Genomic DNA, 56,418 nt, shown 5'->3' with positions numbered 1-56,418 from the left:
GAATTCACGAGTAAATAGCGGAATTCGCGTGTAAAGTGCAGATTCACGAGTAAAACAGCAAAATTCACGAGTAAATAGAGCGAATTCACGAGTAAATCAGCAAAACTCACGAGTAAATAGAGCGAATTCACGAGTAAATAGCGGAATTCGCGTGTAAAGTGCAGATTCACGAGTAAAACAGCAAAATTCACGAGTAAATAGAGCGAATTCACGAGTAAATCAGCAAAACTCACGAGTAAATAGAGCGAATTCACGAGTAAATCAGCAAAACTCACGAGTAAATAGAGCGAATTCACGAGTAAATAAGCAAAACTCACGAGTAAATAGAGCGAACTCACGAGTAAATAGCGGAATTCGCGTGTAAAGTGCAGATTCACGAGTAAATCAGCAAAACTCACGAGTAAATTGCTCAAATTTCGGTATATATCACTCAAAATCCGGTATATATCGCTCAAACTCTCGAGCAAAGTGTAAACTAACGAGTAAACAGTACAACTAACGATAAAGGGGGGCATCCCCCTCTTTATTTAATATCCTTTAAGAATTCTTCCAAGGAATCATATAATACAGATGGTTCCCATTCGCCCATACCATGTTCAGCAATCAGAACAGGATAATTTTTATTATGTATATCGACAAATATTGGGTCACCTAAATCTTCATCGTAACCAATAACAAACCAACTTTCTTTCCAATCTCCTTCGTCATTGCCTACAAAGGAGTTGCCTTCCTCATCTTCTCTATATCCTAGTTGTCCTTCTTCAAATTCCTCTTTGGAAAACAGATGAAAAAAACGGACATCTTTTCCTCTTTTTCACCCTCAAGCGATATTTCAATCTCATTAGTTTTGAGTGCTTCAAATCTTTTAAGAATCTTCTCTAAATCTTGATTTAACAACATCCTTACCTTCCTTTCGATACATTGAATATTTTAATTATAGCTTCTTTCTTCAATTAGCAGGTGCGTTAATTCAATAACTAGGTTGTTTTCGGCAACCTTGCAATTAAAGGGGCAGGTTAAAATAAATTGTTGAAGAATATATAGAATAAACGGGAGGTGTGGAGGAGGAAAATGAGGATAATAGAACTGCCAATTGAATTTGAATTTAATGGACAAAAAAATCACATTAATCCTAGCTTGATTATTTCAAAGAATCAACTAACCTTGGTCGATACAGGGTATCCAAATTTTTTACCTTTCATTGAAAATGAAATTTTTAAAAATGGTTATGACATGAAGAATTTAAAGAATATAATCATTACCCATTATGATATTGATCATATAGGTTCCTTATATGATTTCAAGGTAAAGTATCCTCACATTAACATGATCGCCAGTGAAGTGGAGTCACAATATATTAGTGGTGAAATGAAGTCAGAGAGATTGGTTCAAGCTGAAGAAATGCTGGAAAATATGCCAATTCAAGAAATTGAATTCGGTAAATGGTTTATACAAAAATTAAAGAATTTGAAGCATGTTTCAATTGATGAAATGGTACATGATGGTGATTGGATTTTGGATAACGAATGTAGAGTAGTAGCAACGCCAGGGCATACTTCAGGGCATATTTCATTATATTTTCCAAGTTTAAAAAGTGTAATAGCAGGTGACGCAGCTGTTATAGAGAATCATGAATTGGTGATTGCCAATCCGCACTTTTGTTTAAATGTCGAGAAAGCAGAACAGTCTTTAAGAAAGATTAAAGATCTAAAAGCTGAAAATTACTATTGTTATCATGGTGGGACATTCACTTTATAATGGAGTTTTGCTTATGATTGGAGCTGTCTTTAAAGGCAGCTTTTTCTTATGTGTTTGAAGTTTTAAAATTAGTGAAGGTGGTGAGAGCTACGCTTATACAGAAAAAACCGAACTTCTTACAGTTCGGTCAAGCGAAGGTGGGGGAATATAACCTTTGGAATGAATTTTTGTAGAATCATAATATCTTAATAATTCTGCTGTTCACTTCCAACAGGAAATGAAACCCCCATAGATCGTAAAGCTTCTTTTGCTTGATTTAAGTAGGATTCTGCTTGTTCTTGCCATTTGATAATCACTTTAATGAAGGCAATATAATTAGGGCTTGCATTTTCCTCCATTATCTTTAATCCTTCACGTACTTTTTTATCTTGGGTTTCAGCATTCACTATACAAGCTGTCATTGTTTCTACAATGGTTTGCTGTTGCTCACCATTTTTTAGCCTTTGGGCTGACCCCACTGCGGTTACACGGTGATATGATGCGGGGATTAGATGGTTATGCATCTCGCGATTTCCTTTTAAATCTTTGGTTTCTGGTATATGGAAAAGCTCACTGCTCATAGCACATACCATTTCTTCAGCATATAAACTTTGGTGCAACATATATAAAGTAGGTTCCCAGTTATTTACTCGATAATAATAATCATTCGGATACAAAAAAACATCTCCTCTTTCAGTACATTTTATAGTTATCATTTAGGATCGAAATGAATGAAATTGTATTTTCCATCTTATGTTTATTAATGTTGTCCAGTTCAAATAATATTGCAGAGGTTAAACATGGATAACTGATTCGTGAATGTCAAATTAAAAATGTAACTTTACCAAATTGGAGATGGAGACTGTTGCTGTTATTTTCCTGATTGGAGCATAAGATGATATAGCCCATTTATTCCTCATTAAAAATAAGGAGATGTTTATATATGTCAGGTTGTGAACAGGGTTTTGACCGCGGGTTTGGTTTTGGTGGAGGTTTCGCCTTAATAGTCGTTTTGTTTATACTCTTAATCATTGTTGGATGTAGTTGTTTTTAAGGCGGGAATGAGCGACTTCTGCTAAAAAAGCATAAAATAGCCCGACCTTTATTGGTCGGGCTTCAACTGTAGATAATTGAGCCTGTCTGCAATTATTAAAAAACGTTCGGAGTTGATTTCAGAAATCCGTTCCCTTTCCGCCGACTGTCTGCCAAGCCTCCTCACCGCAAGCGGCTGTGGGGTCTTGGCTAGCCAGTTATTCGGCAGGAGTGTCGCAAATTTCTTCAATCTAATGAGGTTTCATTCCATATCGAAAAGTGAAAATTCATGAAGGATGACCAAGTCTTCTTTTATATGGTCCGGGGTGAGGCCATGCCGAAGATTTGTAGACCAAATATTGAACGTTGATTTTCACTCCAGGCACTCGCATTCCGCGGGCGGCCCGCCCTCGGCGCTTTTGCGCCTGCGGGGTCTCCCGAAGATTCGCTTTTCTTGCAGGAGTCTCGCACCTTCTAAATCCAATCAATTAGAATGGTTTTTTAACTAGACTTGAATCAGCCTAGATACTGCTTTAATATTTCTAATCCTATTTTTAACTCATCGAATGAGTTTGTGGAAGAAAGTGCAATACGCAAATACATATCAGGGGTGGTTTGCCCGCTTTGAAAACGATTGGAATGAAAAACCCGAATACCGCGCCTTTTCAAATCCGTTTCCAGCTGTAACGCATCGTTATGCCCTTTAATTGGAAGCCAGCGATAAAGACTGAGAGGATGTCCGACATCCTTTCTTAAAGGAAAATATTCCGAATAAATATCATTTGCAGTCTGTGCAAGCCGTTTCTTATGAGAAACAATTTCATGAGCCTTGCCTGATAGGATTAGCTCTGTGATAACCTCTGCATCAAAAGAAGAGGTCTTTACATTTATGTTGAAAATGGCCTGGGAAATTTTCTCGCTAAAGGCATCCCCATAAACCATATAGGCAACTCTTAATCCAGAACATATTGACTTAGATGTGCCGCAAATATAAACGCTCTGTTCCGGAAGCAAATGGAACATCGGCTGCCTGTAGTCGGAGATGATGCCTGCCGTCAGAAATGCATGAATATCATCCTCAATCAAAATTAAACGATGCTTTCGGATGACCTCAGCCAATTCTTGCTTTCGAATATCCGACATCATGATTGTGGTGGGATTGTTGCAAGAGGGCATCAGAAATATGCCGTCAATATTTGTTTGGCAACATTGCTTTTCAAGTTCATCTGGCAGCATTCCAAACTGGTCTCCGTGAATGGGCACTAACTTAATATGAAACATCTTTGCCAGCTCGATAAAGTTTGAATATGTGTATAAGTCGGTTGCAATTCTATTACCAGGCTCAAATAAAGCAGCCAGGGCAACAGCCAATGCATTTTGGGCACCGGAAACGATTGCTATATGCTCTTGATCCGTGTGAATGCCGAAAGATTCCATCCAGTTTAGAGCTGCTGTTTTTTGATGTGGAATACCAGTCGGATCGTTGTAATTCAAGAGCTGCTCCAAATAACTTTTGTTCACGGTTTATTGAATGGTTTCTGAAACAATATCATTGGTTTGCTCAAAAGATGCCACAAAACCAAGATCAATGCTGTTTGCCGTTTTATCCGCGGAAATGGTTATGGAACGAGTGGCATTAGGAGCCACAAAGGTTCCGCTTCCCGTAACGGCATATATTAATCCCTTTACCTCGCATATTTTGTAGGATCGGGTAATCGTGGTGAAGTTTAAGTCAAGAAAATCTGCCAATTCTCGTTGAGGGGGCAACTTGGTTCCAGGTGCTAAAAAACCATTTGTTATATCTTGTTCAAGTAATGATGCGAGAGATTTATAAAAAGGACGCTTTAATGCATTCTTATCAGGTTTCCAAGACATTGGATAATTGTCAAATGAATTTACTGGCATACTTCACCTCTACTATCTTATTCCATACAATCATATCATTTTTTGTATGGAATTCTAATATTGAAACGGTCTGCTTTAAAAGGTGATAAACGTATCAGTACCCCCATTTTGATGAAATGGGGGTATTTTATTTTAATTGTAATCCATACAATTAACTTGTTTTTTGTACGGATTTTGTATGTTAAGTTTAAATAAATTTACCCACCAGGATGTGATTTATATGAAAAAACGAACTCAAATGATACTTGCATTTCGTGCGGCTTTTCCGTACACAGCGCCCATTTTGGCAGGCTTTTTATTTTTGGGCATCGCTTATGGAATCTTTATGAATTCATTAGGGTTCAGTGCGATTTACCCGATATTGATGAGCCTAACGATATTTGCAGGATCGATGGAATTTATTGCAGCCAATTTATTGCTTGTCGCGTTCAATCCGATTAATGCCCTTTTTCTAACCTTAATGGTGAATGCACGGCATTTGTTTTATGGCATATCCATGCTCGATAAATATAGGGGGACCGGTAAGAAAAAGCTGTATCTGATTTTTGGGCTTTGCGATGAGTCTTTTTCCATCAATTGTACCGTTGATGTACCGAAGGATGTAGACAAGGGCTGGTTTATGTTCTTCGTGACACTGCTCAATCATTCCTATTGGGTGATAGGGTCAGCGATTGGCGGCATTTTTGGCTCTTTTGTCAAAATCAATACAGAAGGACTCGATTTTGTTATGACGGCTCTCTTTGTAGTGATTTTCATTGAACAATGGATGAAAGAGAAAAACCATCATAGTGCTCTTGCTGGGCTTGGCCTGTCTGCTGTCTGTCTTATTATTTTTGGCGGAAGCAATTTCATTATCCCTGCCATGTTTGCCATTTTGGGGGTACTCACCTTACTTAGAAAACCATTAGAGAAAGTTGAGGTGAGAACCATATGACAATGACTTTAACACAGCAAATCATTACAATCGCGATGGTTGTTTTAGGCACAATGCTTACAAGATTTCTTCCCTTCATCGTTTTCCCATCAGGTAAGCCCACACCGAAGTATGTACAGTATCTCGGTAAAATGCTGCCATCCGCGGTAATTGGGCTTTTGGTCATTTATTGTTTAAAGGATGTAAGCTTACAATCCGGAAGTCATGGCATCCCTGAATTTATTGGGGTGGCGGTAGTTGCCCTGCTTCACGTTTGGAAGAAAATGATGCTCCTCTCGATAGCGGGGGGAACGATTATCTACATGATGCTGGTGCAATTGTTTTTTTAAATTGATAATAGTCAGGAACTCAAAGTAACAATGATATCAATGGTATTTGGAAGGGGCAGGTAATAGTGAAAAAGAAAATTGATGAATATCAAATTTATGAAAAACACTATGAACAAATTCATGAGCAAGTGAAAAACGATCCGTATGCTAAATCGTTAGGCATCCAGTTAACCAAATTCGAGGCAGGTACTGCAGAAGCAACGTTAGAAGTGCAAAGCACTATGGTAAATGCATATGGAACTGTTCACGGTGCGGTTATTTATGCTGTAGCAGATCATGCTTTTTCGGTAGCCTGTAATGCCTATGGCAAAACATCATTAGGACTCTCGACAACAATCCAGTTCATTGAATCAGCTAAACCAGGAGACAAGATAGTGGCCCGTGCAACGGAAGTCAAACGAAACTATCGGACAGGATTTTATCGGATAGACGTCCTGCATGAGCAAAACATGATCGCGACCATGGATGCAGTGTCATACCGTAAGGATCATTATTTTATTGAAGTTGATGAATAAGATTGAGCGGTACAATGGTTTTCGAGCAGAGGTGCCTTTAAGGGAACTCTTTTCTTATATAGGGAAGGGGGAGTTTAAGTGCATTTCTTCATAAAACCCTTATTGCCTCATTTTGGTATGGAAAGGAAACATTAATCTATCCGGGCAATCAATCTGTAAATCCTTTTAATATATTGGGAATATCCGCTAATATTATTTATATCATATTGAAAAATTTCATTTAGGGGGATTTATGAATTTAGAAATGACGTTTAATAATAGTGTAATGGAGTACATACTTAATAAACTAGCAGCGCTTGGTTTATTAGTATTTATTATGTGCATATATATCATTTTGGGAACCGAATTTGATTTGTATGAGTTTACAGAATCTATATCAAATATAAAGGTTTGGGGATTAATTTGCGGATATGCACTAGTGATGACAGTGCTAATCGATTTAGTAAGGTATAAATGGAGAGAGGTCACATACAAGACGAGTATCCTTTTGCACTGTTTAGCAGGATTTATTGTGTTTTTTCCATTTATGGGTATTAATTTGTTTTCATTGATTGCTGGAAGTGTTGGTGCATTATGTGCATTTATCTATGCTTTTAGCTACTATTTTTTTGAGAAAAAAAAGCAATTAGTATGGATTTCTCTTTTAGTCTTCCCTCTACTGCTATGTATAAGATTATTCGATTTTACTATAAAAGAAGATTGGACCGAAGAAAAGACAAAATCATCATTTTCCGCAGAGTTTGAGCGTTTCAATGGAAAAAATGAGATTCCAATATCTTTAAAAAAGGGAGACGTAGTAACGAGTTATATATCCTTTGACCAAATGAATGAGGGAGGATATGGGTATCATATTTTAGATAATAACGGGAAGTTAGTAGAGATGAAAGAGCTGGAAGAGCTGGAAGATACGTATGGAGAATATAGAGACATTGATACGAATGTAATCCAGTTTAATGCAGAAAAAGCAGGTATATATATATTAATAGTCACTGGGGATAATTTGAAAGGGAAGATTGATGTAAAATGGGAAATAGATTAATGCAAAGGAATATGAGTACTTTTTAATATATTGCTTGTACAACATTATTCATTCTTATGACCTTCAATTATAGAGTTTTTGTACTTAAACAATAGAATGCTTTTATGCAATATCTTAAGTGGTAAGAAGGCTCTTAATACTGTTGAAAATTCCTCCGTAAAAGGGCGCGATTCTTTAATAAGAATAACTTTTCTTAATGAACTCCCATGAAAATTAAAAAAGCCCAAAATCCAAAAAAAACCAATAAACCCAGTAAAAACGCTTTCTAAAAAAAGGCTGAGCCTTATGAGTGATCTGATTGAGTTTGGTCAATCGTTAAACAAAAACCTCCAATTTATAGCAAATTAAGTAGAGGCTAGCGCGACGACCAAAAAAGGATTAATCTCCCTGAGTGCTACCCATAAAGGGCGCGACAGTCGGTGGTACACCGTGGTCGTCGGAGTCAGACTAACGGATGGGCTCAAAGGCACCATAGTTCAATGACCTTCTTCGCCAGCCATTAAAACATTATCGACATAGAGACCAATTTTCATTCTCTTTGGTGAAGCGCTGATTTTTGCGCTTCATGGATGGCTAACGGGTGCGTTAGCGCCATAAGAAGGCTGCCAATTGGCGGCCTTTGAAAGTACGATCATTTACATTATCATACTTTCAGATAAAGCACTTCTTTGACAAATTATGTATGATTTTAAATGTGTTAAAATATTCCTATAGAAGTTTGGTAAAGGGGGGATAAAATGTTGAGGGATAAATAAATTATTGAACAATATAAATGATGATAATTGAAAAGTGGATAAAAGCAGATGAAATTAGTTATCTCGGTCACAATCAGTTATTTCTTTCTTAGTGTTTCTTATTTTGACACTGAATGTTTTCAATAACATTCGTGGGGAATCTGGATTTATGGTATATGATCTCTAGGGTCACACTCAATAGTTATTCCTAAATTTTAGAAACAAAAAATCTAAGGGGAATTATTATTCATTATTTATAAATAAAATCTAATAAATCTTATTATTAAACTATAAGTATTTTCTTGAAGAAAGGGATTAATATGATTCTTATTAGCTTTATATTAATAATAGTTCTAACAATAATCGCATTCATAGTTTATTTACGCATAATATTAAAAAAGATAGACCCCAAATACTTTTTAAAATATATGAAAGAAAATGATGATTTTGCTTTTTCTCTTAAAAGAAATAATATAATCGAATGCTCAATTAATAGTCAAAAAAAGTTAGTTTTAGCAAGCACTGTGAAAATTATAATAGCCATTGAATTTGCAGAACAAATTTCAAAAGAAAAAATCAATCCAAAGACTAACATTTCATTAGATTTATTAGATGTATTTTACCTACCTAAAACAGATGGTGGGGCCCATCCTGAGTGGATTAACTATTTAAAAGTGAATAATTTAATTCAAAATAATCAAGTCAACATAGTCGAAATAGCTAAAGGTATGATTAATTTTAGTTCCAATGCAAACACTGAATTTCTTATTAATGAATTAGGCTTACATAACATCAACAACCAACTTAAAAAACTAAATTTGAATGATCACGACCCTCTTTTTAACTTTGTTTCATCTGTAATGATTCCAGCTTACTTATTAAGCAAGGAACCCTCCCTTACTAAAAAATCATTAAAAAAGAGAATGATTGCAATGTCTAAAAGAGAATATGAAGATCTTTCGAAAGAGATTAATTCAGCATTATTGCAAAGTAAGCTAAAGGAAGTAAAAAAGAAAGTAATTCCAATGTCAGAAAATTTACAAAAAAATTGGTCTGATCGATTACCCAAAAGTACATCGAATGAATATTTAAGAATAATGAGTATCTTAAATGACAAACAAATATTCAATAATACAATGCAAGAAGTTTTAGACAAATTGATGGAACAATTAATGGAACATCCTAATAATAGTGAATGGCTTAAACATGCTGGACAAAAGGGGGGGTCTACATTATTTGTAATTACTAATGCTACTTATGTTACGGATAAAGAAAACAATAAGACAGAAATAGTATTTTTTGCAAATAATTTAAGTTATTTAGAATACATGAAGTTAAAAATAAATATGAATAATTTCATTTTGAATTTACTGAAAGATGTAAATTTTAGAAATGAGTTTACTATAATAAATAAAAAGAGAATTTGTTAATAAAGTTCTGCACATAACCCTGTCAAGTAGACAATAAAAACGGAGTATTTCAAGCTGCGGCCTTTCCTGGGTACTCAATCGGGGAAAGGCCGTTAAATTTTTCTTGAAGCGATCCGTATTGTAGAAGTCTATATACCTCTAAATAGCTACATAAGCTTGCTCTGGTTAATGGGTTAGACTCTATTTTGAGTTTAGATTTTCGTAGTGGATGGTGGCGGCGAGGAGCGTCGCCATAGGAGTTTCTTATGGAACAAAATGGCCAGATTAGGTGAAGGACTATTACATGAATAGTGGAATAATAATAAATGGAATATATTTTGAACTGTAGTCCAAGGTTCCTTAAAAGTTGCTTGATTTTAATAAGTTTAAATCAATTGCATAGTAAGGAGAATTTCAGTATGAAAATAAAATGGTTTGGACATTCTGCCTTTTTACTAACATCCGAAAGAGGAACCAGGATTCTTATTGATCCATATTATCGCTTCATCCGTTACCGTATGCCAAGCATTGAACCAGATATAGTTGCCGTTACACATAATCATTTCGATCATAATAAAATTCAAGCTGCAACAGGTGATTACTTGCTTGTGAATGAGCCGAAGGAATACATCCGCAAAGATGTAAGAATTAGTGGATTCAAGACATTTCACGACAAGGCAAATGGCGAGAAGAGAGGCCCCAATATTTTATATCGTTTCCAAATGGACGGCCTAACTATCTGTCATTGCGGAGATTTAGGGCATCTATTATCAGAAGAACAAGTAAATGAAATTGGAAAAGTAGATATTCTCATCATTCCTGTAGGAGGTACAGTCACGATCAATGCAATAGAAGCTGCTCAGGTAATGCGTCAATTGAAATCTACTATTACGATCCCTATGCACTATAGAACAAAGGCATTGTCGGTTGTCGGCTTGATGTTTTCAAAGGTAGATAAGTTTCTTCAGATTTCCGGACAGCGAACAACCGAAGTTAAGACATTGGATATTTCCAAAGGAAATTTGTCGGAATATGCTGGTGTCGTTACCATGCTCTATGAATGATTGTAAGGCTGCGATGTGGATTTAATATACAATGATTGCGACGTCTAAAAAATGTTGCGACAGAAGCATGAATGGATAAGATATCCTGTTAATAACCAAAGGACAGGTTAGTTCAAGAACAAAAAGGGAAGATACTAATCAATGATATTGAATCAATTAAGCTTCCTCTTTACGATATAAGGGGATAGAATATAAATAAAAAGGTGATGACAATAAAAAAAGTAAAAAGTATCCTATTCTTTGTTCTTGGTTCCATATCTCTTTTGATTGGTATTGCAGGGACTGTGTTACCAGTTCTGCCGGGCGGTCCGTTTTACTTATTTGCTGCCTTTTGCTTTGCTAAAAGTTCCAAGTCGATTGAAAACTGGTTCAAGAGCACCTCACTATATGAAAACTACGTTGAAGCATTCCTGCAAAAAAAGGGCATGACCCGAAGAGAGAAAATCAGAATCAATTTAATTGCCGATTTCTTCATCGTAATTTCTGTATTTTATGTGGACATCCTATTAGTGAAAATCTTATTGGTCGTGCTCGCCCTCTACAAACATTATTATTTCATCAAAAAAATTAAGACAATTGACCGAAACAGTTCGGAAAAAAGAGCTTTTTGAACCTTCAAATAAAGGAGTTGCTTCGGCAGCTCTTTTTCTAATGGAGCTACCGGGGCAGGGGAGTAGAACATGAACAAAGGGGAATCCCAAGCAACAATATTCAGAAGGCATGGTTTCTTACCATCAGTTGAGAACAAAGTGCCAACATGCATTAAGTGGATTCCTCTGTAACACTCATGTGCTTAGACGTAGTGTTGCTGACAAATGGTAGTCTGTTATAGGATAATGGTGATAGATATTTGATGGGCACAATATTAAGGGGAAACTCCATAAGGAAGGAAGTGCTAAACGATGAATTTAGAAATGGTCATGCAGGAGCTTGAAGCCCTTGGCAAGGAACGAACTAAAAAAATGTACATATCCAATGGTGCGCATGAGCCGCTCTTTGGCGTGGCGACAGGCGCCATGAAACCAATTGTAAGGAAAATAAAAATAAATCAGAGTTTAGCTGAAGAGCTTTATGCGACAGGCAACTATGATGCAATGTACTTTGCAGGCATTATTGCAGACCCAAAAGCCATGACTGAGTCGGATTATGATCGTTGGATGGATGCTGCGTATTTTTATATGTTGTCCGATTACGTAGTGGCTGTAACTTTATCAGAATCAGATATTGCACAAGAAGTTTCTGATAAATGGATTGCAAGCGGTGAAGAGCTGAGAATGTCAGCCGGCTGGAGTTGCTACTGTTGGCTTTTAGGGAATCGACAAGACGTTGAATTTTCAGAAAGCAAGATTTCCAATATGCTTGACCTTGTGAAAAATACGATTCACGATTCGCCAGAACGGACGAAATCCGCTATGAATAACTTTTTATACACCGTGGGGATTTCATATTTGCCGCTCCATGAAAAGGCAGTCGAGACCGCTAAGGCAATAGGAATCGTAGAAGTCAAACGGGACAAGAAAAAAAGCAGTTTTCTGAATGCTTACGAAAGTATTCAAAAAGAAGTCGGTAAAGGAAAGCTTGGTTTTAAACGCAAGCATGTAAGATGTTAAAATTAGTCTCGCAAAATTGAAGCGTAATCTCAATAATGGAGGTTGCTTAGGCAGCCTTTTTCATTGTTGATGAACCAATACACCATAAATGTGGGTGAATTATACTTGAAGTCATTTCAACTAAACGAACAAACAAGATCTTTTCTATCGGAATATCAATTATTTGAAGATGATTTGATACAACAAGTGCAGTTGGTAAACAGCCTTCAATTTATCTTCCCAATGATCCTTGTTAAGTTAACAGGTTCGATACTTCATTACAGGAGCTGATCAGCAGCTCCTTTTCTAATGGAACTATCGGGGCGGTTTAGTTTAATAAGACTTTTAGAATCAAACTATCAGTTGAAACCTTTTTAGAAAAATCTCGTATACAGATTTAGGAAAATATTTTTTAGAATAGAAGGAACAGGTTATGTTAGGGGATATTATATATCAAGTTATTGTTTTCGGAGGTATAGCATTAATTTTAGGTGTTTTAGGTTATTTATTTTTTAAGAGGACCAAGAAAAGCTAATTAAATTTCTAATTCAAGTAACGGGTGCGTTAGCTGAAGATCGGAGCTGTCTAGGGCAGCTCTTTTTTTAAAATTTTATTATGTTTTAATGGGAGATAGAGGGAGGGGGAATTTCAATGAGTAAAGCAATTATTTTTGATATGGATGGAACCTTATTTCAAACGAATTTAATTTTAGAACCTGCCCTAGAAGAAACATTTGATGTACTACGAAAAGAAAATTTATGGGATACAAAAACACCGATTGAACAATATAGGAAAATTATGGGTGTGCCTATACCAGTTGTATGGGAAACACTTTGCCCAAACCACTCACTAGAAATACGAGTAAAGAGCAATGAGATTTTTCATAAAAAGCTTATAGAACTAATCCAAGCACAAAAAGGTGCATTATATGCTGATGTGGAGAGAACATTAAATGAGTTAAGTAAAAAGTATCCCTTATTTATTGCCAGCAATGGACAGATAGAATATTTACAAGCAATTGTAGAAACTTATAATTTGGATAGATTTATTCAAAATACATATAGTATCCAACTAATTAAATCTGGACATAAATCAGATTTAGTGCAAATGGTGAAAAATAAAAATCAAATTGAAAATGGTTACGTTGTCGGAGACCGTTCTTCAGATATATCTGCTGCTAAGGATAATGAACTTATTGCCGTTGGTGTGAACTTTGACTTTGCTCAAGAAGATGAATTAAAACAAGCTGATTTTGTAGTGAATAATTTCAAAGAAATCTTAGAGTTAGTTTAAACTCTAAAAAGCCGCCAATTGGCGGCTTTTTGAAAGTGCGATTCTTAGCATTATCACCATTCGGATTAAAGTGAAAAAATACACTTAAGGAACTATCGGGGCGGTTAGTTGAATCAGGGAAATGGGTTTTTTGTGGTAAAATAAATAATAAAAGGGAACCTTTACATTTTTTAGTTGGTATTAAAAGTAGCAGGACATAAAATGGTCCTTTGGGGGTGAAAAGGTGGATTATGGATTATTGGTTATTGGTATAGCTCTTTTACTTATATCGTACTTAGTAGCTGTGAAAAAACAAACCTGGTTGTTAGCAGGGTTTAATGAAAAAATGATAAAAAATAAGTCTTTATTAGGTACAGTGACAGGTGGAACTTTTTTTCTACCGTTAGGATTGTTAGTAGTTTTCAATAGTTTTATTGACTATCCTTATGAATTTACGGTTCTTATAATTGCTATGTTGCTTTTATTAACAATTGTATATGTTTTTATCAATAGAAGGTTACTTGACTGAAAGGTGCTATAGCTTTAATGAGCTGTGACGATCACGATCAGCTCTTTTTCTTATGGAACTATCGGGGCAGTTAGTTGAATAACAGTTGCAGAAAAATCAGTATGAAATCCTTACTTCCATGCAGGAAGTAAGGATTTTTTGTTGAACAAATAAAATTAGAATATTATGGGATTTCTTGCGTGAATGGAGAGGTTAATATGTCGTTTATGATGGTCAAAAAAGAATTTAAGCTTGTTGGATTAAAAGGTAGTGGAGAGTTTGTTAACTTTGGTAATGAAGTACCCTTGCTTGCAAAGCAACTATTAAGTCGCTCAACCGAAATACTAAATCCAACAGAGACCGAAATTGCATTATTTGAGCCTAAAAAGGATGAGGAGCATAGGATAGGTCATTATTATGTAGGGTTAATTGTGAGTGAGAAATTAAATGAAGTACCAACAGGAATGGATTATATTGAAATAAATAAAAGTTACATAACTACAAGAGGAAATATATCTAATTTGGGGGAACTTCATTTAAATTTATTGAATTGGGCAGAAGAACAAGGTTATCAAAGAGATCTCGATTCTTATATTATCGAGACATATCACCTTATGGGGGAAGGAGATGAAGAAGTACAGATTTATTTACCAATTCAAGCTTAAAAGACAAATCAAAAATCTTCTTCAACAAACGGGGCAGATTAGTGGAATGAAAAGTGAATTAATCCATTATTATCCGTATTATGTTAACTGCATAAATCAGTTGTACAGAGATAATAAAGTTGTTTAATTTGCAATTATTTTGCGGTAATGAAATTAAATATCAAATAAAGGAAATATCTTCTTGACAGTCGAATATTAGTCTAGAACCATAATTATATTCCGATGAGGAGGATTCTTGTGCGTCCACGACCATTATTTATTGAAAATCCAGAGCATGATAGGTATGTTAGTCTTGTGCCAGATGGAGATATTGTAGAAATACTTAGTAAGCAACGAACTAAGACCATTACCCTTTTAAGCAGCGTATCAGAGGAGTCAGCAAGGAAGGCGTACGCACCAGGGAAATGGACTTTAAAAGAAGTGATTGGGCATATGATCGACTCGGAACGTGTGATGTCGTATCGAATGCTCGCCATTGCACGAAATGAAAGTGCACCACTCCCAGCAATGGATCAGGATCAATACGTTTCTGCGGCAAACTTCAACAAATTATCCTGGGAGCAGTTACTAGCTGGTTTAGACACGGTACGTTCCAACACGTTAAGCCTTATTTCAACCATTGATGATGCAGCGTGGGTTCGTAATGGAACTGTAATGAACAGCCCAGTTTCAATAGGTACCATTGCATATGGCATTGCCGGGCACGAGTTACACCATATGAAAGTGATTAGTGATAAATACTTATAAGTCTTTTTCTATTAATGAAAAAACCTAATTTCTCATTTAATGCTGAGAAATTAGGTTTTTTAATAAGGAACACAAAAATGATCGATCTTTTTTATAAAAGAATAATCCAATTTAATAGTATAAGGGCATGTTTTGATTTATCTTTTTTCAAAACATGCTCTTTCTATTTATTCATTTATTAAGGTTTCTTGTATTAATTTGATCAGACTTGTTTCAAAGCTACATCTTTATAAATTAACAAAAATTACCTACCTTAGTTATAATAGATGGAAATAGAAAAAAGGTGGATATTATATGAAATTATCAATACTTGTAGATAATAATACATTGATTGATCGCTACTTCTTCGGAGAACCAGCACTTTCTTTTTTTATTGAAGAGGGTAATAAACGGATTTTATTTGATACTGGATACTCTGATGCTTTTATAAAAAATGCAGAGAAGATGAGAATTGATCTAAGGGACTTAGATTGGGTTGCCTTATCACACGGACATGTCGATCATACATGGGGAGTCGCGCATTTAATTAGGTTGCATATGGAAGCAAAAGGTGAGCTCATAATACATAATACGCCTACAATCATTGGTCATCCTTTAGTTTTTGAAAGCAAATTACTGGATTCAGTAGGTGAGATAGGAAGTATCTTATCTTACAATAAATTAAGCAGACATTTCCCTATTCGCTTATCTAAACAACCATTTTGGCTGACAGATAAATTAGTGTTTTTAGGTGAAATTAAGAGAAAATTTGATTTTGAAGGTAAAGAAGTTATCGGAAAAGTTGCCACTACAAAAGAAGAATTTGACGATTATGTTTTTGATGATACTGCATTAGTATATAAATCATCTGAAGGGCTAGTTATTATGGTAGGATGTGCTCATTCTGGAATATGTAACATTATTGAATATGCTAAAGAAGTATGTGAGGAAGAAAGAATAGTAGATGTAATAGGAGGATTTCACTTATTGAATCCATCAAATTTTCAATTAGAGAACACTGTAAAGTATATAAAAGAACTTAGACCCAATAAGCTTCACGCTTCTCATTGTACAGATTTACATTCTAAGATAGCTCTATCCACAGTTGCTGATATAGAGGAAGTGGGAGTAGGTTTACAACTAGAATATTTCTAGATCAATTATATAGGTCCCTAGAACGCTGATTATGGTAACTAAGGTTTTACATATAACTGTTTGATCATTAAAGATCTAGTTTTAAAATCAAGTCGTACCATTTTGAATAAAGTTTAATCGTTTATACAAATGATAAACCGAAATCAATACTTGATTTTGGTTTTCCTTAATGAACTATCGGGGCAGGATAGTTCAAGAGCACATAAGTAGTTGTTCAACAATTGGGCCAGATTGCGAAGGAAGAATTGCAGACTTTAAAAAAGGTAAATTAGTTAAGGATAAATAGTGTACCGAAAAGAAGGCGCTTTTGAGTGGAGCTATTATTTGGAATTTAATGCATAAGATTGGAACCAATGGCCATTTCAAACGTAAGTAATGTAAAAGGCTTAAGGTTGGGAGGCATAAGTATGAGGCAGCTTTATATAAAGCAGAAAGTATTCAGTCTTAGCGGGAAATTTACAGTAAAGGATCAGCAGGAGAAGGATATATATTACGTGGAGGGAAGTTTTATGCAAGTTCCAAAGACTTTCTCCATTATGAATACAGCAAGAGATGAAGTAGCACTCATTACGAAAAAGGTGTTCAGCTTTTTACCAAAGTTTTTGGTTGAGGTGAATGGTCGAGAGGTATTAACAATAAAGAAGGAATTTTCCTTCGTAAAAGCACGATATACAATGGATGCGGCAGGCATTGAAGTACATGGTAATTGGTAGGATATGGATTTTCAAGTTTTACAGCATGGTAAAATCGTAGGTAAAGTGGGCAAAGAGTGGTTCACTTGGGGCGATAGCTACAAGGTTCAAATAATAGATGAAGAGATGGAAACCATTATTATTGCACTCGTTGTTGCAATTGATTGTGTGAAGGCTGATCAAACAGCTGCTTCCTCAGCAGCGTCGATTTAAAGTAGAAGTGTAAAATTAAAAGTTTTAAAAAAATCACTGCTTGAATAGGTGCGGTGATCCGTATCATAAATAAATGACAATGCCATTTGGTTAAAAAAGGTAAAAACCTTGTTGGATTAAAAGTGCGTTCGTTCAATAATACAGGTTGCTGAGGCAGCCTTTTTCTTATGGCACAAAAGGGGAGGGTTCGTTCAATTAGAGGAACTTACCTATAAAGGGAAGGATTTTGGACGATGAATAAAAAAGAAAATCAGCTCTAAAAGTGAAATTTTTGAAATTGGTCAAACTAGTGGTATCGATTGATCATGGAAAGATTTATAAAAAATGTTGACAAAGTCCACTAATAACAATAAAGTATTAGTTGATAAAGTCCACTAAAAAGGAAGTCAATAATGAATATAAATAAAAATACCATTGCTGATATCCGGCAATTCAACAGATTTTATACGAATATACTTGGTGTGTTGGATAAGCATATTTTGGATACAGGATATTCTTTCACTGAGGCACGGGTAATTTTAGAAATCGGTTTGATGGAGCAGTGTATCGCAAACAATTTAGTTGATAAACTGGAAATTGATCGCAGCTATATGAGCAGAATAATTAACAAGTTAAGAAAAGATGGACTGGTTATGAAGGAAAACTCGACCTTGGATAACAGAACGATTCTGATTCGGCTGACTCCTGAAGGGATGACTGTTTTTAACCAGCTTAATGATAGATCTGATGAACAATTAGTGAGGTTATTCCAAGGATTATCACAAAATGAAATAAAAGAAATCCATGCTTCTATGATGTTCATTCAGAAGAAATTGGATGGTTTGGGGAGATTATAGGATGATACGTTTTGAAAATGATTATACAGAAGGTGCTCATAAGCGAATTCTGAAACGATTAATAGAAACCAATGAAGAACAAACACCCGGATATGGAGTGGATGAACACTGTGAAAAAGCGAGAGCTTACATTCGAAAAGAGTGTGATGCCGCGAATGCGGATATACACTTTTTAGTCGGAGGAACACAAACGAATACAACTATTATCGCGTCAATTTTGCGGCCGCATCAAGGGGCAGTTGCTGCAATTACCGGTCATATCGCGGTGCATGAAACAGGGGCAATTGAAGCCACTGGTCATAAAGTGCTTACTTTGCCGAGCGATGATGGAAAAATTCAAGCTGAACAAGTGAAAGAATTATATGATGCTCACTGGAATGATGTTACTCATGAGCATATGGTACAGCCAGGTTTGGTTTACATTTCTAACCCTACAGAAAATGGAACGACTTATAGTAAAGCCGAATTGGAGGCGTTAAGTAGAGTTTGCCGGGAATGTGGTTTGCCATTGGTATTGGATGGCGCTAGATTAGGATATGGCTTGGCTTCGAAAGACAGCGATATAACCTTGGCGGATGTTGCAAGGCTATGTGATGTGTTCTATATAGGGGGAACGAAAGTTGGGGCAATGTTTGGTGAAGCGGCAGTCATCATGAATGATGCCCTGAAAAAGGACTTCCGCTATTTCATCAAGCAAAAGGGAGGAATGCTGGCTAAAGGGAGACTTTTGGGGATCCAGTTTGAAACATTATTTGAAGATGGCTTATACCATGAAATTTCTAAACATGCCGTGGAAATGTCAATGATGATTCGAGAAGCATTTGTTGAAAGTGGATATTCATTACGATATGATTCCACATCAAATCAGCAATTTCCCATCTTGCCGGAAGATGTAATTTTGGAATTAGGCAAAAAATATTCATTCTCCTTCTGGGAAAAAGTCGATGCTACACACAGTGCTGTGAGATTTTGTACCAGTTGGGCTACGAAAAAAGAACATGTTGACATGCTGGTAGAGGATATCAAGGCAACAAAAGGAGAAAAAAATGGCCACGATAGAGTTATTTAGAGAATAACACCTAACGTTAAAAAGGACTTCTTAGCTATTAACTGGTCTGTATCAAGTGAATAATGCTACATCAATAAGGGAGTTGCTTCGGCAGCCCTTTTTCTTATTGCGCTAAATCGGCAGGATTGTGGTGTTTGGATCTTTGGTCAACATGGGGCTAGATAATTGAATAGGATTTAGGTGAAATGCAGGAGATGTTTTGGAGGGGGATGCTCATGAGTATTAGGAACTCAGCAAAAGCTATTATAATTAGTGGAGATAAGATTTTATTAACGAAAAATCAAGATGATTAGGGGTATTTTTACCTTTTCCCTGGCGGTGGTCAAGAACACGGCGAAACCATTCATAACGCATTATTAAGAGAGTGTATTGAAGAGGTTGGAAAAGAAGTGGAAATTGGAGAGCTGCTTCATATTCGTGAGTATATAGGAAAAAACCACGAGCATTCTTCATTCGATTTTAATGTTCACCAAGTTGAATACTATTTTGTTTGCAACCTGGTAATTGAGAAGAATTATAAATCGCCTACCAATCCAGATAGTCACCAAGTAGGGGTAGAATGGATACATATTAATGATTTACTTCAGTATAGGATATATCCTAAAGAACTAAGGAAATATATCATACAGCATGTTGATAATCTAAAGTCTCCAGTTTATTTAGGGGATATTAATTGAAATCTTGTTCAACAAACCGGCGCGATGCTTTAATAAGATCATTGCTTAATCAACCTACATATTGAATAAATAAAGCCATATTCTTTCGTAAAAGAATATGGCTATTTAAATTGATTCCGTAGTTTAGAAAGATAGCTTTGCAGGATTACCTTTAGCGAGACTCATCGCCGGAAGCAAATCATTCACCTATTAAACTCGTCATAATACACTATTTTCATCGTATTCCATCTGTAGTATCTTTGTTTGACAGAATACATAAATGGGGACAGTCCCACACAAAAGGAGGACTTCCAAAATGAATAAAGAATCAGTACTGATCGTGGAAGACGAAGAAAAGATCTTAAGACTGCTTGAATTGGAGCTTGAAATCGAAGGCTACCAAGTCGGAAAGGCAATGGACGGCAAGGAAGCCCTTGAAGCGTATCGATCAAAAAAGTGGGATTTGATCTTATTGGATGTGATGCTTCCGGGCATAAGCGGGATCGAGCTGCTTCGGAAAATTCGAACGAAAAATAGTTTCACTCCTGTCATCCTGTTAACGGCAAAAGGCTCGGTTGAAGATAAAGTTTCCGGTCTTGATCTCGGCGCGAATGACTATATCACTAAACCTTTCCAAATTGAGGAATTGCTTGCCCGAATTCGCGCGGTTTTAAGAATGCGGCCTGCTGCACCTTCGATGGAAACTGAAATCGATGGATGGATAAATACTGCTGATTTAAAAGTGAATGTCAAAACACGCGAAGTCATCAGGGGGGAAAGTCAAATTGAACTGACGCCAAAGGAGTATGATCTACTTCTTTATTTACTGAAGAATAAGCGTCAAGTGCTAAGCCGTGATCAAATTCTGGAAGCGGTTTGGGGGTATGATTTCCATGGAGAAACAAACGTGGTGGATGTATATATCCGATATGTTCGCAAAAAGCTCGAACATGGATTTGAAACGCCGCTTATTCATACCGTAAGGGGCGTTGGCTACGTCATGAGAGATGCAAAATGAGACTTCGCAAGAAAATAAATTTATATACAGCGGTGTTATTCATTTTCCTGCTCCTATTGATGAATGTTTCCATTTATTTTGTTTTCAGTAACCTGATGATGGTGAATGAACTTAATCGTGCGAAAGCGGAGACAGGGAAAATTGCCTTTGATGTTAGTAAAAATGTTAATAATATATCTCCAAATGGTTTACTTCGAGCCTATCGGCCTATAGATGGCATGATTGGTATTGTAAACGAAGGTCAACGAAAAGGAACAGCTGTTACATCCAATTCTGAAAAACAATTAAGCAATCGAAATAGCAGCTTTTACCCCGGTGAGAAGCGCGAGATCATCACTTATCATCAGAAAAAATATGTATTCGTTTCAAACCCGATCGTTTGGGGGGATGGAAGTGTAGTTAATCTTCAAATCACCAAAAGCATTTCAGCAACCGAAGAAATGCTCGCTGTTCTGCGCATCGTATTAATCGCTGTAACCATCATTGCCATGATACCTGTTCTGGTATCAAGCACTATTCTTAGTAACTTCATCGCCCGTCCGATCCGATCGATGATTGATACGATGAAGGAGATTCAAACAAGCGGCCAATTTAAGCGACTTAACCTAGAAGAAAAATCAAAAGATGAACTTGTGGAAATGGGAAAAACCTTTAATCACATGATCGATTTGCTGCAAGCCAACTTCGAAAAACAGGAGCAATTCGTATCGAATGCTTCACATGAATTAAAAACACCGCTAACTGTCATCGAAAGCTATGCAAGCCTTTTGAAAAGAAAAGGGATGGAGCGACCTGATTTGTTTGATGAATCAATAGAGGCCATTCATTCTGAAGCCATTAGAATGAGAGAGATGACAGAGCAAATGCTCCTGCTTGCAAAGCATCAGGAAAAATGGAATATAGAGAAGGATAACGTCAATCTGACCGATATCATGGCAGAGTTAGCGAAAGTATATAAAAATGCGTACAATCGGACAGTCGAGATTTATAGTGGAGATGCAATTGAAGCAGTGACGGACGTTCAAAAGTTAAAACAGCTTTTGTTTATTTTTTTAGACAATGCAAGAAAGTATAGTGATGAGCTAATCTCCGTCTACATAGGACAAACAAGTAATGAAGCATATATCCGCATCGAAGACAGAGGGGATGGAATTCCAAAGGCTGAATTGCCAAAAGTGTTCGATCGCTTTTATCGTGTAGATGAAGCAAGAAACAGAAAGCAAGGCGGATCAGGATTGGGGCTTTCCATGGCAAAGGAAATTGCTGATGCAATAGATGTACGGATTGAAATGGATAGTCTCGAAGGCAGGGGAACAATCGTTACTCTTTTATTTAATTAAGCCAGAATGACGTTGGATGGGGGATACGATGAAGATTAGAAAAGTGCTGATAACTGCCGGATCGACTCTCGTTTTTGGTCTGCTATCATTCGTCGGATTTCAATGGTGGGCTCCATCATTATCCGCGGAAAGTTTGACGAAAGAAGAAGTGAACCAGACAGCAAAGGATAAATTTCCTGGAACCATTATAAAGACAACGAAAAGTGAAGGTGAAGAATATCAGATTGAAATGCAGCTTGAAACCGGGGTATATCAAATTAGGATGGATGCGAAAAGCGGGGAAGTTCGTTCTATAAAAAAAGAAACCATAGGTCATGCAGCTGAAGAAACGGCGGAAAAAATACCCCAAAAGCAACTGACCCAAAATGAAATAAAGGAACGTATTTCCTCACAAGGTGACCTGGAACAAATCGATTTTGTGCAGGAGAAAGACAACTCCTTTTATAAAGCAGTGGTAAATAAGAATAACGAAAAAATTACCTTAATACTCGACCCATATACAGGAGCTATAATTGACTCGACAATGGTGGCAGATAGTATCATTACAGAAAAAGAAGCAATTGCGATTGCCGAAAAACATGTAAAAGGAACAGGTGACGATACAGAATTTTATCAACCTTCAGATCAGACACCTTATTATTTGGTCGAAGTTGAATTAGAGAACGATCGAGACGCAGTCGTTCAAGTGGACGGTTACACAAAAGAAGTAAAAACAATCACATGGGAAGATGATGAAGAGAACGATAATGATGGGCCAGAATAAAATAGTGGCTCAATTAAATATATCCAAAAAAGGGTGATGCATACTAGCTGTCTAATATGCATCACCCTTTTTGGCTTTGGTGGGTAAGAAAAATGCAAAAGAAAAGAGAAGGAACTGTAATAATTCTCACCAATTTCTAATCCTTCTATCATTTAACTCTAATTTAATATCTCTAACATGGAATAAAGCACCAATGATAAAACAGGGCCAAATAAGTTGGGTGGATGAAAGGCATCTGGATTATTGTACATACATATTTCAACACCTTAACAAAGATTTGCAAGAGAAAGGGGAATAAGTAATGTCAGTTATTTCTAGCATTCTGGATTACAACAAGACGTTTGTCGATCAAAACAAATATGAAAGGTTTCAAACGACAAAGTATCCAGATAAAAAGATCGTCATCATAACGTGCATGGATACCCGTCTGTTGGAATTGCTTCCAAAGGCGATGGGGTTAAGAAATGGAGATGCGAAAATCATTAAAAACGCTGGAGCTATTGTTTCCCATCCCTTTGGCAGCATTATGCGCAGTATCCTTGTCGCCATTTATGAGCTAAAAGTGGAGGAAGTGTGTGTGATCGGACATCACGGTTGCGGTATGGTGGGGCTTCAATCCTCTTCACTGCTTGATGCCGCAAAGCAGAAGAAAGTCAGTCAGGAGCAAATTGATATTCTTACAAACTCTGGTATTGATTTATCAAAGTGGCTGACAGGTTTTCAATGCGTTGAGGAGAGTGTAAGGAATAGTGTCAGTTTGATCAAAAACCACCCATTATTACCGGATTCCATTGCCGTTCACGGTATGGTCATCCATCCCGAAACGGGTAAACTGGATCGAATCATAGATGGATATAGCAACATTGTCAGCAAGGACGAAATGCATACTTCAATAAAAGAAGGAGCGATAAAATGATGAGTTCTAGCAGGCTTGAAGGATATAACTTAGGCCATTTTCAGAAAGACCTGGTTGCCGGGGTGGTAGTTGGGATAGTGGCAATACCTTTAGCGATGGCTTTTGCCATTGCATCTGGAGTAAGACCGGAATACGGACTGTACACATCGATCATTGCAGGAATCATGGTCTCCCTTTTTGGCGGTTCGAAATATCAAATTGCAGGCCCGACTGGAGCCTTTGTCCCGGTCTTGTTAGGGGTGGTCATGCAGTACGGGTATGAAAAACTGTTAATCGCCGGTTTCCTGGCAGGTATCATGATTTTTCTTTTAGGCGTCTTCAAACTGGGAAGATTCATCAAGTTTATTCCGCGTCCAGTTACCATCGGCTTTACAGCTGGAATTGCTGTGATTATCTTCTCTGGGCAGATTGCCAATTTCTTTGGACTCAGTAACTTAAAAAAAGAAGAAGCCTTTCTATTAAATATGAAAGAAATCTTATTGAACTTCAATACAGTGAATATCTATAGTGTACTGGTAGCTATCATAAGTTTAACTCTCGTCATATTAACTCCAAAATATTTACCGAAAATCCCTGGAGCATTGCTGGGATTGATTGTATCAACTCTAGTCGCCAGCTTATTCTTTCCAGGTCAGGTAGCGACAATAGGATCGGCTTATGGCGCCATTCCTAATGCATTGCCCCATTTTCAGTTTCCCCATATCACTGGCGGTCTGGTGATTGAACTCCTTCCGGCTGCTTTGGTCATTGCCATGCTTGGAGGAATTGAATCACTCTTATCCGCTGTAGTGGCAGACGGCATGACCAACAGTAAACATAACAGCAATAAAGAGCTGATGGGACAAGGATTGACCAATATGATTACGCCTTTATTTGGAGGCATTCCGGCTACAGGTGCCATCGCCCGTACCGCAACGAATATTAAAAACGGTGCAGTTTCCCCGATATCAGGCGTGATTCATGGGTTGGTGGTATTGCTGGTGTTAGTCAGTTTGGCTCCTTATGCTTCGGCCATTCCTTTGGCCAGCATGGCACCCATTCTTATGTTCGTTGCATGGAACATGAGCGAACGAAAAGAATTCTTGCATATCTTAAAAGCCAAAACCATGGACTCGGCCGTATTGATCGTTACCTTCGTGTTAACCGTATTGATTGACCTGACAACAGGCGTCGGGATCGGATTACTATTAGCCATTCTATCGTTCGTTAAACTGATGAGCGGTACATTGAAATTATCAAAGGTATTACCAGATCCAGCTGATAAACTAGTTAAACCAGAAATGGTGCAACAAGGTTCAAGCTGCCCGCAGATTAACATTTATACGATAGAAGGACCTTTATTCTTTGGCACAATCGAAAGGCTGCAAGAAGAAATCGAGGAAATAATGCGATCAAAACCAAAAGTCCTCTTATTAAGAATGAGCAATGTGTCATTTATCGATACATCGGGAGAAGCACTGCTAACCGACATCGTGAAGCAATTCAAGGTTCATAACCTACAAGTGTTGATTTCCGGAATTCAACAGGAACCTAAAGAAATGCTGAGAAAAACCGGATTTATTAAACTGGTTGGTGAGGAACAGTTCTTTACCAATACGGGTGATGCCATCAATAAAGCTTTATCCAAACTGGATGAGAACCGTTGTAAAGGGTGTAAACAGTTTTCATTTGCTGAATGTACCGCACTCTCACAGCAAGTTCAAAAGCCTGCGTTATTAAAACAGAAACGAAAACGGGAGATAGGGTTAACATGACTCCTAAAGAAGAGAAAGGCATCCGCTTTTGACAGATGCCCTAATTCTTAATCAACTACCTTCTTAATTCGCCATGGCTATAAATGAATATGTAGTAGTCAGGAAGTTTACAAGTTGAAGTAACTCAAATACAAATAGATTCATAAAGACACAATGGAGAGGGAGGGACAGCTTCCACTTACATATTGTGGTCAGTAGCTTCTACAAGTACCTTTGTATGGCACGGGTTATTTACTGAAGTTAACTATCGTTAATCATCATAAACCGACCACCAAACGGGTGGGATAGTAATTGATTCAACAGCTTTCCCCTTGTAAGAAGCCTCTCAGCCATAGCGAAAAGCCGGATTTCAATACTTGTTGAATCCGGCTTTTCGTTATTACTCCTATTTGAAGAATTTAGGGTAGACATGGTGAATAGTGGTCAAAGTATAAACCATAGTATCGTCATTCATAAATGATATTCAATTAATAGAACCGATGTGTTTGATCTTAATATTATTAAAGACCGCTTTGCCTCCCTCTGTGAAGAGGGAGATTCCTTTATCATCAAATTCAGGGAATATTAAATTTGAATGTGCAATCTTTCCATCATCCACAAACACCTCAATACTTGTTTTATCAATGAGGATCTTTAAGTGAACATGTTTCTTGCTAGAATCATATGGAGCAATACTTTTAATATATTGATTACTTTCGTCAGGGTGTTCGGTAAAAGTTCGATTGACATAAGAGTAGTTTTCTTCTACAAAAATTCCTACGTCAATGTGGCGTGTTTGATCTTCTGATTCCCGAAGCCTTAAGCCTACATTGTTTATGTCTGACCAATTGATATCGGTCTCCAATTGATATACATCACCTTTTACATCTAGTGTTTTGGAACCATTCACTTCAATTTTTTCATAAGAATCCGTTGCACTCGTCAATTCTTTCAATGCTTCGATAGGTTGTGAAGATAAATAATATAGGTTGTTGCCTGCATGTTTTAGCCCGATTTGGCGAACGATGGAATCCATTCCATTAAAGTCTTCTTTTAGGGTCGGAGTATTATCGGCATAGGCCCAATTATTCATCCAAGCTAGAGCATACCGTTTGTTATATTTATCGCTTTCTGTCCCATCTTCAAATGTAACTCCACCATACCAATCGAAGCCATAATCTAACCATTGCGGTTCATTATAATCTGGGAAGAATTCCATTCCATCAAAGCTTCCAGTCCAATAGGCGTATGTGTTTGGTTTACCATTCGATTGGCCATTAGCACTGACACCAAGAACCCATTTTAAAGTCCCATCATCCGCCCGTAACAAATAAAGGTCCGGGCACTCGACAATACCTATGTTTTTCGTGACAAAACTGCTCATATACTGCCAATCTTTTAGATTGTGAGACTTATAAAAACCTATTTTTGTTCCTTCAGCCATGACCATTATCCATTTATGATCATTGTCATCCCAGATGATTTTTGGATCTCTAAAATCTTTCGTTCCTGGATTTGAAATGATAGGATCATCACTGTAGGAGGTAAATGTTTTACCGTTGTCCGTACTATACCATAGAAATTGTTCCTGTTTACCGCCATCCTTGGAGGGCTGCGTAACCATTGCCACAAGAGCATCTTTTCCAAAGCCTGCCGTATTTTCCTTGTCCACAACGACTGATCCCGACCAAGGATCTCCATTATCATTGGTATATTTCGGAATGGCTATTCCTTGATCACTCCAATGCACCAAGTCTTTTGAGGTTGAATGACGCCATTCTGTTCCATTTCCATCCGGATAATCCCCATTATAGAGGTAAAAGTAATGGTACTCTCCATCAATAAAAATCGGCCTCTGAGGATCGTTTTTCCATTTGTCAGGTACAGTGAAATGGTAGTTAGCTCGATACGATTCCTCTTCATGCTTAACTGGTAAAGTTGATTTGACTAAATAGACTAATAATCCGGCAATAAACAATCCAAGTATGAATACAGGCAACGACTTAAAACCTTTCTTATTAAAAACCATTTTGTCCAAGTAAATCACCACGCTTTTATTTTTCCTATTTTGTTCCTAAGATAATGTAAAACTTATTTAAATTAAAAAAAGAAAATGTCAATTTTACAGACATTTTCTTTTTTTTGTTAATTTTATAAAACCTCGGGGTTATTCGTTATTCGTTAGTTGACCCTGTTCCTGAATGCTATCTTCTATCACAGCTGTATTTGGCCCTTCAATGTTAAGTGAAAAACTTGGGGCAAAGGTGGATTTATGGTCTTTAAAATAACCTCTATTTGTCATGTAACTTGTGATAACTACATTATCGCTTTCCTGTTGTGGGATAGCATAGTGAGCGTACGTCCAAGTAATATCATAAGGATTAAGATCTTGGTGTAAGACAATTCCTGTTTTATTTAATGGTTTGTATGGGCCAGTTAAAGAATTTGCCACGTAGCCTAACATGTAAATATCTTTATCATCAATTCCATCAATGGTCATTTTAGATCCTCTTGTACTTGTGAATAAATACCATTTGCCGTCTTTTTTAAATATGTTAGGACGTTCAATTTCATCTGTTACTGTATTCGAAACAATCAAGGGTTTCATTTCGTTTTTTAATGTATAATCATCGTTTATTTCAATGATGCCAATTGCACCATTTGCTAATTCAGCTAACCCTTTTTTAGAGCTTTGCAGAAGTTTATCCTTTTCAGCTTGGAAGAATTTATTGCTGTTGCCATAGTAAGCTCTGTTGTAAAGTGATTCTTCTCCTTGGTAACCATATTCAGTCCCAGTATTCGCTTCAAAAACAAGGTATTTACGACCCTTATCTTCAATATAGTGAGGATCTCTCAATGTATGATTATCACTAAAATTTTCATCACCGAAAGCTTTATCATGTGATTGATAAAACTTGCTGTCTCCACCTTCATAGATGGATTTGTAATCTTCTACGCCATCCACTTGCAATGTATTAGCACCTGACTCAGATAAGTTTACTTGAGCTGTTGTTAATGTTTGTTTACCGTATTGCTTAGAATCTGGTGAAAACTGTCCGCGATTTGTATAGAATAAGCGAACTTCTCCATCAGATGTGAAGGTTGCAGAACCGGACCACTCTTCTGCTTGATTTTTTAAATAAGGATCATTTGGAACATTCTTATCATTATCATCAAATACTCTACCAGCATTTTTCCAAGCATCGATGGATGTTTCTCCAACTTTTTTGTAGAACAAGTAAATGAACGTGTCACTACCATTTTTAGGGTCTCCAGCTAATCCAAATACAATATGATAGCCCTTATATTCTGCCACTGTACCATCAGCGTTTTGTAATGGCCAAGTATCCCATACATCCATATCGATTAAATTACCTGATTTGTCATACTTTTTTGCAGAGGGAATGTTTTTTATTGTTGATTCGTCAAACTTGGGAACTGTAAACTTCTCATCGCCTTGCTGATTAATCATTTTTTGCATGTCGTAACGAGTGATTTGTGAAGTGCCATACTTTTCATTGTGATCTAATGGGTCCTTTGCTGCCGCGAAAGTCTCTGAGCGACTTCCTCCTAATAAGATAACTGTACTAAGTGTTATTACTGTTGCTTGTTTGGCAAGCCTGTTAAGGTTCATGTGCCTTCCTCCTAGAATGTTTATTAGTATATAAAAATAAAGTCTAGTGGAACGATTACTTTTTGGGAGTAACAGTCCCGCCTGTTTGAAGTACTAATAAAATTATAGGTTAGTCTTAATTCTATGGATATGTCATATATTGATTAGAATTTAGTCTTATATTGATATCGTATTTTTCGACGTACAAAAAAATGCCCCAACAAAGGAGGCAAGAAGTGTACAGAAGTCCGATTTTATTCGCTTGAAGCCCTATCCCATGACTTCTGAAACTCATGCAGTAATTGATCGCGATTAAGCTTGTTTCCTACATATAGTTGCATGGCAGCTGCAAACTCTTCTCTTATTCCGACAGGGAAATTAAACCAGTTGGAGTTTAACGTTTTTCCTTCTTTATAATACTGAATTGTTTCATCAGCAAGAGGTCCTAAATTGTCAGCTTCAATGTTAGTAAAAGCAGGAATGAATTTAAAGCGTTTTGTCAAAAACATTTTGCCTTGTTCAGAAGAAACCATCCAATTTAAAAATCTCTTCGCTTCTTTCTTCTTTTCTGGTGTGGTTTGTTTGTTTACAACCCAATAATTCGGTACGCCGACCATCAAGGCTTCCTTCTTAGGTTGATCATTTATTAGTATTGGCATAAATCCGATGTTCATATTCGGTGATTGTTGATCGATCATCGGCTGTATCCAGTTTCCTTGTTGAATAATCGCTGCATTTTTTGAAGTAAATAGATTCACTTCCATGTTGTAATCTGTTGATAGCGGGTTATTGTTTCCATACTTTAATGTTACATCCAACAAATTGATTAGATCATTGAATTTTTGATTATTATATATTTTTTCAGTTCCATCATTTAGGCCTTTTATAAAAGCTGGTGGATCTTCTTGCTCTGTAAAACCGACATTCATTAAGTGGTCACCCAATTTCCACTCTTCATAATATCCAGTTGCAAAAGGAGTAACCCCTGCTTTTTGCAATTTTTCAGCAACTGCTATTAATTCAGTCAGCGTTTTGGGTAATTCATCGATTCCTTCCTTATTAAATATATCCTTATTATAGATGAATCCGTACCCTTCCAGATTAACCGGCATCCCATGAATTTTCCCATCGAATTTCATAGGGGTTAACGCATCTTCATATGCATGTTCGACCCAGGGTTGGTCAGAAAGATCCTCCAAATATTTACTCCACTGTTTGGCACTTTCGTATCCGCTGTTTGTGAAAATATCAGGACCATTGCCAGTGGCCATTTTTGCTTTCAAATCAGCAAGGTCATCCATAGCCCCGCCTACCGTGTGAACCTTTATATCTACATTTGGATTTTCTTTTTCATAAGCAATCACCATTTGTTCGAACTGCGTAGAAATTTCAACTTTCGGATTCCTTACGCTCAAAGTGATTTTTCGCTCTGAAATTTCAGGTTTTTTTGGTCCGCTCTCGGTCTTTGTTTGACATGCACAAAGTGATAGGCTTAATATGCCGATTAAAAATATGTTTAGTATCTCTTTTTTCATCATGTCACCCCTGTAATTTTCTAATTAAGGTGAATTATTCACTTCTGATCTGCATTCTTTTCACCGTTTCGGTATTCGAATGGTGTCATGCCAACCACTTTTTTGAATAGTTTTGAAAAGTATTTCTCATCCTGATAGCCGAGCATTAAAGAGATGGAGTAAATACTTTTTTCGGTTTCTCTTAACCAACGTTTTGCTTGGTCAGTTCTTAGTTTAGTGATGTATTTGGACAGGAGCATTCCGGTTTTTTGTTTGAACTTTCTTGAGATATGTTCGCGACTTAAGAAGAATACATTCGATAGCTTTTCTAAACTCAATTCTTCCATGTAATATTTTTCAACATATGAAACTATGTCCTCTATGCGACGTGCAACATCCAAGTCATCCAAACGGTGGATGGATCTGAAATTTTGATTTTTCATTGCTTTTTGTAATGACTGGAAGGAATTGTGGATATCCCCTAATGATTCCAAGGGCTCGCCACAAACAAGGCGAACAGGAATATCAAATTGATGACTGATCCATTCTTCAACGGATAACCAATGGTCAGGTATGGTGATCACTAGACAAAGATTAGGATCATTCTGAAGCGCAAATACATTTCCGATTTTCCGCTCGACAAGTTCGTCAGCAAGTAACTGAATGTAGGGGGCAGGATGGTGCATTTGGTAAAAGGAAATTAATGTAAGGTTGTATCCATCTGCTTTTGGAACATATGACTCAATATCGTTTTTGTCGAAGTGTTCCCCCATACAAGCGGCAGTAACTAATTGATTTCCCCGAAACCTTTTAACATCTTCATATACACCGGTATCTTTATTAGCTCGAACTTCCTCTTCATTTGCCCATGATTTAACGGCTTCTTCCAGTGTTTTGTTAAATGCATCAGCTTCAATCGGTTTCAACAAATAATCGAAGCTGCTAAACTGAATTGCTTTACGCATAAATGAATAGTCGTCATAACCCGAAATTAAAATCACTTTACCAGGATAAGAAATGGAATCTAGCCACTCGATTAGTTCCAAACCGCTCATTCCAGGCATTTTCACGTCTGTAAAGATGATTTCCGGACTTTCCTTCTCTATCGTTCTTTTTGCATCATCGCCATTACTTGCTTCTAATAGATGGGTGATACCGTATTTTTCCCACTGCCCCAAATGGCGTATTACGTCACGTACATTGAACTCATCATCGACAATTAAAGTTTTCACAGATTTCATCTCCTTATATGAATGAGTTTTTGAATAGCTGCGAAGCAGTCTATTCATTAGCAAGCGGGAATTCTAGTGGAATCAATATTTTAACGGAAAATCCTTGTCCTTGATACGTATCCACTTCTAGGCCTGCTTTTGGTCCATAATTTAGAACTAAACGGTCATGAATATTTTTCAGACCGATATGATTATGTGAATACGTGTTTTCATGGGAGGACGCATATATATTTTCTCTTAATGTTTGAAGCTCCGCCTGAGTCAAACTAGGACCGGTATTTTCAACGTTGAGGTGTAAAAATTCTCCTTGTATTTCTCCATAAATAGTTAAATGAGCATGATAGAAACCTTCTTCATAACTGTGTTTAAAAAAGTTTTCAACGAGAGGCTGAAGAATCATACTTGGAATCGTCATATCAAGAATCGTCTCGCTTATTTTAATAGAATAGTTCACATTGTTTCCAAAACGCTCCATTTGAAGATTTAGGTATGCTTCTATATAACTCACTTCATCTCGAACCAACACCCATTGATTCGCCTTGATGGAGTAGCGCATCATTTTAGATAGTGATGTCAATAATTGGTAGACTTTTGGAGAATTAGATCTTAGGGCAACTGCACCAATAGATTGTAACGAATTAAATAAGAAATGCGGATTAACCTGAGATTTTAATGCTTTGAATTGGTTTTTTCTATTTTCAATTTCGAGTTTATATTCTCTTTCAATGTGTAGATTGATTCGGTTCATCATATCCTTCATATGTTTTTCAAGCTCACCAATTTCGTCTTTTCTTCCATCATCAAAGGGGACATCCATATTTCCACCTTTTATTGTCCTGACTTTCTTGCTAAGAAGTTTAATGGGACGAGTAATTCTGTATGAAATAATACCAATCATTAGCAGCCCTAACAAGCCAACTATTAGTCCAACAATTATATTTGTATAGGCAGTCTTCCGGACATCGTCGAATAATACATGATTAGGGGTTATCTTAACTAATTTCCAATGATTTAATTTTCCTGATAATGTTTTGGTTAAGATGATATCTTCACCCTTAATCTGCTTTTTAAAATCAGGAGTGACGGATTTTCCTATAAGGGACCGATTATCCGCATACATGACAATGTTATGCGAATCCATAAGTAGTACAGATTCTTCATCCTTTTGAATAAGGCTGTTACATATACGGGCATAGGCATCTAAATCTATATCAACTGTAATTATTCCGAGATATTCGTTTGAAGGCACATCGACTATTTTATGGTGAAAAGTCATCACCATTGTTTCGTCCGACTGGGGAATGATCGCTGTGTCATTGTAATTTCGGATTTGATGTGGCGGCTCAATCATGTAATTAGAGTTAGAGCTATAAAATTGTTTTATCGGATCCTCATTTAATAAATCGGGTTGAGGTTTCCGGGCACTGACCGTCGCATTATAAACTGTAAACGATTCTTTATCCTTATCAATATAAAACCGAACTTGACGGATTTCGTTTCGCATCAGATAAAAGGTTTCTATACTTTTTTCCATCGCAACCGGGTTAAAATATATCGAGTCTTCAAAACCATTTTTAAAAATTCGGAATAAATCAGGGTTTCGATATAATATATATGGAAGATTAATCATGTCATCAAAGTATTGCTCCAGTTCTTCAGCGTTTTTCTGAAGTTGTTCTTGGCTATTTTCAAGCTCATGTCTCTCCACACTATTTTTTGTATAGCTGTAGATCAGAAACACTGATAGAAAATACGGTAAGATGATAAAAAGAAGTAACATTAACAATAAGCGACTTTGAATGGTTTTCACAGAAGGTGCCCCTTTCGCTAAAGGCCCATTTTTGCAGAGTTTATATAACGATACAAACAAATAATCCTTAGCTCCATTATTTATGATGCAGTATTTTTGCTTTATTTAGTCTTAAGAGTTTATGAAGGGATTGCTCTAGATGGAATCACTACAATGACGGCGACCCACATAAATTAATTCAGAGATTTAGTCAGTCTTGAATTACTATTTTAAAACTATATCAAATAAACACGTATCGTCAAACATACATGTGATGCACATTGAGGACATGCATCAAATAACTATTGATATTAAAAAACGAAAAACTCATAATTTATCATTTTTCTAAGTTAGAAGAAAGGAAGAAAATAATGATTACGAATATAGGAGCTTGTCTAGAAGAGTTTTGAATGGGTGTGCTGACAAATCAGGTGAATTACAGTTAAAATCGATTACTTTGCACTTCCATTTTTAGTTAGGAAAAGGTTTTTCAGATATCTTTAAGATAAAGCAAAACGCATGCCCAAGAATTAAGGGCATGCGTGAACTTTTATTCTTCTATGATATCCAACTCTTTCAGGGCTTCAAGAGTAATCGTTTTGGCTTTGCTTCCGCTGCCGTCGATGTTCGTTGCGAAGGCCCATTTTTCTTTGTCCGTTTCGATGTAACCCACATACCAGCCCAATCCCATATCAGAAAGGCGTGTACCGGTTTTTCCATGGAGGACATATGAATCTGCTTCTTCATTGATCATGATTCTCCTTACGGTTCTCATATGCTGCTTATCGATAGGCAGTTTTTCCTCTACAAGGTTTTCAATGAATTGGACTTGTTCCCGGGCAGATATCTTTATGCTGCTGTCGAGCCAGAACTGATCGATCCCGCCGGAGATATCACGGTTGCCGTAATCAAGCAGGTTCACATATTGCTGCATGTTTCCCGCCCCGATATCGCGGGCCATTGCTTGATAATACCAGATCACGGAATGCCTCATGGCTGAAGCAAGTGTATGATCTCTGTTCCAATCTTCAAATTCCCTGATTACCCCATCCCAGCGCTTCACTTCATATTCATCGCTCACCGCTTTTGTCTGTAAGCCAATTAATGCATTCGCCACTTTAAATGTCGATTCTGGAGTGTAGCGTACTTTACTTCTCTGTTTATTATAGATATGTACTTTATCATTTTTTAAGTTTTGGAGTACCATCGTGCCTTCCGCACCATCGAAAGACTCCCCGATATCCAGTTCTTTCACTTTTTGATCGGTTGCACTTGCATGAATCGTGCTCAAGGACCCAGTGACTAGCAGGACAAGAATGAAACATAACGTTTTGATTTTCATTACACACTCTCCTTTAAGGCATGGATTGATCAATCATCAAAGAAATTTCCATAAAATAGGTTGATAGCTAAAGTATACCTATTCCTGATAAAAAACGAAACCTTATTCTTGGATTCTATCTAGATAGTATCAATCAAGGAGGAATGCAGCGGGTAGCTAATGAATATATAAAGCAAACGAAAGAATGGGAGGAATCTATCATGGAGGTTAACCAAAGAAAAATAAATAATAATGAAAAAGAAATTACATACACACATATTGAAAACGGAAGTCCGGCCGTTTGTTTTATGTTTTCAGGTGCGGGGTATACGTATGATAAGCCGTTATTCTATTATTCGACGATGATCATGCTTCAAAATCAGTATGATGTCGTGCATATTCATTACGCTTACGACCAGGATATATTCAAGCATCCATTGGTAGATATCACAAAAGTGATTGTAAATGATATCAATCCCGTCATTACGGAAGTACTTCAAACTCATGAATATCAAGGAACAGTGTTTCTAGGCAAATCACTTGGCACCATACCCATCATCAACGGAATTATGAAAAATGAGCGGTTTATGAATGCCAAAATGATTTTGCTTACGCCGCTATTGAAGTTCGAATCGATTTTTGATGGGCTATTGAGCAGCAATCATTCAGCACATATAGTTATCGGAGATAAAGACCATCATTATATTCCAGATAAAATTCAAGCAATTGAAAATAAAACGAACATAAGCATGAATAAAATCCCGAATGCAAATCATTCCTTGGATATTGAACCTTTGAATGCCTCAAGGTCGATTACCATGCTGGAAGGTGTAATGAATAGAATGGAAGAGTTTTTAAAAATATAGGTTAGCGAAATACAAAAGGGATTCCATCCACGGGTTAGTGGGGTGGATAATGTTATAATAAGAGTATTGTAGTTTGGATGTATGAAAGGAGAAATGATGGAGGGAATCAATACATTTCATTCTCTGATGAATACATAATACAATTTCCCGAAGAAGTTCAGGAGATTTTAAAAACGTTAAGAAAAGTCATAAAGGATGCAGAAGAGAAGATAAGCTATCAAATGACTACCTTTGGTTTATATGGAAATCTGGTACATTTCGCTGCCTATAAAAAGCATATAGGATTCTATCCAACGCCTAACGCAATCTCTGCTTTTGAATCTGCTTTATCTGAATATAAATGTTCAAAAGGGGCCGTTCAGTTTCCAATAAACAAGCCAATTCCTTATGAATTAATAACCGAGATGGTTATATTTAGAGTGGAAGCGAACAAAAAGAAAACAGCAGAAGGCAAATCCCAAAGAAAAAATAACATCGATTATTATCAGAATTCACGAAATATTTAACATATGAGGGTATGAGCTGCAAGGATTCAAGACCGAAAGAGAAAGGTGGAAATATTATGTTCAAAAAATTATTCAGTAAAAAAGAAAGTGTGGAACAACTGCTTGCTCCTATAAATGGACAAGTAATAAATATTGAAGATGTTCCGGATCCGGTGTTCTCCGGTAAAATGATGGGGGACGGAATAGCGATTCTTCCTGAAGAGGGGTTGGTCGTATCTCCAATCGATGGAGAAGTGATCCAGGTTTTTCATACTAAACATGCACTAGGCCTCCGCACGAAGCATGGCATAGAATTGTTGATTCATATTGGATTGGAAACAGTTAACCTTGAAGGTGAGGGATTTGAAGTCCATGTCGCAGAAGGGCAAAGGGTAAAAGCAGGGGATAAGCTTGTGACATTTGATATCGATTTTCTAAAATCCAAAGCTCCAAGCATCGTAACTCCGATCGTTGTCACGAATGGCGAGCTGGTTGAAAAACTGGAAAAAACAAATAGTACCCAAGCAACTATTAACGATACAGAGATTATGAGTGTTTATTTGAAGTGAAAGGAAGCTTCCATGATGATCTCTCCTTTTAGGCTGCAAGCAGGAAAATCGAAAAATGCAGCGAATAGTAGGTGAGTGAACAAATAAATCAAGTGAGGGTGATTGGATGGGAATTCAAGCAGAAAAGATCTTTGTAAACTTGCCTGTAAAAGATTTGGATGCCTCAGTAGAATTTTTCACAAAGGTCGGATTTGAGTTTAACGAGCAAATGACCAATGAAAATGCGACATGCATGGTTATCAGCGAGTCCATATATGTCATGTTATTGGTGGAAGAGTACTTTAAAACGTTTACCAAGAAGGAAATCCCTGATTCTGCAGCGAGTACGGAAGCCATCATCGCCCTGTCCGTTAAAAGTAAGGAAGAAGTCGATGAAATCGTGAATAGGGCACTGGATGTTGGCGGAAAGCCCTTCAATGAAGCCATTGATCATGGTTTTATGTACGGTTGGAGTTTTCTGGATATCGACGGCCATTCTTGGGAAGTATTTTACATGGACGAAAGCGGATTTAATCAAGATTAAATCAAATGCAAGGCACAATCCTTCACGAAGGACTGTGCCTTTTTTAGTGAGTAAGCGATCTTAGCTGAAGTTCATTCATAATAATACTCGGCTAATATCTCTCCACTCATAAACCAATAGATTCAATTCAGCACCAGCCATTATGATTTTTTCCGTTTTAAGCAATTCAGCACCAAATGCCTCATAGAAGTATCGGGATTTATTATCTTCAAGCACCTCAACGAAAATTGTCTTGAATCCCAGTTCTTCGAATTTAAAGAATAATTCTTTGATGAGTTTCTTACCTATGCCCATTCTTTGTGAATTTTCGAGGATATATATCGCAGTTAAATCACCCGAATCCTCAACCTTATTTTTTTCCCTTTTCCCCCCACTTATAAATCCCACTATTTTTCCCTCGTTATTTTCTGCGACATAAACATGTTTTTCATCACTTGTTATATTCTTTATCCATATGTCTTTCCTTTTCTCATAAGAAATTTCATCTAAAAAATCACTCGGCATTATATCTTTATAAGTGGTTCGCCAGCAATCCACATGGACGATTGCTATCCCTTCCGCATCTGCAAGCGTTGCCTCTCTTATTAGCATAGTGGTTCCTCCTTTTTTAAGTTTGCTATATTTCTTATTTTTTACTAATATTATCCATTTTACAAGTGACTGGCTAATAAAAACAATAGCCTGATTGTTAATAATTAACTTTATACGATACTATTTCCTGTAGTTTGTTTAATGTGGGAGAAGGTATGAGATGAAGCAGATTTTCCGTAGTAAAATATTTTATTTAATAATCTTCCTAGTTATCTTGGGGATTGTGCTAGTTTGTAATGATGACAATGAACCGACTGAGAAATTAACTGAAGATGAATTTTTTGCAACTTTAGAGGATGGAAAAGTGACATCTATAAAGTTGGTGCCGCAAAAAAGTGTTATTGAAATAAGCGGTCGGCTAACAGGTTATGAAAAGGATCAATACTTTATTTCGTCTGTTCCAAATAGTGAAATTTCGCTAGATAGAATCAATAATGCTGCAGAGGATATAGAAAAAATTGAGGTTACGCCAGAAGATAAAGAGACAAGCGGATGGGTCACTCTTCTTACAATGTCCATTCCGTTCATGATCATTTTCATTTTGTTTTTAGTCATATTATTATTTAGAGTTATAATAAAAAGATAGTCTTCAACGATATATTTCTATTTTCGGAGATAAATCTATAGTTTTCGTCGATATTTCTAGTGAGTTGTGGCTTCTGCAAAAAAAGAGATAAACCTTTAAAATGATATTGAAGATTGCTGAATAGTTTGATAGAATAAAATAAATGAAAAAGACTATGTGCAACTGGCGAAACACGGATAACCGTGAGGGAACACATAGTGTCGTAGCCGTTCGCCTGGGCAGAGGTAAGGGATTTTATCCCTTGCCTCTTTCTGTATATTAACAGATAGTGAAGGTTTAAAGGATGCAGATTTTCATGGGCTTAAAAATCTTGTAAGTATTTTGAAATTTCAAAACTATCATATTCAAAAGAGGAGCAAACAAAATGAGCACAGTACTTTTAGAAAAAGTCAAAACGATCAAAGCGTTAAATAATATTGCCGAAAGCGGGCTGAATGTATTCAATAAAGGCGATTTTAAAGTCGACAATGACAGTGAAAACCCTGATGCGATCGTTCTTCGCAGCTTTAACATGCATACTATGGAATTCGGCGATCAGTTAAAAGCAATCGCAAGGGCAGGGGCCGGAGTCAATAATATTCCGGTCGACAAATGCACTGAGCAAGGAATTGTCGTTTTCAATACACCTGGTGCTAACGCAAACGCTGTAAAAGAAATGGTGCTGACGTCACTAATGGCTTCATCTCGTAACCTTTTTGCCGGTGTGGCTTGGACAAAGACGCTTGAAGGCGAAGGAGAACAAATTCCGAAGCTTGTCGAAGCAGGAAAGAAACAATTCGTCGGTAAAGAAATCAAGGGAAAAACACTTGGCGTAATCGGTTTAGGAGCAATCGGTGCACTTGTAGCGAATGATGCGCTTGATTTGGACATGGATGTCATTGGCTTTGACCCGTTCATCTCTGTTGATACAGCTTGGAACTTGTCCCGCAATGTACAGCGCGCCATGACAATTGAAGAATTGTTTGCGGAATCTGATTATATTACGGTACACGTTCCATTAACTGACGACACAAAAGGAATGTTTAACCAAGAAACATTCAGCATCATGAAGCCGGGCGTACATATCTTGAATTTCTCACGCGGCGAGCTAGTGAATGAAAATGATATGCAAGCTGCGCTTGAAAGCGGAAAAGTAGGCAAGTTCATTACTGACTTCCCGAATGAAAACGTGTTGAAAATGAAAAATGTCGTTCCAATTCCGCATCTTGGTGCATCTACGCTAGAATCAGAGGAAAACTGTGCCATCATGGCAGCTCGTCAGTTGAAGAACTTTTTAGAAACAGGGAACATCAAGAACTCTGTGAATTTCCCGAATACTTCCCTTCCTTATACAGGAAACCGTCGTGTGGCAACTTTCCACGAAAACGTTCCGAACATGGTTGGGCAAATCACGCTGGCTGTATCAAGCTTTAATCTGAACATCGCAGACATGGTTAACAGAAGCCGTGGGGGATATGCATATACGATCATCGACATTGATGGTGAAGTAAACGGCGATATCATTCCTGCCTTGGAAGAACAAATCAAACAAATCGAAGGCATCGTTACAACTCGTATTATCTAATTGGAACCAATAAATAGTGAAAGCCTCAATTCCTTTAAGGAGTTGAGGCTTTTTAGGCTTCATCAATGATTTTTGAACAAAAAAAGCTACTTATTGGGGTGATCATATTAAACTAGCTCACGTGTTAAGAACATAGGGATCACAACGAACTCTGTCTGGTACGGGTCGTGCCGGTAAGCTCGATACATTCAGTTGAAGTCAAACCGCCTTTCCATCACGTATTGCTTAGCATCGAAATTCTCCAAGATTAAAAATCTGTCATTGTTTCACCTCTGTGTTATCTTCATAATGTACAAACAACATCAAGTAGATTGCGAATAGAAGATGCACATAAAGTGGAATGTTCTTATCGTTTTGAATGACAACAAATATGTAAATTCCATATAGCAAAATTGGAATGGTTAAAAGGATTCTGTGCTTAGTCACATGTCATCCCCCCATTTACCCTCAAATATTAATACATCAAGCATTTCAGCCACTTGAAAATCCTTAATACCTGCTAATTTCATCGTTTCATCCTCCTAATTAACCAAATATTCAGACACTTCTATTAATACAATAGTATGAAGTACAGAGAAAACGCTGTCAATCTATATTCCATCTGTACTCATTTTGAGTTAGTGGATTCATAAGTTATCTGCCAAAATAACTATCTCATATATATCTACTTAGTGAGTTAGGCAAAACGGTGTCCAGGGGAAGCATTGCGACCAGCGACATGTCAGTCCAATATGACTTTTGTTAATTTCCTCTAAGTAAAAGAATCGCCCCATGAAATACAGAGACGATTGCCCATGTTTCTACATAGAATGGATTACCCTATATTGTTCTTCCCGAAAAATTCTGATGCTGATGAAGGATATTCGATGTTAAAAAAGCTCCAACAGGAGGCAATTGCCCGGTATACACATTACCGCTCATAGGAAATTGATTCAGGGGTATATCAGTAGTGGCAATCCACGATCCAGACTCACCTGCTTGCAGAGAGGGGGGCTTCATAAGAAAACGGCCTTGAAGAATGAAATGTCGAATTCTACTCTGTTGATCATCAATTATGTTTAAGTTGCCGGAGAAAGTGGCATAAGGTGAATCAAATGCAATTTGTTTGGTGTTTTCATTCCAAAATCCATTAATCGGAAAGAGTGGATACCCCAAACAGATGGGAATGGAAAGCTAACTGAAGCAGTGCCCTGTGAAGTTACCAATGCTATGCCCTCCCTTAAAGGTTGTTTATGTTCTGAGGAAGATTCCCTGTTTAAAGCAGTATATGCAGCAAGAGCAGAATAATTTAATAAACAAAGGTGAAGTACTGTAAATGCATTCTCTCAGATTCATAAAAATATCCAGAAAAAATCCGATCTTCAATTGAAGACCGGATTTCAGATGAATTTTTTAATGATGATGTTCAGGACTTTCTTCTTGTTTTCGGATTCCTTTTTGCAAGAATTTCAATTCACTTTCAGACAGTTTTCCTACGATGAATTGTTTTTGAGGCATAATGATTGAGCCATCGTTACTAGCATGTACTTTTATATAATATAGGCCATCACTATCAAAGTTTTTACTTAAAGCATAAGTACCGTTTCCCTCTTCCTCAGCTTGTTCCATACTATATTTGAGCGAGCCATCTTGTTTCCATATCTCAAAATGAACAAAATCTGCGTTTTCAACCATTTTGCCACCTTGAGTAAGTTCAGCCTTCATGGTCTCCTGTGTATTAGCTGAAAAGGATGCTGGTATAATTATTTCAGCTTCAAGCGGTGTTTCTTCTTTGTATAGATCAGTGACATCCTTTTCAAGTGAACATGCACTTAGCAATATGCTGGAAATAAAGATTAAAGAAATACATATAGTTTTTTTCACGGTAAAAGCCACCCTTTACATTTCTAATTATGCATTCAAAAAGTTTTTGATTACAGATATCCTTTTAATAATTAACCAGTCAATTAGCCAAACGACAATAAGAGACAAACCGACCAAAGGAAACAAAATTCCAAGACCTATTAACAGAAATAGAAAGAGTTTCATGTTCTTTATTTGAGGAGCTTTTGGTGCACCTAATCCTTTTTTCGGCTTTCGCTTCCACCATAAATAAAAACCACTAAATGCAACAAGCAGGATTCCTAAACAAATAAGAAGGCTGATTATCTGATTAACCAAACCAAATTGAGTCCCTTTGTGCAAGGTAATTCCCCAAGCAACTATTTTCCCTATTAAACCGTAATGGTCATAACGATAATCAGCTAGAACTGCACCGGAATATTGGTCAATATGAATGGTCGCTTCATCTTGCGCTTTCGGTGGAAAAGCTGACAATGTATAAACGCCATCTGTTTCTTGTGGAATATTAATGCTATAACTTGGATGCATACCTTCACGATTCGCTATCGTAACTACATCATCAATGGAAATTGGGATAAAACCTTGAATATCTGAGAGAGGTACATCTAAATTTTCTGCTGCCCAAGGAACATCTGCAATGTCTTTTGTCTTGATTGAGGAAGTTGGAGCACTTCCTGTCCATACAGAAGGAGGGTACCCAGATCCAGAATTGGTGGCTAACGACTGAAAATTACTTCCCCAAAAACCTGACCAAGGCAATCCTGTCATGATTAAAAATAACATGCCTGCAGTTATCCAAAAGGCAGGTACTGCATGTAAATCTCTTCTGAAAATATGATTCCCTTTATTTAGCCTTGGAAGAAGAACACCAGAAAGACTTTGCTTCTTTTGGGGATACCATAAATAAAGACCAGAGACAATTAACACAACTGCCCAACACGCAGCCAACTCTACAATTCTATCTCCCAAGGTGCCAGCCATCAGTTCACCATGAATTTCTTCGATTTTATCCATGATTTTGTCATCATCATTTAACTCTCCAATAGATTTACCTGTATATGGGTCTATGAAAATCGTAAGAGACTCATTATTAGAAGTGATGCTTACTTCGCTCGAACGAGATGCATTGTCTCCGGGATGATACTTTGTCACCACTGCCTCAGGGTAAAGTTCTTTCACATTCTCAATCTGCTGGGATGCCGGTAATTTATCTCCTAGCGGTGTAACCTCTTGGTAGTCTTGATAAAGAACTTGTTCAATCTGAGGCTTAAATAAATAGATTGAGCCGGTAACTGCCAGAATAATAAGTAAGGGTGCAAAAATGATTCCAGCGTAAAAATGCCATCTCCATACTGTTCTATACAGAGAGGTGTTTGGTTGTTTAGTTTCCATTCATACAGAACCTCCGAGTCGTACTATTAAATTCACTATATAGATGATAAAAGAAAATTGTGAGAAAAATATGAAATTCATTTAAAAAAAGGAAGTTTGTGTTTGTTAAAGATTAAATAAGTCATATCGACTAAGAAAAACAACTGGCGACTAAGGAGTAAACTTCCTGAGAAAGAGTTAGCAAGCAGTAGGGCAGGAAGGGATGGAGGGAAATGGGGTAGTTGTGGCGAAAGTAGTCTATAGAAATGTGTTGAAGATAGGAAGAGCAGCAAGATCACAATATGAACGGATCAGATAAACGGCTAATGAACATGAAGACCGTGTTAAGGGAAGCAGCTTGAAAAAAGAATTGTAATAGATCGTAAAAAAACATGAAGGAGTGACTAAAATGCATAAAGAAGGTTGTTCCAAATTCAAGTGTCAGTGTTTCATCGTACCTAACTATATTCTTGAGAATTTGGCACAAAATGAAGTGGAAGAAGCACGGATCAGTTTAGCGAAAAGCCGTCAAATGCGCAGGCGCAGAATTTTGAAAGAGTACGATATTGACGGTGTTGTCGCTTTAACCGATGCAGGATCTGGACGTCGTGGTGAATCTGCCCGCCATGTTTACGATTGCAAGGGAGGAACGAAACTCCGGGAGAATGAGGCTAGGAAAGAAGGAGACCGATCAAGTGCAGATCCTATTGTTAACGCTGCATATGATTATAGCGGAGTTGTGCGCGATTATTTCAAGGATGTCCTGCACCGAAATTCAATTGATAACCAAGGCCTTGATCTCATTCTAAACGTTCATTATGGCAATAAATTCACGAATGCTTATTGGGACGGAGATGAAATGGTATTTGGTGACGGCGATGGGGTCATCTTTAGCAATTTTGCCAATTCACTCGATGTAATTGGACATGAATTGACACATGGGGTTACGCAGTTCACAAGTGGATTGGAGTATGAAGGTCAGTCCGGGGCTTTGAACGAACATCTTTCAGATGTATTTGGAGTTGCCATAAAACAATTCCATTTAAAGCAAACTGCAGGAGATGCCGATTGGCTAATCGGTGCTGATATAATGGGACCGACACTGAAAGGGCAGGCCCTCCGTTCGATGAAAGCGCCAGGTACGGCATTTGACAATAAGTTAATGGGTAAAGATATTCAGCCTGATCATATGAAGAACTTCTATAAAGGAGAACGCGATAACCATGGGGTCCATATCAATAGCGGCATACCAAACAAAGCCTTTTATCTAGTATCGATGGAAATCGGAACGGACAAAGCGGCCTTGATCTGGTTCAATGCGATGCAGAATTTATTTGCGACGGCGAATTTCAATCAATTCGTGCAAATCGTCATCAAAGCAGCGCAAAAACTTGTTGATAGCGGAGATGTTACGAAAACGGCCATCAAGACAATTGAAAATGCTTTTAAAGCGGTTGGACTGCCTGAGTAGTCATATTCCATGAATAGGAGGCTTCATCTACCATGCATATCAAATTTAGCTGCATAGGGGGATTTGCCAACCTCGACTTGAATTTCGAGGTAGATACAGATGAATTGTCGAAAGAGAAGAATGAGGAATTACAGAACTTAATGAAAACAGCTGACCTTCCTAATACTGCCCAAAGTAAAATGGTAAAAACGCAAGGGTTCGACTCATTTTCATACCAGCTGGTTATAGCAGATGAAAAGAAGAAGAAATCTTTCTCATTTACTGACATAACGGCTCCAGAGGAAGTTCGGCCCTTATTGGATTATTTACGGAATTTAGCAATTGAAATAAAGATGGCAGAATAACCACGGCAAAAAAGTCTATCATTCAGATAGACTTTTTTTGACGAGTCGTAAAACTTCACAAAAATGTCATTTCATTTCACTTTTATATGGATTTTGGCTGTTTGTTCTCTAAATGGACACAAAATAACAAGAAAATAGCGATTTAGAGTAGCAAATTTAAAACGGAAATTAGAGAGTATAGCCCTTTGATGAGATTTTGTAAAGAGTTAGCCAATCAAACAGGTAAAACAGTCACAAAAGGGAACGAATTTTGAAAGAGGCAAAACTAGAGCGGTTTTACAAAAAAAGCATAAAATAGGATAATGGTCGCAGAGAGGTGAAATGAATGACATATCAAGAAATGAAAGTGACGATAGCCGGAAACAGCCTTACCCAATTCGGGAAAAGAATATTAATCTCGCAGATTCAATTCTCGACATTGGAGGCGATATTCGAAGTAGATGAGGCGGTTCAAAGAAAGCTCGATCTCAATCGAAGGACTGAAATCAGGGAGTTCATCATCGATTCTGTATCGGAAGGTGACTTTTACTTTTCCCCATTCATCTTCTCGAGCAGGGGAGCGATCAAAGAAGTGCCCGTGGGCGGGGAACTGCCACCAGGAAGTAAAATATACATACTTGACGGTCAGCACAGGACCTACGCCCTCATTTCAGCCATCAGTCACTTAAGGGCACGGAAGGAAACGGAAGAGGAGATCGGTAACTTTTCCGAAGCGGCAAAGCTCCAAAATCAAATTGATAAGTTAAAGACCTATCCAGTCACGATTCAAATCTATTTAAACCTGGAAACGCATGAAGAAAGACAGCTATTCAATGATATTAATACGAAGCGAAAAGAGCCGCATAACGGTTTGGTGATGAAGTATGATCAGCGCGATGAATATGCAGAGCTAACACGGAACATTGCCAGGAAATTAGAAAGTAAGATGGAGATGGAAGCCACACTATCGAGGATTACCGTAAGCTGTACGGCGCTGACTACGCTGACGATCATGAGGCGCTGCCTCATCGCTTTATTTGAAGGAAACGTCACCGCGAAAACGGGAAAAGCCAATTATGGTGATATGACCAAAGCCGAAATCATCAACACCGCGACCGCGTTTTTCGAGTCATGGCTGGAAATCTTTCCGAAGAAGATGACAGATAGGGCCACATTCACATCCGGCTATTCCGGCATTCAAATAGCCCTTGCCCAAACAATCCACCAACTCCACAAACATCATGAAATCCCCTATGAAAAAGCAATAGATCATATGCTGCATTTGAAGAAAGCCTGTACTTGGAAGCATGATGATGCCCTTTATTCACACATCTACGACCCCTTGAAAAAAAGAGTCAAAAACCATTCGACTACAAACGCCATCCAGAAAACCGCTCTCGCGTTCAAACGAAAAATAGAGCAAGAAGGAGGATGGCTGCATGATTCTAAATGAATTGGACCGGAAAAGAAGGACGATGGTTACCTGCTCAATCATCGAACTGGTCGATATGTATCGCAATGGTCAGATCGCCACGAGGGAAATCAACCAGCTGCGGGTCCGGTCGATCAAAAACTATCTTTTGGACAATGCATTAACAAAAAATATCTACCTGCCGCCGCTTGTTGCCAACAGCAGGGAAGGAACCGCCCCTAATGGAGATCCTGCCAAATTATCGATCATCGACGGAACACAACGAATAGCGGCCTTCGCCCAATTGGAGGACAGTATCCTTAAGGCGTTAAAGAAGGATGAAGAAAAAGTGAAACAAGCATACGAACTGGATTCACTCATGAAGGACAGCTCGATTGCGATCCAAGTATTTGATGGGCTAACAAGAGCTGAAGAATCCCAGCTCTACCTGGATCTCAATCTAAAAGGCAAGAAAGTGGCCCTTTCCAAACGGATTTCATTCGACTCGAGAAACAACCTCAACGTCATTACCAATCAGGTGCTCCATACCCATCAATCGCTAAAAACAGCCGGTGTCGAACTTGAAAAGCGTTCCATCAATCGTCCAGCCAATAAAAACCTGCTATCGCTATCGCAATTGAGGCAGGTCATCGGCATCTTCATGACTGGGAAGGCACACGTAAACATCGAAGAGAAAGTATCACAAAGTCCGCTTTCGAACAGTGAATACATCACACTCATTCATCTATATCTTAATGAACTATTCGACATATACCCGGCAGAACGAATGGGGGATTACACAAAATGCATGCTTGCCAGTTACCCGCTTTTCATTGCCGTTGCCCTTTATGTCAATGACAAAATGGAAAACCAGCATATCGAACAAAGGCAACAGCTGATTGCCAAGAGAATGTCAAAATTGAAAGAGGTGGACTGGAGCCCTGATAATCCCGTTTGGAAAGAGTTTAAAGGAACATACAAAGGGCGGCCGCCATTATTTCATCTAAGCAAAGATAAAAACAATATCGAAGAGCTAGTACGCTGGCTGTATAGCTGTTGAGGAGGTGAGGGGAAATGTGATATTGAAAAAGAGAAAAACCCCTAGGTGAGGACGTCCTGGAAGACAATCACCTAAGGGCTTGCGAGCAGGAGTATACCTGCCACTATGTCCAGTATACTCCATAAAAAGGAATAGTGAAATGGGGAGTGAATGGAATGATGATACGAAAAAACTATTTATTGAATATGGAAACGGTAGGAATGATGGAGCGTTACGATGCCAATGGTGTCGAGATGACTACGGTTGTGGAGGGAGAAAACACATTCCATGTTATGCAACCGCGCCAGGAAATCCTGAATAACACGTTAAACCACTTTGGATTGGATCTGGATGGCGGACTTGCAGCAGCCAAATCCGTGCTGGGCGGTAAATACAGACTGCCCGTCTGTATAAACGCCCAACTGGGGATGGTCTGGTTCTCCTCCCGCTCATTCCGGAAAAGAGGAGGCGTCTGGTTTTCCTACATCCATATTCGTGACTTAGAGGAAATGAACGAAAAGGAAACGCTGGTTCATACAAACTACGGACATTGCCTTCCAGTATCATTAAGCAAAAATCAGCTCGCCTTCAAAAGGGACCAAGCATCCTATCTGCATACAACATTCCATGAACGCTCATTGGGTAAAAAGACCTTTTATTACGAACCGGGAAGCGGAATCACCTTTTGCAAAGAACCTGGGGAGGTCCATTACAGGGTGAAAGGGAATGAAATATGAGAGGAAGACCGCTGAATTGGCGGTCTTTTCTAATGAGTAGATAAAGTGAGAGCGGGTTTTATTTAAAATATAGAAAAATAGTTATTGTAAAATATGGAATGATACATTATGATTAGTAAAAAGTTAATATTTAGGAAAGGGAGTACATATTTTGAAACGAATATTTGCTATTTTACTATCTTTTGGACTAGTTTTAGGTCTCTCGTTTGGCGCAAATGACGTTGCCAGTGCCAAAACAAAGGTGAAGACGTATAAAAACTGTACAGCATTGAATAAAGACTACAAAGGAGGCGTAGCTCGAACATCTTCCGTTAAAAATAAAGGAGGAAAAACGAAATACAAGCCTCACGTTTCAAAGGCGCTTTATGATGCCAATAAAAAAAGCGATCGCGACAAAGACTTTATCGCTTGTGAAAAATAAGGATTATTCAAAGAGACCTTTTATAGGAAGGTCTCTTTAATTTGTAGATAAAAGGTGTTCCATCTGAATTATTAATCAAAGTTGATTGGAGCGGGTGTGAGAGACTCCTGCGGAAAGCGAGTGCCTGGAGAGGAAAGTTGATTTTTGTACAAAACTAAAAAAACGGAAGCTAAAGCCTAAACAGGTCTTTAGCTTTTTTCTCGTGGTTTATCTTTCAAACCGTCCAAAATGTGTATTTTCCCGATTTATAAGTGCATCCCCAAGATTGATTCTGCTCATAAGTCTTTCATGGTCCGAAGGAAAACGTTCTTTAACATTTGCAACACCCTCTGTTGTTGGGATATTACCATTAGGCATAGGACGTTCTTCTCTTTGAAACCCGTGGTTCAAACTATCACTATTTGTAGGGTCTCTACGTGCATCAAGGTTCCCGGCATTGTTATTTGGATCATTGTTATTATCTTGTGGCATATCTTTCACTCCTTCGCTTTTATTATCCGCTGATGGCAGTAATCTATTCGCACGCTGTACTTATCCTTTATTTATCCTGTTTTCCCTAATTTGCAGCAACGCCAATTTCTCTTGAATCGTCAACAAGTACGAAAGGTCTTTTTTATGCTTTTAAAAAAACTTCAAAATATTATGATTGACTTACATTTTAATTTGTCTTACAATTTCAATGTAAATAGTCGAAACATTCAATTAAATGGGAGGAGAACTTTTTTTAGAGCTGATTCACCTCAACATGAAGCATGACAACATACTGCGCGTTAACTTTATGTCAATTCCAGAAATGACATAAAGCTCTTCATAATTTCAATATCTGTTTGTCCAGAGTTATCAAAGTATTAATGCTTTAGAAAAAATGAAAGCGAATACATACTCTTTGGAATGGAGTGAATAACTTGAAAAATCAATCAAATCTTGCTGAATCTACTGTGATTGTTCCGGAGGTCGTAAGTAAGAAACCAAATTTCATCACGAAGTTTAAAACATCCTATGGTCCGGGAATCCTTGCCGTGTTAACGTGGCTTGGAGCCGGGGATCTGGTGACGTCTTCTGTTGCCGGGGCGGATTATGGATATAGTTTAATGTGGATTTTAGCTCTGTCATTAATTCTTCGTTTTCTTATCGTTAATGTTATCGCCCGGTTCCAGCTTTGTAACAAAGAGGGGTTAACCATACTTGAAGGGTATGGACGCATTCACCCATTTTTCGGTTACTTCATGTTTGGTTATGCGTTAATCATGGGTCATCTTTTTAATGCGTATATGATTAAGGGAGCGGGAGAGGTTTTATCGACGCTATTCCAAGTTAATCAGCCATTCTTAGCTTCAATGGTAGTTGTGGGATTAGTTTTTATGCTTATTGGCAGGAACATTTATAATAGAATTGAAAGTGTAATGAAAGTGCTTTTGGCATTATTGACCATTGCTTTCTTGTTCCTGGCCATTCAAGCTTCACCGGATGTGGGGCAAATCATTAAAGGAACAGTTGGTTTTAGCATTCCAAGTGATACTGGCGTCCATGGAGCATTATTGGTAGCGATTTCAATTATCGGTGCAGTGGCAGGCTCGATTTCGAACTTTGTTCATCCATATTTCATGAAGGAAAAGGGCTGGACTAAACCGAGTCATCTAAAGATCCAAAGAAATGATTTGCTGTTTGCCATCGGAGTTTGCATCGTGATAAATTTGGCCATTTGGGTGGTTGGGGCAGAAATTTTAAAACCGAATGGAATTCATGTCGAAACGATTGATGACTTGGCAATGGCATTACAAATGTCGTTAGGACAATTTGGCTGGTACATTTTCTATCTTGGTGTTTTTGGCGTATTATTCGCGAGTGTAGTAGGCAAGTCAACTGGTTTCCCAAGATTGATTGTTGATGCCTTTTACGTAATAAATAAGGAGCGCCGCGAAAAGTACAATGGTAAATATGAAAAAGATCCAATGTATAAATGGGTTATGATTTTTGTATTGGTCACGCCAATCATTTGGTCCATTCCCGGCATGCCTGGTTTCATTGCATTGACAATTGGCGTTAATGCAATAAATATAATCGGTTTTCCGGTAATCGCCATTGGCATGCTGGTGCTATCAAATAAAAAAAGCTTGATGGGAAAATATAAAAACAATTGGTTCGAAAATATCATTCTAACTTTAGCTTCCGTTTTAGCTGTTTGGTCCGCCGTTCAATTAGCTACTACCTTTTTTTAAATAATGGTAGATTATAGATAGAGGCATAAAACATAAAGATTATGTCGACATTCGATCCCTACGGGGTCCTACTTTATTGGAAGTTGAGGTATCCATGATGAAACCGAAAGTAATTGTCTATAAGAAAGTGGATCAAAAAGTGTTGGATCATATTCAAGAGACTTGTGATGTCGTTTATTTTGAGGGTCTTGATTCACAAAACTATCCTGAATTTCTTCAAGAGCTGAAGAACGCACAAGGTATATTAGGTTCAGGATTAAAAGTGGATAAAACTTTACTGGATCAAGCACCGCAATTAAAAATCGTCTGTAATTCATCGGTTGGTTACGACAATTTGGATGTAACGGAGCTGGCCAATCGAGGAATCATGGCTACGAACACTCCCGAGGTATTGAATGAGACAGTCGCTGATACGATTATGGGCTTGATGCTGTCCACAGCGAGAAGAATGCCCGAGTTGGATCAAATGGTAAAGTCAGGGCAATGGACATCGAATATCGGAGAAAAATCGTTTGGGTTGGACGTCCATCATAAAGTATTAGGCATTATCGGCATGGGGGGAATCGGATCTGCCGTTTCAAAAAGGGCCCGTTTTGGATTCGATATGAACATCTTATATCACAACAGATCCAGAAACGAAGAAGCAGAACAAAAGTATGGAGCCACATACTGTTCTCTGGAAGATCTGTTAAAGCAATCTGATTTTGTCTGCTTGATGACACCGCTGACTCCCCAAACTGAAAAGATGATGGGGAAAAAGGAATTCAAGCTCATGAAAGAGTCTGCCATCTTCATCAATTGTTCAAGAGGGAAAACAGTGGATGAGGAAGCCTTGATCGATGCGCTAAAAACCGGGGAAATTCACGCGGCAGGACTGGATGTCTTTGTACAGGAGCCCATCCAGGAAGACAACTCGCTGCTTTCCATGAAGAATGTCGTCACTTTGCCTCATATCGGTTCCGCAACATATGAAACCCGCCTGAAAATGGCGATGCTGGCCGCAACCAACCTTGTCGCCGGATTACAGGGTGAAACTCCGCCTACCTTGATCAAAGCCGGGGTTAAGGTAAAGTGATCTTTAATGAATTACGCTGGATAGCCTTTTTTGGGGCTATCCATTTTTTTAGTTAAGGTTTATTATTTTTACTCATCCTGCAAAACAAACAAGCCCTCTCTATAAAGGAGGGCTTTCAGGCTGACAAACTTGTTAATATTGATTTCCACTCCAGGCACTCGCTTTCCGCGGGTGGTCCGGGAGCCTCCTCGGCGCTGCCTGCGGGTCTCCCTTGGACGCACTATTCCCGCAGGAGTCTCGCACCTTCCGTTTCATCACTTTTGTTTTAAAATTAGAAGCCCTCTCTATAAAGGAGGGCTTTTATATTACTTCCCAGACTTTTGTTATTCATCAACCACATTTGCCATTCCAGCAAAGGAAATTACGATCTATCAAACAGTTCAGCCCCGGAAATACCTGGGTTTGTCATCTCGTAAGGATTTAAAATGAGATCAAGCTCTTCCTCTGTTAACACATCATACTGCAGGCATAGTTCGCGTACTGATTTTCCTTTTAAAATGGCTTCCCGTGCGATACGCGCTGCCACTTCATATCCAATATGCGGATTAACGGCAGTGATAATCCCTACGCTTTTTTCCACATTCTCTTTTAGACGGTCTTCGTTTGCTTCAATATCTGCCAGACAGTAGTCTGTAAAGGCACGGAATGCATTGTTCATAATGCTGATGGATTGAAGCAAATTGAACACAAGCACAGGTTCCATCACGTTCAGTTCAAGCTGACCCGCTTCAGATGCCAGGCAAATGGTATGGTCATTGCCAATAACCTGGAACGCTACTTGATTGATCATTTCAGGCATGACCGGATTGACTTTTCCCGGCATGATGGATGAACCTGGCTGACGCGCCGGCAAGTTAATTTCCGCAAGGCCCGCACGGGGGCCTGAAGCCATTAAACGTAGGTCGTTGGCGATTTTGGACATATTCATCATGCATATTTTCAATGCAGCAGAGACTTCTGTATAAGCGTCTGTATTTTGTGTCGCATCAACAAGATGCTCTGCCCCAACAAGCGGAAGCCCGCTAATATCCGCCAAATGTTCAACCACACTTTCGATGTAGCGAGGGTCTGCATTTAATCCTGTTCCCACAGCTGTTGCACCCATATTTATCTCATATAAATGCTGGCGTGATTGTTGAATGCGTTTAATATCACGCTCTAGTACACGGCTATATGCTTCAAACTCTTGACCAAGACGGATGGGCACTGCATCTTGAAGATGTGTCCGTCCCATTTTAATCACATGGTCAAATTGTTGGGCCTTTTTCCTAAAGATAGTAAGCATATATTCCATCGTATTTAATAACTTTTCGAGTGAAAGAAGAGTGGCGATATGAATCGAACTCGGGAACACATCGTTTGTTGATTGTGACATGTTCACATGGCTATTTGGACTTAATTGAACATAGTCCCCTTTCTCTTTTCCAAGCAATTCGAGGGCACGGTTAGCAATGACTTCGTTTGCGTTCATATTCATTGATGTACCTGCACCGCCCTGGATGGGATCCACGATAAAATGATCATGCCATTTGCCTTCGATTACTTCGTCTGCTGCCTGAATGATCATTTTACCAAGACCATCGTACAAACGTTTAGTATCCATATTTGCTAAAGCCGCCGCTTTTTTCACGATAGCCATCGCTTTAATCAATTCTTCATGAATGCGATAGCCTGTAATCGGAAAGTTTTCGACTGCACGCAATGTTTGGATACCATAGTATGCATGCACTGGTACTTGTTTTGATCCCAAGAAGTCTTTCTCAATACGTTCGTCATGATTTATTTGGATTGTTGACATTGTGTTTCCTCCTTTATAAGTTTATGCCACTTCTGATTGTTTAATTGAATCAACGTAATGATTTGCTTTTTCCTGGTCAAATTCCCCTTCCCACTTCGACATGACAATCGCCGCCAATGAGTTCCCCATGACATTTACCGCTGATCTTCCCATATCCAAAATTCGGTCGATACCGGCAATGAACGCAACACCTTCCACCGGCAGTCCCATAGAACCAAGTGTTGTTAAAACAACAACAAATGACGCACCCGGAACGCCAGCCATTCCTTTTGACGTTAACATCAATACTAGTAACAAAGTAATCTGTTGTGTAATGGATAGATCAATACCATACATTTGTGCCACGAAAAGTGAAGCAAGTGCTTGGTAAATCGATGAGCCGTCCAGATTAAACGTATAGCCTGTTGGAATAACAAAAGAAGTAATGGACTTCGGGCAGCCAAACTTCTCCATTTTGTCCATAAGCCTTGGTAATACCGACTCTGAACTTGCTGTTGTAAATGCCAAAATCAACTCATCCTTTAACACTTTCAGGATTACAAAAATGCTTGTCCCAGACATTTTCGCTATGATTCCAAGAATGACGAACACAAAGAATACCATCGTCACATAAACAGCAATTACTAAGTTCCCTAAAGGAATTAACGTTGCAACACCAAATTTTGCAACGGTTACACCAATGAGTGCAAACACACCAAAGGGGGCAAATTTCATGACTACATTCGTCACCCAAAACATTACTTCCAACACACCTTCAAAGAATCCAAGAATAGGCTTTCCCTTTTCGCCTATCGCAGCCACACCTAAGCCGAATAAAACAGAAAAGAAGATAATCGGTAATAAATCCGCTTGAGCCATTGATTCAAATACATTTTGAGGAACAATATGAGAAATCGTTTCTCCAAAGCCACTGCTTCCAGCCGTCTTGGTTGTTTCTTCATATTTTGAAATATCACTTTTTTCAAGATCGCTTGTATCTAAACCAGACCCTGGATGGAACAAGTTTGCCGAAAGCAATCCAATAACAATGGCAATTGTGGTGACAATCTCAAAATAAAGAAGAGTCTTCCCGCCTAATTTTCCTAGTTTTTTAAGATCGCCGACTCCCGCTATGGAGACTACTAATGCAGCCATGACGATTGGGATGACAATCATTTTAATTAAATGAATGAAAATATCCCCGATAGGTACCAAAATGGCCATGACTGTTTCATTACCATGGAATAAAGCACCGACAATGATACCTAGTACAAGTGCAACAAAAATTTGAGTAGCTAAGCCAAACTTTTTCATTTAAACTCCTCCTAGGATGGTCGTTTGATTGTTAACGCTTTCAATTTTTAGATTATTTCAAGTTTATGATCATCCTACTGGAACCTACTGAATCCTACTGATACTTACAAGGGCCAGAAAAAATAATAATTTCAGTCAAAACCCTTCTCACTTTTTTACCTTTTCATGTGTTATGTTTTTACTATAGTGACTGGGGAGGGACCGTATTGAAAAAGAGTATAAGGATATTACTATTGATTATGATTGCGGTGCCTCTTGCGGGCGAATTCAAGTTTTATCCGTTCGATGATACATTCAGAGTCAGTTTGGGAACCCCCGTCTTCTTCTTGTTTTTACTATGGGGGAGAGGGATCCACCCGATTATTGCAGGTATAGTGACGGGAATGAGTGTGTTTTTTTTCCGTTTTTCAATGGCTGTCGGGATACGGGACATATCCGTTGAGGATGCGATGTACCTTCATGTTCCCGCCTTTTTCTATTACTTCATTTACGCGTTGGCATTTCATAAAACGAAATTGAACGAACGGCACGATCAGCCGTTTATGATCGGGCTTTTAGGGGTATTGATCGAGCTTTTTGCAAGTGTATCGGAGATGACGATCCGATCCATCCTAGCGAATCAGGATACCCCCTTGATAGCCATTGACCAACTTGTATTAATCGCCTTTATTCGAAGCTTTTTCGTTCTCGGCTTTTTTAATATATTAAAGTTGAGAGAAGCAAAATCCGCAGAAGCGGAGCAGCGCATGCAAAAGGAACAAATGCTGCTTTTCATTTCAAGTTTGTATGAGGAATCGGTTCAACTGAAGAAAACGATGCAAAATGCGGAAGAAATCACCCGCACTTGTTATGACTTTTACCGTCGGTTAAAATCGGAGGGGACTAATGGAAGCGATGCACAAACTGCGTTGCAGAT

General features: G+C 38.0%; 54 protein-coding genes, 3 pseudogenes and 1 riboswitch (1 of these 58 only partly in view). Of the genes and pseudogenes, 40 read left to right on the top strand and 17 right to left on the bottom strand.

From position 1 onward, the window contains the following. Together ACIQYG_RS12255 and ACIQYG_RS12250 are read right to left on the bottom strand one after the other, a co-directional pair. The coding region (locus ACIQYG_RS12255; protein WP_402838326.1) for a hypothetical protein at positions 1-398 on the bottom strand (398 nt) is incomplete at its 3' end. A gap of 125 nt (positions 399-523) precedes the next feature. Beyond that, positions 524-784, bottom strand: coding sequence for an SMI1/KNR4 family protein (locus tag ACIQYG_RS12250; protein ID WP_402838494.1), 261 nt, complete (start codon positions 782-784; stop codon positions 524-526). Between the two features lie 287 nt (positions 785-1,071). On the opposite strand from ACIQYG_RS12250, the gene ACIQYG_RS12245 reads away from it, so the two are divergent. Beyond that, on the top strand, positions 1,072-1,758 hold the full coding sequence (locus tag ACIQYG_RS12245; protein WP_402838325.1) for an MBL fold metallo-hydrolase: 687 nt from the start codon (positions 1,072-1,074) through the stop codon (positions 1,756-1,758). A 185-nt stretch (positions 1,759-1,943) separates the two neighbouring features. Here the strand turns inward: ACIQYG_RS12245 and ACIQYG_RS12240 are convergent, their stop codons facing one another. Further along, entirely contained in the window at positions 1,944-2,414 is a 471-nt protein-coding gene (locus ACIQYG_RS12240) for a hypothetical protein (RefSeq protein ID WP_402838323.1), read from the bottom strand. Positions 2,415-2,680: 266 nt separating this feature from the next. Between ACIQYG_RS12240 and ACIQYG_RS12235 the strand changes: the two genes are divergently transcribed. Continuing rightward, positions 2,681-2,791: a YjcZ family sporulation protein gene (locus tag ACIQYG_RS12235; protein ID WP_402838321.1), complete on the top strand. Its 111-nt coding sequence runs from the start codon at positions 2,681-2,683 to the stop codon at positions 2,789-2,791. A gap of 494 nt (positions 2,792-3,285) precedes the next feature. Here the strand turns inward: ACIQYG_RS12235 and ACIQYG_RS12230 are convergent. Then, positions 3,286-4,674 (bottom strand): annotated as a pseudogene (locus tag ACIQYG_RS12230) (aminotransferase-like domain-containing protein). 178 nt (positions 4,675-4,852) lie between these two features. On the opposite strand from ACIQYG_RS12230, the gene azlC reads away from it, so the two are divergent. The 23 genes and pseudogenes from azlC (at position 4,853) to ACIQYG_RS12115 (ending at position 25,870) form a co-directional block, all read left to right on the top strand. After that, complete coding sequence (azlC, locus tag ACIQYG_RS12225) at positions 4,853-5,608, top strand: azaleucine resistance protein AzlC (RefSeq protein WP_402838319.1); 756 nt, start codon at positions 4,853-4,855, stop codon at positions 5,606-5,608. After that, positions 5,605-5,937 carry a branched-chain amino acid transporter permease gene (locus ACIQYG_RS12220; RefSeq protein WP_402838318.1) on the top strand — a complete coding sequence of 111 codons (333 nt, stop codon included), beginning with the start codon at positions 5,605-5,607 and terminating at the stop codon, positions 5,935-5,937. Before azlC ends, ACIQYG_RS12220 begins: the two co-directional genes overlap by 4 nt. A gap of 65 nt (positions 5,938-6,002) precedes the next feature. Further along, a complete protein-coding gene (locus ACIQYG_RS12215; RefSeq protein ID WP_402838316.1) occupies positions 6,003-6,452 on the top strand; it encodes a PaaI family thioesterase in 450 nt (149 codons plus the stop codon). 232 nt (positions 6,453-6,684) lie between these two features. Next, positions 6,685-7,491 (top strand): hypothetical protein, encoded by an 807-nt coding sequence (locus ACIQYG_RS12210; RefSeq protein ID WP_402838315.1) that lies wholly within the window; start codon positions 6,685-6,687, stop codon positions 7,489-7,491. Between the two features lie 1,054 nt (positions 7,492-8,545). Next, positions 8,546-9,655, top strand: coding sequence for a serine hydrolase (locus ACIQYG_RS12205; RefSeq protein WP_402838313.1), 1,110 nt, complete (start codon positions 8,546-8,548; stop codon positions 9,653-9,655). Positions 9,656-10,053: 398 nt separating this feature from the next. Next, entirely contained in the window at positions 10,054-10,698 is a 645-nt protein-coding gene (locus ACIQYG_RS12200) for an MBL fold metallo-hydrolase (protein WP_402838311.1), read from the top strand. A gap of 206 nt (positions 10,699-10,904) precedes the next feature. After that, positions 10,905-11,309 carry a YbaN family protein gene (locus tag ACIQYG_RS12195; protein ID WP_402838309.1) on the top strand — a complete coding sequence of 135 codons (405 nt, stop codon included), beginning with the start codon at positions 10,905-10,907 and terminating at the stop codon, positions 11,307-11,309. A 291-nt stretch (positions 11,310-11,600) separates the two neighbouring features. After that, entirely contained in the window at positions 11,601-12,308 is a 708-nt protein-coding gene (locus ACIQYG_RS12190; RefSeq protein ID WP_402838308.1) for a DNA alkylation repair protein, read from the top strand. Between the two features lie 412 nt (positions 12,309-12,720). Beyond that, entirely contained in the window at positions 12,721-12,822 is a 102-nt protein-coding gene (locus tag ACIQYG_RS12185) for an LPXTG cell wall anchor domain-containing protein (protein WP_096341107.1), read from the top strand. A gap of 116 nt (positions 12,823-12,938) precedes the next feature. Next, complete coding sequence (locus ACIQYG_RS12180; protein WP_402838305.1) at positions 12,939-13,580, top strand: HAD hydrolase-like protein; 642 nt, start codon at positions 12,939-12,941, stop codon at positions 13,578-13,580. Between the two features lie 223 nt (positions 13,581-13,803). Continuing rightward, complete coding sequence (locus ACIQYG_RS12175) at positions 13,804-14,088, top strand: DUF3784 domain-containing protein (protein ID WP_402838303.1); 285 nt, start codon at positions 13,804-13,806, stop codon at positions 14,086-14,088. A 197-nt stretch (positions 14,089-14,285) separates the two neighbouring features. Further along, entirely contained in the window at positions 14,286-14,732 is a 447-nt protein-coding gene (locus ACIQYG_RS12170; RefSeq protein ID WP_402838302.1) for a GyrI-like domain-containing protein, read from the top strand. A gap of 237 nt (positions 14,733-14,969) precedes the next feature. Then, entirely contained in the window at positions 14,970-15,479 is a 510-nt protein-coding gene (locus ACIQYG_RS12165) for a DinB family protein (RefSeq protein ID WP_402838300.1), read from the top strand. Between the two features lie 294 nt (positions 15,480-15,773). Then, positions 15,774-16,613 (top strand): MBL fold metallo-hydrolase, encoded by an 840-nt coding sequence (locus tag ACIQYG_RS12160; RefSeq protein ID WP_402838298.1) that lies wholly within the window; start codon positions 15,774-15,776, stop codon positions 16,611-16,613. Positions 16,614-17,020: 407 nt separating this feature from the next. Continuing rightward, positions 17,021-17,518 (top strand): annotated as a pseudogene (locus tag ACIQYG_RS12155) (LURP-one-related/scramblase family protein). 389 nt (positions 17,519-17,907) lie between these two features. Continuing rightward, on the top strand, positions 17,908-18,354 hold the full coding sequence (locus ACIQYG_RS12150) for a MarR family winged helix-turn-helix transcriptional regulator (protein WP_402838492.1): 447 nt from the start codon (positions 17,908-17,910) through the stop codon (positions 18,352-18,354). 1 nt (position 18,355) lies between these two features. Next, positions 18,356-19,423, top strand: coding sequence for a threonine aldolase family protein (locus ACIQYG_RS12145; RefSeq protein ID WP_402838296.1), 1,068 nt, complete (start codon positions 18,356-18,358; stop codon positions 19,421-19,423). A gap of 215 nt (positions 19,424-19,638) precedes the next feature. Next, a pseudogene (locus tag ACIQYG_RS12140) lies at positions 19,639-20,100 on the top strand (NUDIX domain-containing protein). Between the two features lie 295 nt (positions 20,101-20,395). Continuing rightward, positions 20,396-21,097 (top strand): response regulator transcription factor, encoded by a 702-nt coding sequence (locus ACIQYG_RS12135; protein WP_402838294.1) that lies wholly within the window; start codon positions 20,396-20,398, stop codon positions 21,095-21,097. Further along, complete coding sequence (locus ACIQYG_RS12130) at positions 21,094-22,437, top strand: sensor histidine kinase (RefSeq protein ID WP_402838292.1); 1,344 nt, start codon at positions 21,094-21,096, stop codon at positions 22,435-22,437. Before ACIQYG_RS12135 ends, ACIQYG_RS12130 begins: the two co-directional genes overlap by 4 nt. A 28-nt stretch (positions 22,438-22,465) precedes the next feature. Continuing rightward, the gene (locus tag ACIQYG_RS12125; protein ID WP_402838291.1) at positions 22,466-23,200 is read left to right on the top strand and encodes a PepSY domain-containing protein; all 735 of its coding nucleotides are present in this window, start codon (positions 22,466-22,468) and stop codon (positions 23,198-23,200) included. 301 nt (positions 23,201-23,501) lie between these two features. Continuing rightward, entirely contained in the window at positions 23,502-24,116 is a 615-nt protein-coding gene (locus ACIQYG_RS12120) for a beta-class carbonic anhydrase (RefSeq protein WP_402838288.1), read from the top strand. Continuing rightward, entirely contained in the window at positions 24,113-25,870 is a 1,758-nt protein-coding gene (locus ACIQYG_RS12115) for a SulP family inorganic anion transporter (protein WP_402838286.1), read from the top strand. Before ACIQYG_RS12120 ends, ACIQYG_RS12115 begins: the two co-directional genes overlap by 4 nt. Positions 25,871-26,333: 463 nt before the next feature. Here the strand turns inward: ACIQYG_RS12115 and ACIQYG_RS12110 are convergent, their stop codons facing one another. The 6 genes from ACIQYG_RS12110 to blaOXA all read right to left on the bottom strand — a co-directional run bounded on the left by ACIQYG_RS12110 (position 26,334) and on the right by blaOXA (position 35,339). Next, complete coding sequence (locus tag ACIQYG_RS12110) at positions 26,334-27,878, bottom strand: glycoside hydrolase family 32 protein (protein WP_402838490.1); 1,545 nt, start codon at positions 27,876-27,878, stop codon at positions 26,334-26,336. Between the two features lie 138 nt (positions 27,879-28,016). Then, positions 28,017-29,483 carry a glycoside hydrolase family 68 protein gene (locus tag ACIQYG_RS12105; RefSeq protein WP_402838284.1) on the bottom strand — a complete coding sequence of 489 codons (1,467 nt, stop codon included), beginning with the start codon at positions 29,481-29,483 and terminating at the stop codon, positions 28,017-28,019. A gap of 233 nt (positions 29,484-29,716) precedes the next feature. Then, the gene (locus ACIQYG_RS12100) at positions 29,717-30,997 is read right to left on the bottom strand and encodes an ABC transporter substrate-binding protein (RefSeq protein WP_402838282.1); all 1,281 of its coding nucleotides are present in this window, start codon (positions 30,995-30,997) and stop codon (positions 29,717-29,719) included. Between the two features lie 38 nt (positions 30,998-31,035). Then, a complete protein-coding gene (locus ACIQYG_RS12095; RefSeq protein WP_402838279.1) occupies positions 31,036-32,208 on the bottom strand; it encodes a response regulator transcription factor in 1,173 nt (390 codons plus the stop codon). Between the two features lie 49 nt (positions 32,209-32,257). Further along, on the bottom strand, positions 32,258-34,018 hold the full coding sequence (locus ACIQYG_RS12090; RefSeq protein ID WP_402838276.1) for a cache domain-containing sensor histidine kinase: 1,761 nt from the start codon (positions 34,016-34,018) through the stop codon (positions 32,258-32,260). Positions 34,019-34,547: 529 nt separating this feature from the next. Then, positions 34,548-35,339, bottom strand: a complete 792-nt coding sequence (gene blaOXA / locus ACIQYG_RS12085; RefSeq protein ID WP_402838275.1) for a class D beta-lactamase — start codon at positions 35,337-35,339, stop codon at positions 34,548-34,550. A gap of 200 nt (positions 35,340-35,539) precedes the next feature. Here blaOXA and ACIQYG_RS12080 point away from each other — a divergent pair, with 200 nt between their 5' ends. The 4 genes from ACIQYG_RS12080 to ACIQYG_RS12065 all read left to right on the top strand — a co-directional run bounded on the left by ACIQYG_RS12080 (position 35,540) and on the right by ACIQYG_RS12065 (position 37,761). After that, complete coding sequence (locus tag ACIQYG_RS12080; RefSeq protein ID WP_402838273.1) at positions 35,540-36,184, top strand: alpha/beta hydrolase; 645 nt, start codon at positions 35,540-35,542, stop codon at positions 36,182-36,184. Positions 36,185-36,261: 77 nt separating this feature from the next. Then, the gene (locus ACIQYG_RS12075) at positions 36,262-36,690 is read left to right on the top strand and encodes an iron chaperone (protein ID WP_402838271.1); all 429 of its coding nucleotides are present in this window, start codon (positions 36,262-36,264) and stop codon (positions 36,688-36,690) included. Between the two features lie 56 nt (positions 36,691-36,746). After that, the gene (locus ACIQYG_RS12070) at positions 36,747-37,238 is read left to right on the top strand and encodes a PTS sugar transporter subunit IIA (protein ID WP_402838269.1); all 492 of its coding nucleotides are present in this window, start codon (positions 36,747-36,749) and stop codon (positions 37,236-37,238) included. Between the two features lie 106 nt (positions 37,239-37,344). Continuing rightward, complete coding sequence (locus ACIQYG_RS12065; RefSeq protein ID WP_402838267.1) at positions 37,345-37,761, top strand: VOC family protein; 417 nt, start codon at positions 37,345-37,347, stop codon at positions 37,759-37,761. 75 nt (positions 37,762-37,836) lie between these two features. On the opposite strand, the gene ACIQYG_RS12060 is transcribed toward ACIQYG_RS12065, so the two are convergent. Further along, complete coding sequence (locus ACIQYG_RS12060; protein WP_402838265.1) at positions 37,837-38,352, bottom strand: GNAT family N-acetyltransferase; 516 nt, start codon at positions 38,350-38,352, stop codon at positions 37,837-37,839. Between the two features lie 160 nt (positions 38,353-38,512). Here ACIQYG_RS12060 and ACIQYG_RS12055 point away from each other — a divergent pair, with 160 nt between their 5' ends. Together ACIQYG_RS12055 and ACIQYG_RS12050 are read left to right on the top strand one after the other, a co-directional pair. Next, the gene (locus ACIQYG_RS12055; protein WP_402838263.1) at positions 38,513-38,938 is read left to right on the top strand and encodes an ATP-dependent metallopeptidase FtsH/Yme1/Tma family protein; all 426 of its coding nucleotides are present in this window, start codon (positions 38,513-38,515) and stop codon (positions 38,936-38,938) included. Positions 38,939-39,086: 148 nt separating this feature from the next. Beyond that, a riboswitch (ZMP/ZTP riboswitch) is annotated at positions 39,087-39,165 on the top strand. Positions 39,166-39,302: 137 nt separating this feature from the next. After that, positions 39,303-40,502 carry a phosphoglycerate dehydrogenase gene (locus tag ACIQYG_RS12050; protein WP_402838261.1) on the top strand — a complete coding sequence of 400 codons (1,200 nt, stop codon included), beginning with the start codon at positions 39,303-39,305 and terminating at the stop codon, positions 40,500-40,502. A gap of 258 nt (positions 40,503-40,760) precedes the next feature. Here the strand turns inward: ACIQYG_RS12050 and ACIQYG_RS12045 are convergent, their stop codons facing one another. The 3 genes from ACIQYG_RS12045 to ACIQYG_RS12035 all read right to left on the bottom strand — a co-directional run bounded on the left by ACIQYG_RS12045 (position 40,761) and on the right by ACIQYG_RS12035 (position 43,736). After that, positions 40,761-40,928, bottom strand: a complete 168-nt coding sequence (locus ACIQYG_RS12045; RefSeq protein ID WP_402838259.1) for a hypothetical protein — start codon at positions 40,926-40,928, stop codon at positions 40,761-40,763. 966 nt (positions 40,929-41,894) lie between these two features. After that, positions 41,895-42,365, bottom strand: a complete 471-nt coding sequence (locus ACIQYG_RS12040; RefSeq protein WP_402838257.1) for a FixH family protein — start codon at positions 42,363-42,365, stop codon at positions 41,895-41,897. A 27-nt stretch (positions 42,366-42,392) separates the two neighbouring features. After that, the gene (locus ACIQYG_RS12035) at positions 42,393-43,736 is read right to left on the bottom strand and encodes a PepSY-associated TM helix domain-containing protein (protein ID WP_402838255.1); all 1,344 of its coding nucleotides are present in this window, start codon (positions 43,734-43,736) and stop codon (positions 42,393-42,395) included. Between the two features lie 388 nt (positions 43,737-44,124). Between ACIQYG_RS12035 and ACIQYG_RS12030 the strand changes: the two genes are divergently transcribed. From ACIQYG_RS12030 to ACIQYG_RS12005, 6 genes are all read left to right on the top strand, one after another. Continuing rightward, positions 44,125-45,186, top strand: coding sequence for a M4 family metallopeptidase (locus ACIQYG_RS12030; RefSeq protein ID WP_402838253.1), 1,062 nt, complete (start codon positions 44,125-44,127; stop codon positions 45,184-45,186). A gap of 32 nt (positions 45,187-45,218) precedes the next feature. Beyond that, positions 45,219-45,530: a protealysin inhibitor emfourin gene (locus ACIQYG_RS12025; protein ID WP_402838251.1), complete on the top strand. Its 312-nt coding sequence runs from the start codon at positions 45,219-45,221 to the stop codon at positions 45,528-45,530. A 325-nt stretch (positions 45,531-45,855) separates the two neighbouring features. Next, entirely contained in the window at positions 45,856-46,962 is a 1,107-nt protein-coding gene (locus ACIQYG_RS12020; protein ID WP_402838249.1) for a DNA sulfur modification protein DndB, read from the top strand. Continuing rightward, a complete protein-coding gene (locus ACIQYG_RS12015; protein WP_402838247.1) occupies positions 46,949-47,980 on the top strand; it encodes a DNA sulfur modification protein DndB in 1,032 nt (343 codons plus the stop codon). Before ACIQYG_RS12020 ends, ACIQYG_RS12015 begins: the two co-directional genes overlap by 14 nt. 155 nt (positions 47,981-48,135) lie before the next feature. Beyond that, a complete protein-coding gene (locus ACIQYG_RS12010) occupies positions 48,136-48,696 on the top strand; it encodes a competence protein ComK (protein WP_402838244.1) in 561 nt (186 codons plus the stop codon). A gap of 151 nt (positions 48,697-48,847) precedes the next feature. After that, a complete protein-coding gene (locus tag ACIQYG_RS12005) occupies positions 48,848-49,117 on the top strand; it encodes an excalibur calcium-binding domain-containing protein (RefSeq protein ID WP_034304099.1) in 270 nt (89 codons plus the stop codon). Positions 49,118-49,324: 207 nt separating this feature from the next. Here ACIQYG_RS12005 and ACIQYG_RS12000 read toward each other — a convergent pair whose 3' ends face one another. Then, the gene (locus tag ACIQYG_RS12000; RefSeq protein ID WP_402838242.1) at positions 49,325-49,588 is read right to left on the bottom strand and encodes a hypothetical protein; all 264 of its coding nucleotides are present in this window, start codon (positions 49,586-49,588) and stop codon (positions 49,325-49,327) included. Positions 49,589-50,022: 434 nt separating this feature from the next. Between ACIQYG_RS12000 and ACIQYG_RS11995 the strand changes: the two genes are divergently transcribed. Both ACIQYG_RS11995 and ACIQYG_RS11990 read left to right on the top strand, forming a co-directional pair. Then, complete coding sequence (locus ACIQYG_RS11995; RefSeq protein ID WP_402838241.1) at positions 50,023-51,336, top strand: Nramp family divalent metal transporter; 1,314 nt, start codon at positions 50,023-50,025, stop codon at positions 51,334-51,336. A 97-nt stretch (positions 51,337-51,433) separates the two neighbouring features. Next, positions 51,434-52,411: a 2-hydroxyacid dehydrogenase gene (locus ACIQYG_RS11990; RefSeq protein WP_402838488.1), complete on the top strand. Its 978-nt coding sequence runs from the start codon at positions 51,434-51,436 to the stop codon at positions 52,409-52,411. 361 nt (positions 52,412-52,772) lie between these two features. On the opposite strand, the gene aspA is transcribed toward ACIQYG_RS11990, so the two are convergent. Together aspA and ACIQYG_RS11980 are read right to left on the bottom strand one after the other, a co-directional pair. Then, on the bottom strand, positions 52,773-54,209 hold the full coding sequence (gene aspA / locus ACIQYG_RS11985) for an aspartate ammonia-lyase (protein WP_402838240.1): 1,437 nt from the start codon (positions 54,207-54,209) through the stop codon (positions 52,773-52,775). Positions 54,210-54,230: 21 nt separating this feature from the next. Further along, positions 54,231-55,502 (bottom strand): cation:dicarboxylate symporter family transporter, encoded by a 1,272-nt coding sequence (locus ACIQYG_RS11980; protein WP_402838239.1) that lies wholly within the window; start codon positions 55,500-55,502, stop codon positions 54,231-54,233. A gap of 206 nt (positions 55,503-55,708) precedes the next feature. Between ACIQYG_RS11980 and ACIQYG_RS11975 the strand changes: the two genes are divergently transcribed. Next, positions 55,709-56,418, top strand: partial view of a HAMP domain-containing sensor histidine kinase gene (locus ACIQYG_RS11975; protein ID WP_402838237.1) — the 5' portion only. Its footprint extends 565 nt past the window's final position; 710 of the gene's 1,275 nt are visible here — the first part of the coding sequence; its start codon is at positions 55,709-55,711; the stop codon falls past the right edge of the window.

Source organism: Peribacillus sp. NPDC096622, assembly GCF_044762665.1.
Classification (GTDB): Bacteria; Bacillota; Bacilli; order Bacillales; family DSM-1321; genus Peribacillus; species Peribacillus frigoritolerans_B.
The sequence above is the reverse complement of the archived record's forward strand: the minus strand, read 5'-3'. Positions and strand labels throughout refer to the sequence as shown.

What these genes read in the sequence shown, in the direction of transcription:
- ACIQYG_RS12245 (WP_402838325.1), top strand. Translation starts at nt 1,072, where the DNA reads ATGAGGATAATAGAACTGCCAATTGAATTTGAATTTAATGGACAAAAA.
- ACIQYG_RS12235 (WP_402838321.1), top strand. Translation starts at nt 2,681, where the DNA reads ATGTCAGGTTGTGAACAGGGTTTTGACCGCGGGTTTGGTTTTGGTGGA.
- azlC (WP_402838319.1), top strand. Translation starts at nt 4,853, where the DNA reads ATGTTAAGTTTAAATAAATTTACCCACCAGGATGTGATTTATATGAAA.
- ACIQYG_RS12220 (WP_402838318.1), top strand. Translation starts at nt 5,605, where the DNA reads ATGACAATGACTTTAACACAGCAAATCATTACAATCGCGATGGTTGTT.
- ACIQYG_RS12210 (WP_402838315.1), top strand. Translation starts at nt 6,685, where the DNA reads ATGAATTTAGAAATGACGTTTAATAATAGTGTAATGGAGTACATACTT.
- ACIQYG_RS12205 (WP_402838313.1), top strand. Translation starts at nt 8,546, where the DNA reads ATGATTCTTATTAGCTTTATATTAATAATAGTTCTAACAATAATCGCA.
- ACIQYG_RS12200 (WP_402838311.1), top strand. Translation starts at nt 10,054, where the DNA reads ATGAAAATAAAATGGTTTGGACATTCTGCCTTTTTACTAACATCCGAA.
- ACIQYG_RS12195 (WP_402838309.1), top strand. Translation starts at nt 10,905, where the DNA reads ATGACAATAAAAAAAGTAAAAAGTATCCTATTCTTTGTTCTTGGTTCC.
- ACIQYG_RS12190 (WP_402838308.1), top strand. Translation starts at nt 11,601, where the DNA reads ATGAATTTAGAAATGGTCATGCAGGAGCTTGAAGCCCTTGGCAAGGAA.
- ACIQYG_RS12185 (WP_096341107.1), top strand. Translation starts at nt 12,721, where the DNA reads ATGTTAGGGGATATTATATATCAAGTTATTGTTTTCGGAGGTATAGCA.
- ACIQYG_RS12180 (WP_402838305.1), top strand. Translation starts at nt 12,939, where the DNA reads ATGAGTAAAGCAATTATTTTTGATATGGATGGAACCTTATTTCAAACG.
- ACIQYG_RS12170 (WP_402838302.1), top strand. Translation starts at nt 14,286, where the DNA reads ATGTCGTTTATGATGGTCAAAAAAGAATTTAAGCTTGTTGGATTAAAA.
- ACIQYG_RS12160 (WP_402838298.1), top strand. Translation starts at nt 15,774, where the DNA reads ATGAAATTATCAATACTTGTAGATAATAATACATTGATTGATCGCTAC.
- ACIQYG_RS12145 (WP_402838296.1), top strand. Translation starts at nt 18,356, where the DNA reads ATGATACGTTTTGAAAATGATTATACAGAAGGTGCTCATAAGCGAATT.
- ACIQYG_RS12135 (WP_402838294.1), top strand. Translation starts at nt 20,396, where the DNA reads ATGAATAAAGAATCAGTACTGATCGTGGAAGACGAAGAAAAGATCTTA.
- ACIQYG_RS12130 (WP_402838292.1), top strand. Translation starts at nt 21,094, where the DNA reads ATGAGACTTCGCAAGAAAATAAATTTATATACAGCGGTGTTATTCATT.
- ACIQYG_RS12125 (WP_402838291.1), top strand. Translation starts at nt 22,466, where the DNA reads ATGAAGATTAGAAAAGTGCTGATAACTGCCGGATCGACTCTCGTTTTT.
- ACIQYG_RS12120 (WP_402838288.1), top strand. Translation starts at nt 23,502, where the DNA reads ATGTCAGTTATTTCTAGCATTCTGGATTACAACAAGACGTTTGTCGAT.
- ACIQYG_RS12115 (WP_402838286.1), top strand. Translation starts at nt 24,113, where the DNA reads ATGATGAGTTCTAGCAGGCTTGAAGGATATAACTTAGGCCATTTTCAG.
- ACIQYG_RS12110 (WP_402838490.1), bottom strand. Translation starts at nt 27,878, where the DNA reads ATGGTTTTTAATAAGAAAGGTTTTAAGTCGTTGCCTGTATTCATACTT.
- ACIQYG_RS12105 (WP_402838284.1), bottom strand. Translation starts at nt 29,483, where the DNA reads ATGAACCTTAACAGGCTTGCCAAACAAGCAACAGTAATAACACTTAGT.
- ACIQYG_RS12100 (WP_402838282.1), bottom strand. Translation starts at nt 30,997, where the DNA reads ATGAAAAAAGAGATACTAAACATATTTTTAATCGGCATATTAAGCCTA.
- blaOXA (WP_402838275.1), bottom strand. Translation starts at nt 35,339, where the DNA reads ATGAAAATCAAAACGTTATGTTTCATTCTTGTCCTGCTAGTCACTGGG.
- ACIQYG_RS12080 (WP_402838273.1), top strand. Translation starts at nt 35,540, where the DNA reads ATGGAGGTTAACCAAAGAAAAATAAATAATAATGAAAAAGAAATTACA.
- ACIQYG_RS12075 (WP_402838271.1), top strand. Translation starts at nt 36,262, where the DNA reads ATGTATGAAAGGAGAAATGATGGAGGGAATCAATACATTTCATTCTCT.
- ACIQYG_RS12070 (WP_402838269.1), top strand. Translation starts at nt 36,747, where the DNA reads ATGTTCAAAAAATTATTCAGTAAAAAAGAAAGTGTGGAACAACTGCTT.
- ACIQYG_RS12065 (WP_402838267.1), top strand. Translation starts at nt 37,345, where the DNA reads ATGGGAATTCAAGCAGAAAAGATCTTTGTAAACTTGCCTGTAAAAGAT.
- ACIQYG_RS12060 (WP_402838265.1), bottom strand. Translation starts at nt 38,352, where the DNA reads ATGCTAATAAGAGAGGCAACGCTTGCAGATGCGGAAGGGATAGCAATC.
- ACIQYG_RS12055 (WP_402838263.1), top strand. Translation starts at nt 38,513, where the DNA reads ATGAAGCAGATTTTCCGTAGTAAAATATTTTATTTAATAATCTTCCTA.
- ACIQYG_RS12050 (WP_402838261.1), top strand. Translation starts at nt 39,303, where the DNA reads ATGAGCACAGTACTTTTAGAAAAAGTCAAAACGATCAAAGCGTTAAAT.
- ACIQYG_RS12035 (WP_402838255.1), bottom strand. Translation starts at nt 43,736, where the DNA reads ATGGAAACTAAACAACCAAACACCTCTCTGTATAGAACAGTATGGAGA.
- ACIQYG_RS12030 (WP_402838253.1), top strand. Translation starts at nt 44,125, where the DNA reads ATGCATAAAGAAGGTTGTTCCAAATTCAAGTGTCAGTGTTTCATCGTA.
- ACIQYG_RS12025 (WP_402838251.1), top strand. Translation starts at nt 45,219, where the DNA reads ATGCATATCAAATTTAGCTGCATAGGGGGATTTGCCAACCTCGACTTG.
- ACIQYG_RS12020 (WP_402838249.1), top strand. Translation starts at nt 45,856, where the DNA reads ATGACATATCAAGAAATGAAAGTGACGATAGCCGGAAACAGCCTTACC.
- ACIQYG_RS12015 (WP_402838247.1), top strand. Translation starts at nt 46,949, where the DNA reads ATGATTCTAAATGAATTGGACCGGAAAAGAAGGACGATGGTTACCTGC.
- ACIQYG_RS12010 (WP_402838244.1), top strand. Translation starts at nt 48,136, where the DNA reads ATGATGATACGAAAAAACTATTTATTGAATATGGAAACGGTAGGAATG.
- ACIQYG_RS12000 (WP_402838242.1), bottom strand. Translation starts at nt 49,588, where the DNA reads ATGCCACAAGATAATAACAATGATCCAAATAACAATGCCGGGAACCTT.
- ACIQYG_RS11990 (WP_402838488.1), top strand. Translation starts at nt 51,434, where the DNA reads ATGAAACCGAAAGTAATTGTCTATAAGAAAGTGGATCAAAAAGTGTTG.
- aspA (WP_402838240.1), bottom strand. Translation starts at nt 54,209, where the DNA reads ATGTCAACAATCCAAATAAATCATGACGAACGTATTGAGAAAGACTTC.
- ACIQYG_RS11980 (WP_402838239.1), bottom strand. Translation starts at nt 55,502, where the DNA reads ATGAAAAAGTTTGGCTTAGCTACTCAAATTTTTGTTGCACTTGTACTA.